Genomic DNA, 45,586 nt, shown 5'->3' with positions numbered 1-45,586 from the left:
ACGAGGTCGTCAAGGTCGGCGACGAGATCGAGGCCCTGGTTCTCCAGAAGGAGGACAAGGAAGGCCGCCTGATCCTCTCGAAGAAGCGCGCCCAGCACGAGCGTGCCTGGGGCACCATCGAGAAGATCAAGGAAGAGGACGGCATCGTCACCGGTACCGTCATCGAGGTCGTCAAGGGTGGTCTCATCCTCGACATCGGCCTCCGCGGCTTCCTCCCGGCCTCCCTGGTCGAGATGCGCCGTGTCCGCGACCTGCAGCCCTACGTGGGCAAGGAGCTCGAGGCGAAGATCATCGAGCTGGACAAGAACCGCAACAACGTGGTCCTGTCCCGCCGCGCCTGGCTCGAGCAGACCCAGTCCGAGGTCCGCCAGACGTTCCTCACCACCCTGCAGAAGGGTCAGGTCCGCTCCGGCGTCGTCTCCTCGATCGTCAACTTCGGTGCCTTCGTGGACCTGGGTGGCGTCGACGGTCTGGTCCACGTTTCCGAGCTGTCCTGGAAGCACATCGACCACCCGTCCGAGGTCGTCGAGGTCGGCCAGGAAGTCACCGTCGAGGTCCTCGACGTCGACATGGACCGCGAGCGTGTCTCCCTGTCGCTGAAGGCGACGCAGGAGGACCCGTGGCAGCAGTTCGCCCGGACCCACCAGATCGGTCAGGTCGTCCCGGGTAAGGTCACCAAGCTGGTTCCGTTCGGTGCGTTCGTCCGCGTGGACGAGGGCATCGAGGGTCTGGTCCACATCTCCGAGCTGGCCGAGCGCCACGTGGAGATCCCGGAGCAGGTCGTCCAGGTCAACGACGAGATCTTTGTCAAGGTCATCGACATCGACCTCGAGCGTCGCCGGATCTCGCTGTCCCTCAAGCAGGCCAACGAGTCCTTCGGTGCCGACCCGGCGTCGGTCGAGTTCGACCCGACCCTGTACGGCATGGCCGCGTCCTACGACGACCAGGGCAACTACATCTACCCCGAGGGCTTCGACCCCGAGACCAACGACTGGCTCGAGGGCTACGAGGCGCAGCGCGAGGCCTGGGAGCGCCAGTACGCCGAGGCGCAGGCGCGCTTCGAGCAGCACCAGGCGCAGGTCATCAAGAGCCGCGAGGCCGACGAGGCCGCCGCTGCCGAGGGTGCTGCCGCCCCGGCCGCCGGCAACGCGGGTGCGGGCATCTCGGGTGGTTCCTACTCCTCGGAGTCGGACGAGACCTCGGGCGCCCTGGCCTCCGACGAGGCCCTGGCCGCGCTCCGCGAGAAGCTGGCCGGCGGCCAGAGCTGATCGCAGGATCGCAGCACACCGCACACACCCGGAGCGATCCGGGAGTGAGCTGAGCTGAAGGTGAGGCCCGTCCCCCTCGGGGGGCGGGCCTCACTGCCGTTCCCGGCAGTGCCCGACACCCTCCGGCACCACCTGCCGGAACCCTCATCACCACTTCCGGCACCGCCCGTTGAATCGCCGCGACGGGGAATGGTGCGGCCCCGCCGGACGTTCACGCCAGAGAACGCGGCGAGGAGGAGCGGTGACGGTGCTTGATCCACGGGGTTTGTACGAATGGGATGCGAAGGGCCTGGCGGTTGCTGACCTGGCACTGGCCCAGGACTCGGCCGGACTGGTCATGCTCTACCACTTCGAGGGGTACATCGACGCCGGCGAGACCGGGGAACAGATCGTCGAGCGGCTGCTCGACGGCCTGCCCCACCAGGTCGTCGCCCGGTTCGACGCCGACCGGCTGGTCGACTACCGGGCCCGGCGGCCCCTGCTCACCTTCCGGCGCGACCACTGGACGGAGTTCGAGGAGCCCCGCCTGGAGGTCCGCCTCGTCCAGGACGCCACCGGCGCCCCGTTCCTGCTGCTGTCCGGCCCCGAGCCGGACGTGGAGTGGGAACGCTTCGCGGCCGCCGTCCGACAGATCGTCGAGCGCCTCGGCGTCCGCCTCTCGGTCAACTTCCACGGCATCCCCATGGGCGTCCCGCACACCCGGCCCGTCGGCATCACCCCGCACGGCAACCGGACCGACCTCATGCCGGGCCACCACAGCCCCTTCGACGAGGCCCAGGTGCCCGGGAGCGCCGAAGCGCTCGTCGAGTTCCGCCTCGGCCAGGCCGGGCACGACGTGCTGGGCGTCGCCGCGCACGTACCGCACTACATCGCCCGGTCCCCGTACCCGGACGCCGCGCTGACCGTGCTGGAGGCGATCACCGCCGCCACCGGGCTCGTCCTGCCCGCCGTGGCCCATGCGCTGCGCACCGAGGCGCACCGCACCCAGACCGAGATCGACCGGCAGATCCGCGAGGGCGACGAGGAACTGGTCGCCCTGGTCCAGGGCCTGGAGCACCAGTACGACGCGGCGGCCGGAGCCGAGACCCGCGGAAACATGATCGCCGAGCCGGTGGAGATCCCCTCCGCCGACGAGATCGGCCGCGAGTTCGAGCGGTTCCTCGCCGAACGCGAGGGCGAGGGCTGATCGGCCGGGACCGATCCGCTAGCCTGGGCGCTCGCGGGCACCGGTGGGAGCGGGCGCCGGCAGCTGCTTTCCCGCGTGGGCGGGGACGAGGGGTGGAGGCAGTAGCGTGCTCAGGGTAGGACTCACCGGCGGCATCGGCGCCGGCAAGAGCGAGGTCTCACGGCTGCTCGCGGGGTACGGGGCGATCCTCGTCGACTCCGACCGCATCGCGCGGGAGGTCGTCGAACCGGGCACGCCCGGCCTCGCAGCCGTCGTCGCCGCTTTCGGGCAGTCCGTGCTGACCCCCGACGGCACGCTGGACCGACCGAAACTCGGATCGATCGTCTTCGCCGACCAGGCCAAGCTCCACACCCTCAACGGCATCGTGCACCCGCTGGTCAGGGCCAGGTCGGCCGAGCTGGAAGCCGCCGCCGGCCCCGACGCCATCGTGGTGCACGACGTACCGCTGCTCACGGAGAACGGCCTCGCCCCGCTGTACGACCTCGTCGTCGTCGTCGACGCCGCCCCGCAGACCCAGCTCGCCCGACTCACCGCCCTGCGGGGGATGGCCGAGGACGAAGCCCGGGCCAGGATGGCCGCCCAGGCCACCCGCGAGCAGCGGCTCGCCGTGGCGACCCTCGTGATCGACAACGACGGGCCGCTGGAGGCGCTGGAACCCCAGGTGCGTGCGGTGTGGGAGGAGCTGACCGAGCGGGCGAAGGCCGCTACCGCCGGGAACTGACGAACGTCCCGTCGCGTTGAACGCGGGAGGAGAGGGAAGGAGCAGACCGTGACCGACACCGAGCCGCAGGCCCCGTCGCCCGGCCCACCGCCCTCGTCGCCCGAGACGCACGTCGTCGACTTCCGCGCCGCCGAGCAACTGCTGGCCGCCCGCGACCCCCACGGCGCGGTGAAGCTCCTCGACTCGGTCATAGCCGCCCACCCGGAGGGCATGGCAGCCCGCCTGCTGCGGGCGCGGGCCTACTTCGCCTCGGCCCAACTGCGGCGTGCCGCCCGGGAGTTCGAGCTGATCGTGGAGCGCGAGCCGGACAACGCCTTCGCCCACTTCGCGCTGGCCCGCACCCACGAGCGCGCGGGCCGGCCCGACCAGGCCCGCAGGCACTTCCGGCTCGCCGCCGCCCTGGACCCCCGCCCGGACTACGTGGCGGCAGCCCGCTTCGACGAGCCGGGCCCCGCCTGACGGCCTGGGCCGGGCTCCCGTGTGCCGGGGTTCCTGCGCGCGGGATTTCTGTGCGCGGGTTTCGTGCGTGCCGGGCCGCTACCGTCGCGGGGGCTCGTACGGGGGGATATCCCGGCCCGGCTGGTAGTGCGGGCCCTGGTGGATGTGGTGGGCCACCACGGCCATGTCCACCGTCGCCAGGACCGCGACCACTCCGCATGCCGCCGCCCAGCCGGGGCGGTCGGTCAGGGAGAACAGGACCGTTCCCCCGGCCGCCCAGAGCAGTCCCCACACGCTCAGCCAGAACCGCAGCCGCAGCGGACTGCGGGCGGTCAACGGCTCGTTTCCGGTACGCATCGGCGCATCGCCTCATCGCCTGACGGCTGGTCGTGACGGTCGTACGGGCCCACGTCCCATGGTGCCACCGGCCCTCCGTACGGCGGGGAACGCGCAGGTCAGCGGGGATTGTCACAGTGCGCGCCTAAACTCGGCGGAAGACACGGAAGACGAGGCGTCCTCCGTCCGGGAGAACGGCAGGGAAGGGGGCACGGTGACACCGCAACCGCCGCAGCAGGCGCTGCTGCGCCACGCCGCCGTCTTCCTGCCCGCCCCCGTCCCGCGCCAGGGCCGGATCGCGTTCTGGGCGCCGGACGGCGACCCGCTGCCCGAGGTCCCGGAGGGGACGGGGACACGCATCGAGGTGGTGCGGCCGCACGGCACCGGCGTGCGGACGCGGACCGTGCCCGCCGTGACCCTCGCCGTCGCCGACGCGCTGCCCCTGCTGGTCCGGGCCCCGCGCAGCGCCGTCACCCATCCGGCGACCCGGGCCTGGGGCGCCGCCGCCACCCATGCGCTCACGCTCGCCGCCCGCGGCCGGCTGCTGCCCGGGCTCACCCCGGACGACGTCGACGCCTGGCGCGCCGGCCCGCTCGACGCCGAGGACGTCGGCCACCTCCGCGCGGTCGCCGCCGCCCTCCCCTGCGAGGGGTACGCCACCCCCCTGCCCGGCCGCCGGCCGCTCCAGCTGCCCGAGCCGGAGGCCCTGGTCCGGGCCTTCCTCGACGCCGTCACCGACTGCCTGCCCCGGACCCCGGCCGCGCCCGTGGCCGCCGGGCGGCCGTTCGCCGCCCAGGAGCCGCAGCGTGTGCCCGGCATACGGGACTGGGCGGCGCAGGTCGCGGCCGGAGCCGACGCCGGGGTGGGGATCTCGCTGCTCCTGGACCTGTCCACCTTCAGCCTCTTCGACTCCGACTCCGACGCCGGCGCGGACGCCGCGGCGGATGCCGGCACGCGGCCGGGCGCGGACGTCGGCGCGGGTGCCGGGGCGCAGGGTGCCGGGCAGGTGGAGCTGCGGCGGGCGGGCGCCGCCCTGGTCCAGGTGCACAGCCTGGCCGACCCCACGCTCGTCATCGACGCCGCGCAGCTGTGGGCCGGCGCCGCCCCCGCCGGCTTCGGGCCGCGCGCCCGCATCGACGCCGTCCTCGCCCTGCGCCGGGCCGCCCGCGTCTGGCCGCCGCTGCTGCGCCTGCTGGACCGGCCCGTCCCCGACCTGCTGCCGCTGTCCGACCCGGAGCTCGAAGACCTCCTCGGCACCGCCGCGACCCGGCTGGCGGCCGCCGGGGTGCCCGTCCACTGGCCGCGCGAGCTGGCCCGTACGCTGTCGGCGACCGCCGTCGTCCGGTCCACCGCGCCCGGCTCCGCCATCGACGGCACCGCCTTCTTCGACGCCGAGCAGCTCTTCGCGTTCTCCTGGGAACTCGCCCTGGGCGGCGACCGGCTCACCCCGTCCGAGATGGAGGCGCTCGCGCAGGCGCACCGGCCCGTGGTGCGGCTGCGCGACCAGTGGGTGCGCGTCGATCCCGAGCTGGTCCGCAGGGCCCGCAAGCGGGACCTGGGCCTGTTGGACCCGGTGGACGCGCTGGCGACCGTCCTGACGGGCACGGCCGAGGTCGACGGGCAGGAGGTGGAGGCCGTGCCGGTCGGCGCCCTGGCCGCCCTGCGGGAACGGCTCACCGGCGACCTCGCCCCGCTGCCGCAGCCCGTCGGCCTGAAGGCGACCCTGCGCGACTACCAGGCCCGCGGCCTGGCCTGGCTGGACCTGATGACCTCGCTCGGCCTCGGCGGGTGCCTCGCCGACGACATGGGCCTGGGCAAGACCGTCACGCTGATCGCGCTGCACCTGCACCGCGACCGCCCCGAGCCCACCCTCGTCGTCTGCCCGGCGTCCCTGCTCGGCAACTGGCAGCGGGAGATCGAGAAGTTCGCGCCCGGGGTCCCGGTGCGCCGCTTCCACGGGGGTGGCCGCAGCCTCGACGGCCTGGCCGGGGGATTCGTCCTCACCACGTACGGGACGATGCGCGCGAGCGCGGCCCGGCTCGCCGGACAGGCCTGGGGCATGGTCGTCGCCGACGAGGCGCAGCACGTGAAGAACCCGCACTCGGCGACGGCGAAGGCACTGCGCACCATCCCGGCCCCGGCCCGGGTGGCGCTCACCGGCACCCCGGTGGAGAACAACCTCTCCGAGCTGTGGGCGCTGCTCGACTGGACCACGCCCGGCCTGCTCGGGCCGCTGACGACCTTCCGGGCCCGGCACGCCCGGCCGGTGGAGCACCAGCAGGAGGAGGACGGGGGCAACGAGGCGGCCGTGGCCCGGCTGGCGGCGCTCGTCCGGCCGTTCCTGCTGCGGCGCCGGAAGTCCGACCCGGGCATCGCCCCCGAACTGCCCCCGAAGACCGAGACCGACCACCCGGTCTCCCTCACCCGCGAGCAGGTCTCGCTCTACCAGGCCGCGGTGGACGAGGCGATGGCCGTGATCGGGGCCAGCGAGGGCATCGAACGACGGGGCATGATCATGAAGCTGCTGGCCTCGCTGAAGCAGATATGCAACCACCCCGCGCAGTACCTGAAGGAGGAGCGGCCCCGGATCCCGCACCGCTCGGGCAAGCTGGCCCTGCTGGACGAGCTGCTGGACACGATCCTCGCGGAGAACGGCTCGGTGCTGGTCTTCACCCAGTACGTGACCATGGGCCGGATCATCGAGCGGCACCTGGCGGCCCGCGGGATCTCGCACCAGTTCCTGCACGGCGGGACCCCGGTCGCGCAGCGCGAGGAACTCGTCGACCGCTTCCAGTCCGGGGAGGTCCCGGTCTTCGTGCTGTCCCTGAAGGCGGCCGGCACCGGGCTGAACCTCACCCGCGCCGGACACGTCGTCCACTTCGACCGCTGGTGGAACCCGGCCGTCGAGGAGCAGGCCACCGACCGCGCCTACCGCATCGGCCAGGACCAGCCCGTCCAGGTCCACCGGATCATCGCCGAGGGCACCGTGGAGGACCGGATCGCCGAACTGCTGGAGGCGAAGCGGGCGCTGGCCGACGCCGTCCTCGGCTCGGGGGAGGCGGCCCTGACCGAGCTGACCGACCGCGAACTCGCCGACCTCGTCTCCCTGAGGAGGCCCGCATGATCACGACGCGGGAGGACCGCCGCCGCACCTTCGAAACCGTGCCCGCCGGTCCGGAGGCCTCCAGCTGGTGGGGCCGGTCCTGGGTGTCGGCCCTGGAGCTCGTGGCCCGGGACCCGGCGCGCCTGGCCCGAGGGCGGGCGTACGCGGCGGAGGGGCACGTGGAGGCCGTCACGGTCACGCCCGGCCGGATCGTCGCCTACGTCCGGGGCAGCCGGGCCCGCCCGTACCGCACGGAACTGGCGCTCACCCCGTTCGACGCCGCCGGGTGGGACGAGCTGCTGGAGGCGGCCGCCGCGGACCCGGCGGCGCTGGCCGCCCTGTTGGAGCGGGAGGTCCCGCAGTCCCTGGCGGGGCGGATCCTGCCCGGGCCGGGCGAGCTCCTGCCGCGCTGCTCCTGCCCGGACACGGCCCGGCCGCCGTGCAAGCACGCCGCGGCCCTGTGCCACCGGGCGGCCCGCCTGCTCGACGAGGACCCGTTCCTGCTGCTGCTCCTGCGCGGCCGCGGCGAGCGGGAGCTCCTCGACGAGCTGGCCCGCCGCAACGCCGCCCATGCCGCGCGCGAACAGCCTGCCGCGGCACCGGACTTCCCCGGGGTGCCGGCGCGCGACGCACTGGCCCGCACCACCCTGCCCCCGCTGCCGGCCCCGCCGGCCCCGCCCGCCGTGCCGGGGCTGCCGCCGGCCTGCCCGGACGAGCCGGACGTGCCGGGCGCCCCGGACCCGCTGGCGCTGGACCAGCTCGCCACGGATGCGGCCGCCCGGGCGCTGGCGCTGCTGCGCACCGGCGAGGACCCGATCGGGGGGCTCACCCTGTGGCAGGACGCCGTCCGCCTGGCGTCCGCGCACCAGACCGCGGGCCTGACCGGCGCGGCCCGGGCCCTCTACCGGGACCTGGCCCGGGCCACCGGCCGCACCACGACCGACCTCGCCCGGGCCGCCGCAGCCTGGCGCCAGGGCGGCCTGCCCGCGCTGACCGCCCTCGAAGAGCCGTGGGATCCGCCGGCGGGCCCCTTCGACCGGGCCCGGCCGGCGCTCCTGGCGGCGTCCCACGGCTCGTTCCGGCCCGAGCGCAACCGGCTGACCTCGGGCAGCCGGCAGCTGCGCCTCGGCCGCGACGGGCTCTGGTACGCGTACGAGTCCCGGCCGGGCAGCGAGGACTGGTGGCCCGCGGGCCGCCCCTGCGCCGACCCGGTCAGCGCGCTCCCGTACTGATCCCGGCCGCCCAGCTGCCGAGGGCGGTGAAGTCCCGGTCGCGCAGGCCGTGACGGGGGTGGATGCGCAGCAGCAGGGCGGGCGCCGGGTGGTGGGCGGCGACCCACTCCCGGTCCCGCGCGTTGATCATGTCGTCGACCCAGGCGAAGGGCCGGCCCGCCGCCCAGGCGAGCAGGGTGCGGGTCTTCCACGACAGCCCGTCGGGGTCGCGGGCGAACAGCTCCGGCCACTCGACGTACGGCAGGTCGCCGGGGAGTCCGATGTGCGGGGCGACCATCGTGTTGGCCTCGTCCATCCACGTCGTGGCCCAGGCCAGTTCGAACGGCAGGGCGAGCAGTCGCGCGCCGTGCGACGGGTGCAGGCGGACCCTCAGACCGCGCCGTGCACTGCGCGAGTCCGGGCTCCGGTACGACATCCAGACGGTGGGCCGCATCCGGTGGCTGGTGTACCCGCGCAGGCCCGCCAGGCGGGACCGGAAGGGGTTGAGGGGGCCGTCGACGTCGAGCAGGAGCAAAGGGCGATCGGTGGTCATGAACCAGCCCGTACCCGCTACACGATGGAGTGAAATGCCTATCGGCTCTATAACCCGAACGGGTTTTGACGCGTTGTCTCCGATGCGGGTGCAGTGCAGCGCCCGTGAACTTTTCCGGAAGGCAGGAAAACTGATGCGTCACAGTCGCCGGAACGGCCTGATCGCGACGGTGGTCGCGGGAGGCGGACTCGCGGTCGCGGGTGTGGGCGGCTTCGCCTACGCCGACGCGGACGCGAGCGGAAAGACCGAGCGCTCGCCTGGGCTGTTGTCCGGAAACCTGGTGCAGCTGCCCGTACACACCCCGGTCAACGTGTGCGGGAACACCGTCAGCATCGTCGGACTGCTCAACCCGGCGGCGGGCAACAGCTGCGCCAACGCCGACGCCGGCCCGTCGGCGGGCTCCGGGTCCGCCACCAGCGGCAGCACCCACGCCGAGGGAACCGCGAAGGACTCCCCCGGGGCGGTGAGCGGCAACGCGATCCAGCTGCCGGTCAAGCTCCCGGTCAACATCAGCGGCAACTCGGTGAACATCGTCGGCGTCGGCAACCCCTCCACCGGCAACACGTCGGTCAACGGCGAGCAGCCCAGCGGGCCCAAGCCACCGCAGCCGGTCAAGCCGGTCGAGCCCGTGCAGCCGACCAAGCCCGTGGAGAAGCCGACGCCTCCGCGCCCGGTGACCCCGCCCGCTCCGGAACAGGAGCACACCCCCGGAGCCCTCGCCCACACCGGGTCCGAAGGCCTCGGCTACCTGCTGCCCGGCAGTGGGGCCCTGCTCCTCGGCGGAGTGCTGCTCTACCGGCGCCACCGCCTCCGGTAGGACCGCGGCGCCCGCAGGGTCACCGCCCCTCGGGGCCCGGCACGGCCGCGGCCCGGGGGGCTTCAACCTGCCCGGCCGCTGCCCCTGCCCGGTCCTCGGGGTCGGGGCCCGGTCCGGGGACGGGTGCGGGCTCCGCGGCGGCCGGCGGGATCCGCCAGGCGTCCAGGACCGCGTCGATCTGTGCGGCCAGCCGGGCTCGGGCCGCGAACCGCGGCACGCCCGCCATCAGCAGCGCGTCGTACTCGGTGTCGACGTGCCGCACCGCCGCCCGCACCGCCACCGTCACGGCCAGCTCGTCCAGTGCCCGGCCGGCCGAGGTGCGCCCGACCCGCCCGCTGCCCCGCACCGAGGCGTGCGCGGCGATCGCCGCCGCCCGGTCGGCCGGGCAGCCCGGGAACAGCCGCCGTATCTCCGCCGCGAACGCCGCCGTGAACCGGGTGTCCTCCGCCGCGCGGCGCAGCCGGTCGCGCTCCCGCCGGCGCGCCCGCGCATCCGCGTCCGCCAGACATGCGCGCTCGGCCCGCGCCAGGGCGGGATCCTCGACCAGGATGCCCTGCCGCTCGTAGCGGCGGCGCCGCTTGTTGAAGCGGACGACGACCGCGGACAGCGAACTGGCCTCCCGCGCCCGGCGGGTGAGCGCGGTGTCCCCGCGCGGCAGGTAGACCAGATGGCCGAGGTCCGCACAGTCAAGGCAGCGCGGCACGCCCGCCTCGCGCACGAGATGCCGCAGCGGGCCCCGGCGGCACTGCGCGCAGTGGATCGGCTTCGCCGACTCGAACACGACCAGGCTCATGACCGTGTGATACCGCCGTTCGGCCCCCTTATCACCTCGTCCGGGGCGACAGCGCCGGATTGGCCAACTGTCCCTCGAATTCAGGAAGTCGCTTACCGTGGGGCCGGGGGCTGGGGTGCGGCTGTGACGCCCGGGGCGCCAGAGACCGAGGGGGAGACATGAGCGGACGTCAGACGACGGCGGAGCGCCGGGCGGTACCGGGCCTTGGCATACCCGGCCCCGGCATACCCGGACCTGGTATACCCGGCCCCGGCACGCGGCCGGGTTCCGAGGCCGGTGCGGCGGACCTCGCCGGGCGGGAGGTCGTCATCGCGCCCGGCGCCTGCACCGGCTGGCACTTCCACCGGGTCCCGCTGATCGCCCTGGTCAAGTCCGGAACGCTCACCCGGATCCTGCACGACGGCAGCACCGTGGTCCACCGGGCCGGAACCAGCTTCATCGAACCCGCCGGCCCCGAACACCTCCACCTCGGCCGCAACCCCGGCACCGAACCGGTCGTGCTGTACGTGACGAGCACGCTCGCCGAGGGCGAGGCCTTCTCCGTGCCAGCCGACGCCCCGCCCGCGGCCGCCCCCTGCGCCTGCCCGGGCCACGCCTGGTGACCGCCCCCCGCGGCATCCGCTCCGGCAGGGACGGCTCCCGCTCAGACCAGGCGGCGTATCTCCCCGCGCACCCGGTAGAAGCCGCCCGAAGCCGCATGCAGCGCGTCCACCACGTACCGGGCCCCCGGCTCCCGGATCCCGCGCGGGAACTGCACGTTCCACGAGCGCTCGAACCCGCTCGACACCACCTGCACCCGCATCCGGTTGCCCTGCTGCACGCACTCCACCACCACACCGTCGGCCGGGGCCGCGGCCACCGACACGCTCGCCACCGCGGCGGCCGAAGCCGCCGGGGTGAACACCGGCAGGGCGGCGGCGGACTTCACGTCCCGGGCCGTCGGCACCGTGCCCTGCTGGGCCGCGCCGATCGCCGCCTCGCTCGCGTCCACGCAGACCAGCGACCCGTCCGTGGTCACCAGGTACAGCCGCTCGTCCAGGTACTGCATGGACAGCGCCGAGCCGCTGCCCGTGCCGAGCTTCCACAGCCGGTTCCCGGCCGCGTCGAAGCAGTAGACGGAGGACGCGGAGTCGCCGGCGAAGACATGGCGGCCGTCGGGGGAGGTCGCGCAGGAGTACACCGCTGCATCACAGCGGTACGAGGCCTCGATCGCGCCGGTGTCCTTCGCCAGCCGCTGCACGGTGTGGCGGCCCGTGCCGGCGAACACCGCGTCCTCCTCCTGCCAGCCGAACAGCACCCCGCCCGCGGTCCTGGTGTGCCACAACTCGCCGCTGCCGTCCGGGGCGTACGCCGTGACGCCGTTGGTGTGGCCGTGGTAGACGGCCTGCTCGTCCGCCCGCACCATCCAGGCGTGGGCCCCGGCGGACCGGCGCGACCACTGGAACTCGTCCTCGTGGTCGATGACCGTCAGACCGCCGTTCGCGTCGGAGACGTTGAGCACGCCCTCCCGGATGTCCAGCCAGAAGATGTCCACGTCCTCCGCGATGGCGTACGCCTTGAACGGGACCTTCGACGACAGGTCGTACACGGCGCCGTCGTCACAGCCCGCATAGATCCAGAAGTCGTCCGCCACCAGGCACTTCACCCCGTCCGGCAGCGAGTAGCGGGCCAGTACCTCCCCGCCGTGGCTGAGCGTGTAGACGTCGCCCGCCTGGTTGCCGACCCAGCAGCGGTCCTCGTCCACGTGGATCCCGAACGCCGAGGCGCCCGTGCGGAACCGCCACAGCACCGGGGCGACCGCGCGCGCCGTCGACGGCGCGGACGCCACCTGCCGCCGGGTCACCGGCCGGGCCGCGCGCTGCCCCTGCACCGCCGGCGCGTATCCCTTGCGGACCTTCTCGCCGATCTTCTTGGCGGCGGCCGCGCGGGCCTTCTCGGCCGTCGGGAACGTCGAGTCCTGCAGCTGGCCCGCCGCGCCGATGCGTCCGTACCGCACCGAGACCGCGGTGCCGTCCACCGTCACCTCGTAGAACTTGTGCGCGCCGCCGCCCTCCTGGGACAGCTCCAGATACGTCGTCTCGCGAGCCATGACAGACCCCTCCCCAAGGCCGGGCCCGACGGCTCGATCCCGCCGGTGTTCCCTCGTGACGAAAAGTTAGGGGCCGGCACTGACAATGGGCCCGTGCACCTCGAAGCGATCACCTGGCAGCGGATGGCCGAGCGGCTCGCCGCCCATCTGGACGACCACGAAACCCGGGCGGAGGAGGCGGGTTGGCAGCGCGTCGGCATCGACGGCGCACCCGCCGCCGACACCGGCGTGCTCGCCGGGCTGCTCGCCGAGGCGCTGCGCGGCCGCGGCCGGACCGCCCTCGTGGTCCCGGCCGAGGGCTTCCTGCGGCCTGCCTCGCTGCGCTTCGAGTACGGCCGCGAGGACGTCGACTCCTACCTCGGCGGCTGGTACGACACCGCCGCCCTCTGGCGGGAGGTGTTCGGCCCCACCGATCCGGACGGCACCGGGCGGGTGCTGCCCGACCTGTGGGACCCGGTGACCGACCGGGCGACCCGCAGCCCGTACACCGAACTGCCGCCGGGCGCCGTCGTGATCGTGCACGGACCGCTCCTGCTGGGCCGCTGGTTCCCCTTCGACCTCAGCGTGCACGTCCGGCTCTCGCCGGGCGCGCTGGCCCGCCGTACCGAGGAGGCCGCCCGCTGGACCCTGCCCGCCTTCGCCCGCTACGAGGCCGAGACCGACCCCGCCTCGCTGGCCGACGCCGTGGTCCGGGCCGACGATCCGCGCCACCCCGCCTGGACGGGCCTGAACCGCTGACGCGGTCCACCCTCCCGGCCGCTACGGGCGTCCGCCCAGCCGGGTGACCGCACGGGCCGCCGACCGGCAGCCGGCCCGGGCCGCCTCCGCCGGGTCGGCGCCGGCGAGCCGGGCCGCCAGGAACCCGCCGGTGAACGCGTCCCCCGCGCCCGTGGAGTCCACCGCCCGCACCGGCTCCGCGGCCACTTCCGCCGTGACCCGGCCGCCCTGCGCCACCAGCGCCCCGGCCGCGCCCCGGGTCACCACCACCAGCGGTACCAGGCGGCTCAGCTCCGCCGCCGCCCGGGCCGCCCCGGCGGTCCGCGGCAGCCCGGCCAGCAGCAGGGCCTCGTCCTCGTTGGGCAGCAGGACGTCCACCCCCGCCACGGCGTCGAGGAAGCGCTGCGGCCCCAGCACGACCAGGAAGCCCGCCGAGGCCGGGTCCACGCTCACCGGCACCCCGCGGGCGCGGGCGGCCCGCAGCGCGACCAGGGCCAGCTCGCGGCTGCCGTCGGAGAAGTACAGGTAGCCGGACAGGTGCAGGTGGGCGACCCCGTCCAGCAGGTCGGGCGTCCAGTCGGCGGGGGAGAGCCGCAGCGCGGCCCCGCTGTCGGTCAGGAAGGTCCGCTCCGTGTCCTTGCCGACGAGGGCCACCACCGTCCCCGTCGGCGCGTCCGGGTCGACCACCAGTCGCGGCCGCACCCCGCCGGCCAGCAGGGCCCGCTCGTGCCACTGGGCCGACTCCGCGCCCACCCGCGCGAGGAGGCGTACGTCGGCGACCCCGGCGCGGGCCGCCCAGCAGGCCGCGTTGGCCCCGGCGCCACCGGGCAGGGTCCGGATCCGAGCCGCCGTGTCGGTGGCCGGAACTAGCGGCTCCGGATGCACCGCCACCACGTCGGTGACCACGTCCCCGACGACCAGCAGCGCGCCTCCGCCTCCGGATCCGCCTCCGGAACCCGATCCGGAACCCTCATCCGGCCCCGGGGCCCGCCGCGCATCCGCTCCCGCGTCCGCTCCCGCGTCCGGCTCCGGCTCCGGGCCGGCCGCCGTCACGGGCGGGCCGCCCAGGCCCCGGCGATCCTGGCCCCGAGGGCCACGTTGCCCCGTACCGCCGCCAGATTGGCCTCCAGCGAGGCCCCGCCCGTCGCCCGCACCAGGAAGCCCAGCAGGAACGGGGTCACCTCCTGCCCCGTGACCCCCTGCCTCCGGCACGCGTCGAGGGCCTCCGCGAGCACCCGGTCGTGCAGGCCCGGGTCCAGCTGCTCCGCCTTGTCCACCGGATTGGCCACCAGGAGCGCGGAATCCGGCCCGCCCAGCCGGTCCTGAGCGGCCATCACCTCCGCCACCTCCTCCGGCCGGTGCACGGTCCAGTCCACCGGCTCGCCGGAACTGGCCAGGTAGAAGCCGGGGAAACGTTCCGTCCCGTACCCCAGCACGGTCACTCCCAGCGTCTCCAGCCGCTGGAGGGTGGCCGGCACGTCCAGGATCGACTTCACCCCGGCGCACACCACCGTGATCCGCGTCCGCGCCAGCAGCTGCAGGTCCGCCGACTCGTCCTGGGTCTGCGCCCACTCCCGGTGCACGCCGCCCAGCCCGCCCGTGGCGAAGACCCGCAGCCCGGCCCGCGCGGCCAGGAAAGCCGTCGCCGACACCGTCGTCGCGCCGGTCGCGCCCGCCGCGACGGCGGGGGCCAGGTCCCGGTGGCCGAGCTTGCGCACCCCCTCGCCGCCCGCGATCCGCTCCAGCTGTTCCTTGTCCAGTCCCACGTGGGGAACCCCGTCCACGACGGCGACGGTGGCCGGAACGGCCCCCTCGGCGCGGACGATCGCCTCCAGCTCGGCCGCCACTGCCAGGTTGCGCGGGCGCGGCAGGCCGTGCGTGATGATCGTGGACTCCAGGGCCACGACCGGCTGCCCCTGCTCCAGCGCCTCGCGGACTTCCTCGGACAGGACGGGAGTGCCGGGCGGGGGCGGGGGCGCGGATGCTGTGTGCTGTGACATGCCCCCATCCCTGGCACGCGATCAGCACCGCCAAACGCGGTGCCCGTGCAGTGGCCGGTTGTCGCCGTCCCCGACAGGATGCCTTGCCCGGCCCGGCCGCGCTGGACACAGTGGCCACTCCACGGCACGACGGGCCACACTACGCTGGCGCCCCATGAGCACCAGCGACCACGACACCGCGGCCGCGGCCGCGCCGGCCCCCGCCTCCTTCGCCGTCTCCGTCCCGGACGTTCCGGACGCCGAACTGGAGGCCGAGGAGCTGGACCCGGGCCAGATCGTCTCCGGCGACCCCGTCGTGACGGGCAAGGTCCTGTGGGAGTCCCCGGACGGCACGCAGGTGCGCGGCATCTGGCAGATCACCCCGGGCGTGGTCACGGACGTCGAGGCGAACGAGCTGTTCGTCGTCGTCAGCGGCCGCGCCACCATCGAGGTCGAGGGCGGCGCGACCCTGGAGGTCGGGCCCGGCTCCGCCGGTCTGCTCCGCGCGGGCGACCGGACCACCTGGACCGTTCACGAGACGCTGCGCAAGGCCTACCACATCAGCTTTTGACCGCCGGGTGGCGGCGCGCGGTGAACAGGGCGAGCGCAGCCATCGGCAGCAGCAGCGAGGCCCCGATCGCGTTCAGCCAGCCGTAGCCCGCCTCCGCCATGACCAGGCCGGCCAGGGCGCCGCCGACGCCCGCGCAGGTGTTCATCGTCAGGTCGCTCAGGCCCTGTACGGCGGCCCGGGCGCGGGTGGGCACCGAGTCCGTCAGCAGCGCCGAGCCGGACATCATGCCGGCCGACCAGCCGAGGCCCAGCAGGAACAGGCCGAGCGCGCTCTGCCCGTGGCGCGGGCCCGCGGTGCCGGCGAGCAGCGCGGCCAACGACAGCAGGCCGGCCGCCAGGCCGATCACGGACAGCCGGCCGAGTCGGTCCGACAGCCAGCCCATGACCGGCGAGAAGGCGAACATGCCGGCGATGTGGCCGCTGATCACCAGACCGATGAGCTGGATCCCGGCGCCGTGGTGGCCGAGGTCGACCGGGGTCATCACCATGATCGAGACCATGGTGGTGTGCGACACCGCGACGGTGATCAGCGCGAGCCGCGCCCGCGGGGAGGCCTTGACCGCCGCGAACCCGGCGCGCACCGAGTGGCCCCCGCGGACGTGCTCGTCGGGCCCGGCCAGGGCCCGGGCCGTCAGCAGCGGGTCGGGCCGCAGGAGCACGGCGAGCAGCGTGCCGGTGAGGACGAAGACGGCGCCGGCCCACAGGAACGGGCCCGCCGTCTCGGGTATGGAGGTCCCGGCGAAGGTGCGGCTGGCGGGGGCGGACAGGTTGGGGCCGAGCACCGCGCCGATGGTGGACGCCCAGACCACGACGGAGATGGCCCGGGCCCGGTGGTCCGGGGCGGCCAGGTCGGCGGCGGCGAAGCGGGCCTGGAGGTTGGCGGAGGAGGCGGCTCCGAACGCGGCCATGCCGAGCATCAGCAGCGGGAAGCTCCGGATGGCGGCGGCCAGCACCACCAGGGCCGCGCCCGTGGCCCCGATCGCGTACCCGAGGACCAGACCCGGCCGGCGGCCCCGCGCGGTCATCAGGGCGGCGAGGGGCAGCGAGACGAGCGCCGCGCCGACCACGGCGGCGGTGGAGGCGAGCCCGGACAGCGCCTCGGTGCCACTGACCTCGGTGGCCAGGGCCGGGGTGAGGGCGATGCTGACGGGTACGCCGAGGCCGCCCAGGATCTGGGAGGTGATCAGTACGGCGGAGGTGCGGCGGCGCAGCCGGGGCAGCTCGGACGGGTCCACGGCCACGTCGGGCCGGCCGGTGCCGGTGCCCGTTCCGGTGTCGGGCGCGGCGCTCACTGCGGACGCCCCGGACGGCGCGTCGGGAGGGCGGCGGGAGCGGCGGAGCCAGGTGCGGCGGGAGTAGTCACCGCAGCAGTTTCCCACCCCTTACTGGCTGGCGGAACTGGAAGAACACCGCTCGGCGCCCCGACCGAAGCCGGCCCGAACCCGAACCGAACCCGCCCGAACCCGGTCCCGACCCGCCCTCCTGCCGGTCGCACGGCCGTCAGAACAGCGGCTGCGGGAGCACGCCCTCCAGCGCCAACAGGATCCGCTTGGTCTCCACCCCGCCGCCGAAGCCGCCGATCCCCCCGTCGTTCTCCACGACCCGGTGGCAGGCCACCACCAGCGGCAGCGGATTGGACCCCATGGCATGGCCCACGGCCTGGGCCGCGCCCGGATGCCCGACGCGGGCGGCCAGCTCTCCGTACCCGACGACCGACCCGTACGGGACCGAGCGGTCCAGTTCCTGGAGCACCGTCCGGTTGAAGCCGGAGCTCAGCCGCCAGTCGAGCGGTAGTTCGAAGCGGCGCAGCGAGCCGGCGAAGTACGCGGTGAGCTGGCGCACCGGCTCGGCGAGCAGCACCTCCTCGCCCGGCGCCGGCCGCCGCGCGTCGGCGCCGAGCCGGGACATCAGGGCGCCGGCCATCCGCTCGACCCGGTCCGGACCGGCATGGAACTCGACCTTGACCAGGCCCTCCGGGGTCGCGGCCAGCAGCAGCGGACCGATGTCGCTCGCGACGACGGTCCATTCCAGGTGCGGCCCGCGCGGCCGCTCGGTGGTGTCCACCCCTCCACCGTACGGGCGGCCACCGACAGCCCCGGCGCCCCGCCGGTCCGGGCGGGCCGGCCCGGACCGCCCGGCGGACCGCCCGGCCCGGGTCAGTCGGCGAAGCCGCCGACCACCGCCTGCCGCACCACGTCGGGGGCGTTGGTGATGATCCCGTCCACCTTCATCCCCCGGACCTTCCGGGCGGTCACCGCGTCGTCCACGATCCAGGTGTCCACCTCCATCGTCCTGCCGTGCGGCCCCGCCAGCCCGTGCACCGCCGCCACCCACTCCGCCGAGATGGTGGTGTGCCAGGGGTTGATGCGGTCGGTGAACGCGGCGTACTTCGGCAGGTCGGCGACCTTCGGCGTGCCCAGGAACGCCGTCAGGAGGTCCGGGCGCAGCTCGTGCACGATGCGCACGGTGTCGGTGCTGAAGCTCTGCACGACCAGGCGGCGCTGCACGTGGTCGGCGTCCAGCCAGCCGGTCTCCTGCAGCAGCCCCAGGGTCTGCGCCTCGATCCCGGGGTAGAGCTCCGGCTTCTTGATCTCCAGCAGCAGCCGCTGCCGGTTGCGCTCCACCCGGGCCAGGTACTCCCGCAGCGTCGGCACCCGGGCGCCGGCGTACGCCGGCGCGAACCAGCTTCCCGCGTCGAGCTGCGCGATCTCCGCCGCCGTGAAGTCCCGCACCCGCCAGGGCGCCCGGTCCGGGAACACCTCCTCCACGTCCGTGGTGCGCGCCAGGGTGTCGTCGTGGATCACGACCAGCTCTCCGTCCTTGGTGCGCTGGACGTCGTTCTCGACCCAGTCGAAGCCCAGCCGCAGCGCCGCGTCCACCGCGGCCGGCGTGTTCTCCGGGGCGTACGCCGAAGCCCCCCGGTGGGCGTACACGACGGGGCCCAGCACCCCCGGCCGGCCGGCGGGGGACCGCGGGTCGGCGGCGGCGGACGTGGCCGTCCCGCTCAGCGCGCTGAGAGCGAAGCCCAGGAATGCGGCGGCGGCCGCTGCGGAGGGTCGGACGTGCATGTGCGTTCTCCTCGGGTCGTGAACCCTGCTCCGGCGTCAAACGGGCGCAGAACGGCAGCCGTTGCCGCGGCGCGTCGACTGCGGTGTCCGTTGGAGCGATCATGGGGTTGAAGATCACCGGGCCGCCACCGAACTACGACAAACGGACCAGAACGGGGGAGGCGTCCCGGGCGCGCCCCGCCGCGCCGGGGCCGGCGCCCGTCCGCGTCCGCGGGCCGCACGCGTGCGTGAGTGTCAGTGGCGGGTCGTACGGTGGAGTCATGCGGCCCGTATCGAAGATCGAACGCACGGTGGCGCCTTTCGAGGTCGTCAGCTCCTACCAGCCCAGCGGTGACCAGCCGACGGCCATCGCCGAGCTGGAAAAGCGCATCCGCGCAGGTGAGAAGGATGTCGTCCTGCTGGGCGCGACCGGCACCGGCAAGTCGGCGACGACCGCCTGGATGATCGAGAAGCTCCAGCGGCCCACCCTGGTGATGGCGCCGAACAAGACGCTCGCCGCCCAGCTGGCGAACGAGTTCCGAGAGCTCCTCCCGAACAATGCGGTCGAGTACTTCGTCTCGTACTACGACTACTATCAGCCCGAGGCGTACGTTCCGCAGTCGGACACGTACATCGAGAAGGACTCCTCGATCAACGAGGAGGTGGAGCGGCTGCGCCACTCCGCGACGAACTCGCTGCTCACCCGGCGGGACGTCGTCGTGGTCGCCTCCGTCTCCTGCATCTACGGCCTCGGCACGCCGCAGGAGTACGTCGACCGGATGGTCCCCCTCAAGGTCGGCGAGGAGATCGACCGGGACCAGCTGCTGCGCCGCTTCGTGGACATCCAGTACACCCGCAACGACATGGCCTTCACCCGCGGCACCTTCCGGGTGCGCGGCGACACCGTCGAGATCTTCCCGGTCTACGAGGAACTGGCCGTCCGCATCGAGATGTTCGGCGACGAGATCGAGGCCCTGTCCACGCTGCACCCGCTGACCGGCGAGGTGATCAGCGAGGACCGCGAGCTGTACGTCTTCCCGGCCAGCCACTACGTCGCGGGCCCCGAGCGCATGCAGAACGCGATCCGCGGCATCGAGACGGAGCTCGCCCAGCGCCTGGGGGAGCTGGAGAAGCAGGGCAAGCTGCTGGAGGCCCAGCGGCTGCGCATGCGCACCACGTACGACCTGGAGATGATGCAGCAGATCGGCTCCTGCTCCGGTATCGAGAACTACTCGCTGCACATGGACGGCCGCGAGCCCGGCTCCCCGCCGCACACCCTCCTCGACTACTTCCCGGACGACTTCCTCCTGGTCATCGACGAGTCGCACGTGACGGTGCCGCAGATCGGCGCGATGTACGAGGGCGATGCCTCACGCAAGCGGACCCTCGTCGACCACGGCTTCCGGCTGCCGTCCGCGCTCGACAACCGGCCGCTGAAGTGGGAGGAGTTCCTGGAGAGGGTCGGCCAGACGGTCTACCTGTCGGCGACCCCCGGCCCGTACGAGCTCTCCCGCGGTGACGGCTTCGTCGAGCAGATCATCCGTCCCACCGGCCTCGTCGACCCCGAGGTCGTCGTCAAGCCCACCGAGGGGCAGATCGACGACCTGGTGCACGAGATCCGCCAGCGCGTGGAGCGGGACGAGCGCGTCCTGGTCACCACCCTCACCAAGAAGATGGCCGAGGACCTCACGGACTACTTCCTGGAGCTCGGCATCGCGGTGCGCTACCTGCACAGCGACGTGGACACGCTGCGCCGCGTCGAGCTGCTGCGCGAGCTGCGCGCCGGCGAGTACGACGTGCTGGTCGGCATCAACCTGCTGCGCGAGGGCCTCGACCTGCCCGAGGTGTCCCTGGTGGCGATCCTCGACGCGGACAAGGAGGGCTTCCTGCGGTCGGGCACCTCGCTGATCCAGACCATCGGCCGTGCCGCGCGCAACGTCTCCGGCCAGGTCCACATGTACGCGGACAAGATGACCCCGGCGATGGAGAAGGCCATCGAGGAGACCAACCGGCGCCGGGAGAAGCAGATCGCCTACAACAAGGCGAACGGGATCGACCCGCAGCCGCTGCGCAAGAAGATCAACGACATCGTCGCCACCATCGCCCGCGAGGAGCTGGACACCGAGCAGCTGCTCGGCAGCGGATACCGCCAGTCGAAGGACGGCAAGGGTGCCAAGGCCCCGGTGCCCGCCCTCTCGGGTGCCGCGAAGGCGGCGACCGGCAAGGCGGCCAAGGGCGGCAAGGCGGCCAAGGGCGGCAGGGCCGCCGTGGCCCCGACGGACCGCCCGGCCGAGGAACTGGCCTCGCTCATCGAGCAGATGACCGAGCGGATGCGGGCCGCCGCGGCCGAGCTGCAGTTCGAGGTCGCGGCGCGGATCCGGGACGAGGTCGGCGAGCTGAAGAAGGAGCTGCGGCAGATGAAGGAGGCGGGCCTCGCCTGACCCCCGCCGAGGTCAGTAGGGTTGGCGCAGCCGCAGGTACACGCTGCCTGGGGGTGGCTATGGAGAGGGGACAGCGCGTGACGGTCAACTTGACCAAGGGTCAGGCCATCAGTCTGACGAAGGGTGACGGCGGCTCGCTGACGTCGGTCCGCATGGGTCTCGGCTGGCAGGCGGCCAAGCGCCGCGGCCTGTTCGGCTCGCGGACCCGGGAGATCGACCTGGACGCCTCGGCGGTGCTGTTCGCCGAGAAGCAGCCGGTGGACGTGGTGTTCTTCCGGCACCTGCAGAGCGACGACGGCTCGGTCCGGCACACCGGCGACAACCTGATCGGCGGTGCCGGCCAGGGCGGGGACGACGAGTCGATCCTCGTCGACCTCCAGCGCGTCCCGGTCCACATCGACACGATCGTCTTCACGGTGAACTCGTTCACCGGCCAGACGTTCCAGGAGGTGCAGAACGCGTTCTGCCGCCTCGTCGACGAGACCAACGGCCAGGAGCTGGCCCGCTACACGCTCGACGGCGGCGGCGAGTACACGGCGCAGATCATGGCCAAGGTGTCGCGCTCCGGCGGCGGCTGGCAGATGACGGCCCTGGGCGCCGCGGCCAACGGCCGCACGTTCCAGGACCTGATGCCGTCGATCGTGCCGCACCTGTAGGCAGTACACGACGGAAACGGAAGACGAGGCCACGGGGGAGGGCTGCACGATGACGGCCGAACTGGTCCGGGGGCAGAACCACCCCCTGTCCCAGAGCCGGGTGGAGATCAGGGTCACGGCGGGCGCACCGGTGCTCGCCCTGGCCGCCGTCTGCGACGGCGAGGGCCGGCTCACCGGTCCCGGCGCGCTGGCCCACCCCGGCTCCCCGGCCCTGCCCGGGCTGCAGGTGCCGGGCGCGGCCGCGGCCGAGCACCGCTTCGCGGTCGACCTCGACGCCGTCGGGGCCGCCGTGGACCAGGTCAAGCTGGTGCTCGCGCTGCCGCCCGGCGGCCCGACCCGGTTCGGGGCGGTCCCGGCCCCGTACGCGGCCGTGGCCGGCCGGGAGGGCGACCCGCTCGCCGGGTACGCGCTGACCGGCCTGGACCCGGAGACCGCCGTGGTCGCCCTGGAGCTGTACCGCCGCCAGGGCGCCTGGAAGGTCCGCGCCGTCGGCCAGGGGTACGCCGGCGGGCTCGCCGCACTGCTCGCCGACGCCGGGCTGAACGCCCCGGCGGCCGCGGAGCTGGCCTCCGCAGTGGCGGGGACGGCCGCGGCGGACGGCCGCACGCGTGCACCCGTACCGGCCGCTGCGGCGCCCACCCCGCCGCAGGGCCTCGCGGTCCCCGGGCCGACCGGGTCGACCGGGCCTATGGGGTCCACCGGGCCTACGGGGTCGACCGGGCCTACGGGGTCGACGGGGCCGACCGGGCGGCAGGATCCCGAGCCGGTCACCGTCCCGGTTCCGGGCGTCCCCTACCCGGGCGCGCCGGGCCCCGCCGGCCCGGCGGACACCGCGGGCGGGCCCCCGACCGTCGACTACGTGCACCCGCGCCGCCGCCGCAGCACCAGCGAAGCCCCCGAGCCCGCACCCGCGGCCGCCGCTCCCGGCCGTCCCGGCGAGCCGCCCGCCCCCGTCGCGGGCGACGCCTCCGGCTGGTCCATGGACGAGCGGCTCTACAACCAGGTCTGGGGCATGTTCGAGGACCTGGCCCGGACGGTCGCGGCGTACCGCAGTGCCTGCGACTTCGCCGACTCCCGGCTCGACCGCGAGCTCGACCAGGCCCTGTCCGACCCCCGTGACCGTACGGCCGGCGCCCCCGCCCAGGCGGCGGCCCGGGCCCGCCGCGAGGAGCTCGTCGCCCAGGCCAAGGCCGCCCTCGACCGGGACCTCGCCCAGCTCGCCGCCGAGTCCGACGTGGTCGAACCGGCCCTGCCGGCCGCGTACGCCCGCTGGTCCGACCCCGGCTGGCAGGGACACGTACTGCCGGAAGAAGCCCCGATGGCCCTGCGCCTGGGGGACCTGCACCTGCCGGAGCGGCCGGACCTGCGGATCCCCATGCTCGTACGGGTCCCGCTGGAGCGCGGCCTGTGGATCGACAACGGCCGCACCGGCTCCGAGGCCGCGATGGCCACCGACACCGACCGGCTCCGCAAGGCCGCCATGGACATGGCCGTCGCGCACGCGGCGCGACTGCTCGCAGTCCACCCCGCCGGCCGGTTCTCCGTCCACGTCATCGACGCGGCCGGGGCCGCAGCCGCCTCCCTGGGCCCGCTGGTGCACGCCGGCGTGCTGGCTGCGCCGCCCGCGGCCGGGGCCGCCGGGGTCTCCGAGACCCTGGCCCGGCTGACCCGCCGGGTGGACCTCGTACAGATGGCGTTGCGGGCCGGCGCGCCCGAGGAGCTGCCGCCCGACGTGGACACGGCCGAGCAGCTGCTGATCGTGCACGACTTCCCGCACGGCTTCGACGACCGGGCCGTCACGCAGCTGCGCTACCTCGCCGACGAGGGCCCGGCGGTCGGCGTGCACCTGCTGCTGGTGGCCGACCGGGACGAGGCCTCGGCGTACGGGCCCCTGCTGGACCCGCTGTGGCGTTCGCTGATGCGGCTGACCCCGGTGCCCGACGACCACCTCGCGGACCCGTGGGTCGGCCACCACTGGACCTTCGAACCCGACCTGCCGCCGCCCGGCAGCCTGGTCCTGGAGGAGGCGCTGCAGCGGGTCGCCACGGCCCGCCGCCATGCCCGCCCGTGACCAGCCCTTGGTCTTCCCTTTACCTTTCCGGCCCTCCGCGGGTACTCTGGTGCCCGCGGAGGGGAGTATTCCTGCTTTCCTGCTACGGCGTGCCCGTCAGTACGGACCGATGAGTCCCGGGGCGCCGGCCCACGGCCTCCAGGGGGCCGCCCGGGTGGAAGAGACCTCCGGCAGCGATGTCGCTGACCTGTGTGCCAAGCCATCTGCCGGAGGCCTGAACCGTGGACGTTTCGTTGAACTTGTGGGTGCTGACCATTCTCGGTCTCGGCATCCTCATCGGCGCCGATTTCTTCATCGGCCGCAAACCGCACGACGTGTCGATCAAGGAAGCCGGCACCTGGACCGTCGTCTGGATCGTCCTCGCCGGGCTCTTCGGCCTCGGCCTGCTGTACTTCGGCAACGCCCAGGCGTCCCAGGAGTTCTTCGCCGGCTTCATCACCGAGAAGTCCCTGAGCGTCGACAACCTCTTCGTCTTCGTCCTGATCATGGCGAAGTTCTCGGTGCCCTCGCACCTCCAGCAGCGCGTGCTGCTCATCGGCGTGCTGATCGCCCTGGTCCTGCGCGCGGTGTTCATCGCCGCCGGCGCGGCGATCATCACGAACTTCTCCTGGGTCTTCTACCTCTTCGGCGCCTTCCTGATCTACACCGCCTGGAAGCTCATCCAGGAGGCCCGGGCCGGTGAGGAGGAGGACGAGTTCGAGGAGAACCGCCTCCTGAAGTCGGTCGAGAAGAAGTTCGGCGTCGCCGACAAGTACCACGGCACCAAGCTGTTCATCACGAACAACGGCAAGCGCGTCCTGACCCCGCTGATGGTGGTCATGCTCGCCATCGGCACCACCGACGTGCTGTTCGCCCTGGACTCGATCCCCGCGATCTTCGGCCTCACCCAGGACCCGTACATCGTCTTCACGGCCAACGCCTTCGCCCTGATGGGTCTGCGCCAGCTGTACTTCCTCATCGGCGGCCTGCTCAAGAAGCTGGTCCACCTCAGCTACGGCCTGTCCGTCATCCTCGGCTTCATCGGGGTCAAGCTCGTCCTCCACGCGCTGCACGAGTCCGAGGTCCACGTCCCGCAGATCTCCATCCCGGTCTCCCTGGGCGTCATCTGCACGGTCCTCGTCATCACCACCATCACCAGCCTGATGGCCTCGAAGAAGCAGGCGGCCGCCGTCCCGGCCGCCCGCCGCGACGGCGAGCAGGCCCCGGAGAACATCGAGGCCTGACGCCCGCAGGGCAGGCACGGCGCCCCGGTCCGGGGCTAGACGGGGGCGGCCGCTTCGGCCGCCCCCGTCTCCGTGTGCGCGGCCCGCCGCACCCGCTCCGGGTTGGTCTCCGGGAGCAGCGCGAAGCAGGCCAGGCTGACCAGCGCGATCCCGCCCAGGTACGCCGCCACGCCCCACGGCGGACCGGAGCCGTCCGCCAGCGCCGTCGCCACGATCGGGGTCAGCGCCCCGCCCAGCACCCCGCCCAGGTTGTAGCCGACGGCCGCGCCCGTGCAGCGGATCCGCGGGGCGTACAGCTCCGGCAGGTACGCGCCGATCACCGCCAGCACCGTCCCGATGCACAGCAGCGCACCGACCGCGCCCACCGCCATCGGCACCGCGTCCGCCGTCCCCAGCAGCGCCACGAACGGGAACATCCACAGCGCGCAGGCCGCACAGCCGGCCAGGCACAGCGGGCGCCGGCCCCACCGGTCGCCGAGGACCGCCGCCACCGGCGTCCACATCGCCATGATCCCGACCCCGGTCATGACGCAGACCAGCATCGTGGTGCGGTCCGCCCCGAGGTGCTCGGTGCCGTACGCGAGGGACCAGGTGGTGACCCCGTAGAAGACCGCGTACGCCGCGGCCAGCGACCCGCCGGTCAGCAGGATCAGCCGCCAGTGCCCGCGCAGCACCTCCGCCAGCGGGGCCTCGGCCCGCTGCCCGGACTCGGCGAGTGCACGGAACTGCGGGGTCTCCTCGACCGAGCGCCGCAGCCACAGCCCGGCCAGGGCCAGCAGCCCCGCCGCCCAGAACGGCAGCCGCCAGCCCCAGGACGCGAACTGGGCGTCGGTCAGCGTCGCGGACAGCGCCAGGGTGATGCCGTTGGCCAGCAGGAAGCCCACCGAGGGGCCCACCTGCGGGAAGCTCGACCACAGCCCGCGCCGCCCCTCGGGGGCGTGCTCCGCGGTCACCAGCACCGCACCGCCCCACTCGCCGCCGAGGCCGAGGCCCTGGAGGAAGCGGAGCACGAGCAGCAGGACCGGGGCGGCCAACCCGATGGAGGCGTATGTGGGTACGCAGCCGACCGCCACCGTCGCCAGCCCGGTCAGCAGCAGCGAGGCGAGCAGCACCGGACGCCGGCCGTACCGGTCGCCGACGTGACCGAAGAGCGCCGAGCCCAGCGGGCGGGCGAGGAAGCCGACCCCGAACGTGCCGAAGGCGGCGAGGGTTCCGGCGAGCGGGGAGAACGAGGGGAAGAAGAGCGGGCCGAGGACCAGGGCCGCGGCCGTGCCGTACACGAAGAAGTCGTAGAACTCGACGGCGGTGCCGGCCAGCGCGGCCGACGCGAGGCGCAGCATCGAGGGGGACCGGGGAACCGGGGACGGGGAGGGATCCTGTTGCATGATGCAGCAGTTACCCCTCCCCGCACCCCCGGGACGGGCGTTCGGTCAACTTCGACCGGAACGAGTGCACGGGCCCGCAGGGGTGACCGAGACCTACCAGCCGCGCTCGCGCCACTCGGCCAGATGCGGCCGCTCGGCCCCGAGCGTGGTGTCGTTGCCGTGGCCCGGGTACACCCAGGTCTCGTCCGGGAGTTCGCCGAACAGCTTCTGCTCGACGTCGTCGAGGAGGCGGGTGAAGGCCTCCGGGTCGTCGTGGGTGTTGCCGACGCCGCCGGGGAAGAGGCAGTCCCCGGTGAACACGTGCGCGTGCCCGTGCGGGTCGTCGTAGACCAGGGCGATCGAGCCGGGGGTGTGCCCGACCAGGTGCCGGGCGGTCAGTCCGACCCGGCCGACCTTGATCACGTCCCCGTCCGCGACGGGCACGTCGGTGGGGACCGGGATGCCCTCGGCGTCGAGGGCGCCGGCGTACGTGCGTGCGCCGGTCGCCGCGACCACCTCCGCCAGGGCCTGCCAGTGGTCGCCGTGCTGGTGGGTGGTGACCACGGACGCGATGCCGTCGTCGCCGATCAGGTTCAGCAGCGTCTGGGGTTCGGCGGCCGCGTCGATCAGCAGCTGCTCGCCGGTGGCCCGGCACCGCAGCAGATAGGCGTTGTTGTCCATCGGACCCACCGCGACCTTGGAGATCATCAGGTCCGCAAGTTCGTGTACGTCGGCGGGACCGCCGACCTTGACCGCTCCGGTGTACGTCATGTGCTGATCCTAGAGCGGGGGAAGGGTCGGGAGGGGCCCGCCCGAGGTGGTCAGCGAGGCGCCCTTGTCACCGCGGCCGGCCAGCCAGGCCAGCAGCCCGGCCGCCGGGCCGGAGACGGTGACGGCGGGCTCACCGGACGGGCCCGTGCGCCAGGTGCGGCCGTCGGCGGCCAGCAGGGTGGGCGGCACCTCGGGGCGCGCGGACCAGCGGTCCGCGAGGAAGTCGATCTCGCGGCCGGTGAACTCCTCCGGGAGGTCCCCCAACTCGTAGCCGACGTTCAGGTCGACGTGGTGCAGCTCGATCTCGACGAGGCGGCGGAACGGTAGGTTGGACGCCAGGTCGGTGACGCCGCCCCGCAGCTCGACGGTGCGGGACCAGTCCTGGTCGCCCCCGGTCTGCGCCATGAAGCGGTCGTGGCTGGCACGCAGGTCGGCGAGCTGCTCCGGGAGCGGGCGGCCGGAGCCCCGCTCGATGTCCGTGTCCCGGGCGTCGGCGCTCTCGTACATGGGCCGACCCGCGAAGACGTTGACGAGGGCGTCGGCGTTGCGCGAGAGGTGGGCGAGCACGTGGCCGCGGCTCCAGCCCGGGAGGTGTGACTCCTCGGCCAGGGCGGCGTTGTCCAGTTTCGCGACCGCGGTCAGCAGCCGCTCCGTGGCTTCCCGTACAAGTTGCAGGTCGTGCACATGATCGGTCATGGGGCCGAGCCTAGTGGCCAGGGCCGCCCGCCACACGAACGGGTGAAGCAGTCGGCGGAGTGCCGTAAATCGAATGCGCGTGCTATACGCTCGGAAGTCCAGCCCGACTCCCATCTCGACCCCACTGCAGAGGCGCCCCCCATACCCTGGGACGGGGGCCCGTGCCCCCGCTCTCTCAAGAAAGGTGCGGACCGGCGTGACCGACCGACTCATCGTTCGTGGCGCTCGCGAGCACAACCTCAAGAACGTCTCGCTCGACCTGCCCCGCGACTCGCTCATCGTCTTCACCGGTCTGTCCGGGTCCGGCAAGTCCTCCCTGGCCTTCGACACGATCTTCGCCGAGGGGCAGCGACGCTACGTCGAGTCGCTCTCGTCGTACGCCCGCCAGTTCCTGGGCCAGATGGACAAGCCCGACGTGGACTTCATCGAGGGCCTCTCCCCGGCGGTCTCGATCGACCAGAAGTCGACCTCGCGCAACCCGCGCTCGACGGTCGGCACCATCACCGAGGTCTACGACTACCTCCGCCTGCTCTTCGCGCGCATCGGCAAGCCCCACTGCCCCGAGTGCCGGCGCCCGATCTCCCGGCAGTCGCCGCAGGCGATCGTCGACAAGGTGCTCGCGCTGCCCGAGGGCAGCCGCTTCCAGGTGCTCTCGCCGCTCGTGCGCGAGCGCAAGGGCGAGTTCGTCGACCTCTTCGCGGACCTGCAGACCAAGGGCTACAGCCGGGCCCGGGTGGACGGGGAGACCGTCCAGCTCTCCGAGCCGCCGACGCTGAAGAAGCAGGAGAAGCACACCATCGAGGTGGTCGTCGACCGCCTCACCGTCAAGGACAGCGCCAAGCGCCGGCTCACCGACTCCGTCGAGACCGCCCTCGGCCTCTCCGGCGGCATGGTGATCCTGGACTTCGTCGACCTCCCCGAGGACGACCCCGAGCGCGAGCGGATGTACTCCGAGCACCTCTACTGCCCGTACGACGACCTGTCCTTCGAGGAGCTGGAGCCGCGCTCCTTCTCCTTCAACTCGCCCTTCGGCGCCTGCCCCGAGTGCACCGGCATCGGTACGCGCATGGAGGTCGACCCGGAGCTGATCGTCCCGGACGAGGAGAAGTCCCTCGACGAGGGCGCCGTCTCGCCGTGGTCGCTCGGCCACACCAAGGACTACTTCCAGCGGCTCATCGGCGCGCTCGCCGGCGAGCTGGGCTTCCGCACGGACATCCCCTGGGCCGGGCTGCCGCTGCGGGCCAGGAAGGCCCTGCTGTACGGGCACAAGACGCAGATCGAGGTCCGCTACCGCAACCGCTACGGCCGCGAGCGCGCCTACACCACGGCCTTCGAGGGCGCCGTGCCGTTCGTCCGGCGCCGGCACGCGGAGTCCGAGAGCGACGCCAGCCGTGAGCGCTTCGAGGGCTACATGCGCGAGGTGCCCTGCCCCACCTGTGAGGGCACCCGGCTCAAGCCGATCGTGCTCGCGGTGACGGTGATGGAGAAGTCCATCGCCGAGGTCGCCGCGATGTCGATCAGCGAGTGCGCGGACTTCCTGGGCCGGCTCCGGCTCGACGCCCGCGACAAGAAGATCGCCGAGCGGGTCCTCAAGGAGGTCAACGAGCGGCTCCGCTTCCTCGTCGACGTGGGCCTGGACTACCTGTCGCTGAACCGCGCCGCCGGCACCCTGTCGGGCGGCGAGGCCCAGCGCATCCGGCTGGCCACGCAGATCGGATCCGGCCTGGTCGGCGTGCTCTACGTGCTGGACGAGCCGTCCATCGGCCTGCACCAGCGCGACAACCACCGGCTGATCGAGACCCTCGTCCGGCTCCGCGACATGGGCAACACCCTGATCGTCGTCGAGCACGACGAGGACACCATCAAGACCGCCGACTGGGTCGTCGACATCGGCCCCGGCGCCGGCGAGCACGGCGGCAAGGTCGTCCACAGCGGCTCGCTCAAGGAGCTCCTGGACAACAGCGCCTCGATGACCGGGCAGTACCTGTCCGGCAAGAGGTCCATCGCCGTGCCGGACGTGCGCCGGCCCGTCAACGGCGCCCGGAAGCTCACGGTCCACGGGGCCAAGGAGAACAACCTGCGGGACATCGACGTCTCCTTCCCGCTGGGCGTGCTCACGGCCGTCACCGGCGTGTCCGGCTCGGGCAAGTCGACGCTGGTCAACGACATCCTGTACACGCACCTCGCGCGCGAACTGAACGGCGCCCGCTCGGTGCCGGGCCGCCACACCCGAGTCGACGGCGACGACCTCGTCGACAAGGTGGTGCACGTAGACCAGTCGCCGATCGGCCGCACCCCGCGCTCCAACCCGGCGACGTACACGGGCGTCTTCGACAACATCCGCAAGCTGTTCGCGGAGACGATGGAGGCGAAGGTGCGCGGCTACCTGCCGGGCCGCTTCTCCTTCAACGTCAAGGGCGGCCGGTGCGAGAACTGCTCCGGCGACGGCACCATCAAGATCGAGATGAACTTCCTGCCGGACGTGTACGTCCCCTGCGAGGTCTGCCACGGCGACCGGTACAACCGGGAGACGCTGGAGGTCCACTACAAGGGCAAGTCCATCGCCGAGGTCCTCAACATGCCGATCGAGGAGGCGCTGGAGTTCTTCGAGGCGGTCCCCACGATCGCCCGGCACCTGAAGACGCTCACCGAGGTCGGCCTCGGGTACGTCCGGCTCGGCCAGTCCGCCCCGACCCTGTCGGGCGGCGAGGCGCAGCGCGTCAAGCTGGCGTCGGAGCTCCAGAAGCGGTCGACGGGCCGGACCGTGTACGTCCTGGACGAGCCCACGACCGGCCTGCACTTCGAGGACATCTCGAAGCTGATCAAGGTGCTGTCGGGGCTGGTGGACAAGGGCAACTCGGTGATCGTCATCGAGCACAACCTGGACGTCATCAAGACCGCGGACTGGGTCATCGACATGGGCCCCGAGGGCGGCTACGGCGGCGGCCTCGTCGTCGCCGAGGGCACCCCGGAACAGGTGGCGTCCGTGGGCGCGAGCCACACCGGCAAGTTCCTGCGCGACATCCTCGGGGCGGAGCGGATCTCCGACGCGGCCCCGGTCGCCGCCCCGGCGAAGAAGACGGCCACCCGGAAGACGGCCGCGGCCAAGACCACGGCCGCCAAGACCACGGCCGCCAAGACCACGGCGGCCAAGAAGACCGTGGCGAAGAAGACCGCGGCCCGCTCCCGCAAGGCGTAGCCGCGCCCGCTGCGGCGCGGCGCAGTGCAGGCCCGCCCCTGCCCGAGGACGTCCCCCGGGCAGGGGCGGTCGGCTGCCTGCGCGTTCCGCCCCGGCCGGGATCAGCCGAGCTCGGCCGCGTACGGCGGCTCGGCTCCCGTCCGGGTACAGGTCAGCGCCGCCGCGCGGGCGGCGAAGGCCAGTGCCTCCGGCCAGTCCACCGCGCCTCCGGGGCCGCCGCCCGGCGCCGCCAGGCGGTGCAGCAGCGCCGCGCTGACCGTGTCGCCCGCACCGATCGTGTCCGCCACGGCCACCGCCGGCGAAGGCACCGAGTACCGCTCGCCCTCCCGCGTCCACACGCTCATCCCCTGCGCCCCGCGGGTCAGCACCACCGCCGACGGCCCAGCAGCCAGCCAGTCCGCGACCCGCCCGCCGAGCCAGTCGGCGTCGTCCTCCGACAGCTTGAGCACCGACACCGACGGCAGCCAGCCCAGGAACCGGGCCCGGTACGCCGCGGGATCCGCCACCAGCGCCGGCCGCACGTTCGGGTCCAGCAAGGTCAGCAGCCCGCGCCCGGCCTCCCGGCGCAGCAGGGCCTCGTACGCGCTCGCCCCCGGCTCCAGCGCGAGCGAGCAGGTGCCGAGCGCGAGGGCCCGGGCCTCCCGCGGCAGCGCCCCGGGCAGCCGGAACAGCCGGTCCGCGGTGCCCTCCACGTAGAAGCCGTACACCGCCGAGCCGTCCGGGCCCAGCGAGGGCACGGCCAGCGTGGTCGGCTCCGGGCCGCGCTGCACCAGCGAGCAGTCCACCCCCGCCGCCCGCAGTCCCGCCAGCAGGCTCTCGCCGAACCCGTCGCGGGACACCCGGGAGCAGAACGCGACCTCGGCGCCGAGCCGGCCCAGCGCCACGGCGGTGTTGTACGGGCCCCCGCCGGGCCGCGGCAGCAGCGCACCCGGCGGCTGCGCCACGGGCACGAGGTCGATCAGGGCTTCTCCACCGACGACGATCACGCGGGGGAAGGTATCCCATCCGCCGCCGGTATCGTCAGATGGGCCTAAAACCCTCACGCCAGGAGAACCGCATGCCCGCGCCGCAGCCCGCAGCCCGCCGAACCCTGCTCAAGGGCGCCGCAGCGATCGTCGGGGCCGCCGGGGCCGGTGCGGCGCTCACCGCCTGCTCCACCGAGTCCCACAGCGGCGCCGGCTCCCCGGCCGTTCCCACCGCCCCCGTGGAGTTGGGCGCCGCGGCCGACGTGCCGGTCGGCGGCGCGAAGCTGTACCGGGAGAACAAGCTCGTCGTCAGCTGCCCGGCGGAGGGGCAGTACAAGGCGTTCAGCGCGCAGTGCACGCACGCCGGCTGCGTGCTGGACAAGATCGTCGAGGGGCAGGGCAACTGCCCCTGCCACGGCAGCCGCTTCGACGTGGCCACCGGCAGGGTACTGCGCGGGCCGGCCACCGACCCGCTGCCCGCCGTTCCCGTCCGGGCGGAGGGCGGCAAGCTGATCGCGGGCTGACGCTGCGGGGAACTGCGCCGCCGGCTCGGTGTCGGGTGGACAGGGGGAGCCCCTGCGGGTGGGGGCGCGGGGCGTTCGGGTTGTCGGTGGGCGACAGTAGGGTGGCGGCATGGCCGACCCTTCCAGCTACCGCCCCCAGCCGGGGCAGGTCCCCGACTCCCCGGGCGTCTACCGCTTCCGTGACGAGCACCGCCGGGTGATCTACGTCGGGAAGGCCAAGAGCCTGCGCCAGCGCCTGGCGAACTACTTCCAGGACGTCGCCGGGCTCCACCCCCGTACCGCCACCATGGTCACCACCGCCGCCTCCGTCGAGTGGACCGTGGTCTCCACCGAGGTCGAGGCCCTCCAGCTGGAGTACTCCTGGATCAAGGAGTACGACCCCCGGTTCAACGTGAAGTACCGGGACGACAAGAGCTACCCCTCCCTCGCCGTGACCATGAACGAGGAGTTCCCCCGGGTCCAGGTCATGCGCGGGCCCAAGAAGAAGGGCGTGCGGTACTTCGGGCCGTACGCGCACGCCTGGGCCATCCGCGAGACCGTCGACCTGATGCTCCGGGTGTTTCCGGTGCGCACCTGCTCCGCCGGGGTGTTCAAGCGGTCCGCGCAGATCGGCCGCCCCTGCCTGCTCGGCTACATCGGCAAGTGCTCCGCGCCCTGCGTCGGCCGGGTCAGCCCCGAGGAGCACCGGGAACTGGCCGAGGACTTCTGCGACTTCATGGCCGGGCGGACGGGCGCGTACCTCTCCCGCCTGGAGCAGCAGATGCACGAGGCCGCCGAGGAGATGGAGTACGAGAAGGCCGCCCGGCTGCGCGACGACATAGGGGCGCTGCGCCGCGCCATGGAGAAGAACGCGGTCGTGCTCGCGGACGCCACCGACGCCGACCTGATCGCGGTCGCCGAGGACGAGCTGGAGGCCGCCGTGCAGATCTTCCACGTGCGGGGCGGCCGGGTCCGCGGCCAGCGCGGCTGGGTCACCGACAAGGTCGAGGCCGTCGACACGGCCGGGCTCGTCGAGCACGCCCTGCAGCAGCTGTACGGGGAGGAGACCGGCGAGGCCGTCCCCAAGGAGGTGCTGGTCCCGGCCCTGCCCGAGGACGACGCCGCCCTCGGCCAGTGGCTCGCCGCGCGGCGCGGCTCCCTGGTGAGCCTGCGGGTGCCGCAGCGCGGGGACAAGAAGGCCCTGATGGAGACCGTCCACCGCAACGCCCTGCAGGCCCTGGCCCTGCACAAGACCAAGCGTGCCGCCGATCTGACCACCCGCTCCCGGGCCCTGGAGGAGATCGCCGAGGCCCTCGACCTCGACAGCGCCCCGCTGCGCATCGAGTGCTTCGACATCTCCCACCTGCAGGGCGACGACGTGGTGGCGTCCATGGTCGTCTTCGAGGACGGGCTCGCCCGCAAGAGCGAGTACCGGCGTTTCCAGATCAAGTCCTTCGCGGGGCAGGACGACGTCCGCTCGATGCACGAGGTGGTCTCCCGCCGCTTCCGCCGCTACCTCCAGGAGAAGCTGAAGACCGGCGAGTGGGCCCCCGAGGACGGGGACGGCGCCGAGGACGGCCCCGGGGCGCAGGAGGTCTCCGCGCAGGACGACGGGCGCCCCAAGCGTTTCGCCTACCCGCCGCAGCTCGTCGTCGTCGACGGCGGGCAGCCCCAGGTGGCCGCTGCCCGGCGGGCCCTGGAGGAGCTCGGCATCGACGACGTCGCCGTGTGCGGGCTGGCCAAGCGGCTGGAGGAGGTGTGGCTGCCCGGCGACGACGACCCCGTCGTGCTGCCCCGCAGCAGCGAGGGCCTGTACCTGCTCCAGCGGGTACGTGACGAAGCCCACCGTTTCGCCATCCAGTACCAGCGGAGCAAGCGCGGCAAACGGCTCAAGGCGGGGCCCCTGGACGAGGTGCCCGGGCTCGGCGACACGCGCAAACAGGCCTTGATCAAGCACTTCGGTTCGGTGAAGAAGCTCCGGCAGGCGACAATCGACCAGATCTGCGAGGTCCCGGGCATAGGACGCAAGACGGCCGAGTCCGTGGCCGCGGCCCTCGCCCAGGCGGCCCCCGCCGCTCCTGCCGTCAACACGGCGACGGGGGAGATCATTGAGGATGAGACCCCCGCGTCCGCGGTGGGGGTACCGCCCAGCGGCAGCTGGGGGACGTCGTCCGAACGGGGGACCGATCAATGACCGAGCACGAGACCGAGTACGACCGAGACGGAGCACAGGTGAGTACGGGCACGACACCAGAGCCCGGCGAGAGCGCCGAGGCCGCCATCCCCGAGCTGGTGATCATCTCCGGGATGTCCGGGGCCGGCCGCAGCACCGCGGCGAAGTGCCTGGAGGACCTCGGCTGGTTCGTCGTGGACAACCTTCCGCCGGCGCTGATCCCCACCATGGTGGAGCTCGGCGCCCGCTCGCAGGGCAACGTGGCGCGGATCGCCGTCGTCGTCGACGTCCGCGGCCGCCAGTTCTTCGACGCCCTGCGCGAGGCCCTCGCCGACCTCGAGCTGCGCGGGGTGACCCGGCGCATCGTGTTCCTGGAGTCCTCCGACGAGGCCCTGGTGCGCCGCTTCGAGTCGGTCCGCCGCCCGCACCCGCTGCAGGGAGACGGCCGCATCGTCGACGGCATCGCCGCCGAGCGCGACCTGCTGCGCGAGCTGCGCGGCGACGCCGACCTGGTGATCGACACCTCCAGCCTGAACGTGCACGAGCTGCGCGCCAAGATGGACGCCCAGTTCGCCGGCGACGAGGAGCCCGAGCTGCGGGCCACCGTCATGTCCTTCGGGTACAAGTACGGCCTGCCCGTCGACGCCGACCTCGTCGTCGACTGCCGTTTCATCCCGAACCCGCACTGGGTGCCCGAGCTGCGCCCCTTCACCGGGCTGAACCCCGAGGTGTCGGGCTACGTCTTCAGCCAGCCCGGCTCCAAGGAGTTCCTCGACCGCTACACGGAGCTGCTCCAGCTCATCGCCGCGGGCTACCGCCGCGAGGGCAAGCGGTACGTGACCATCGCCGTCGGCTGCACGGGCGGCAAGCACCGCAGCGTCGCCATGTCCGAGAAGCTCGCCGCCCGCCTCGCCTCCGAAGGGGTCGAGACCGTCGTGGTGCACCGGGACATGGGGCGCGAGTGACCGGACGTACCCTGAGGCTGCGCCGCCTGCGCCGCCTCACCTCGGGGCGGGGCGAGGGCATCGCCGGCCGCACCGCGCCGCGCCGCGGCGCGGCCCCCAAGGGGGCCGCGCCCAAGGTCGTCGCGCTCGGCGGCGGCATGGGGCTGTCGGCCTCCCTGGCCGCCCTGCGCCGGATCACCGGCGAACTCACGGCCGTGGTCACCGTCGCCGACGACGGCGGTTCCAGCGGCCGGCTGCGCGAGGAGCTCGGCGTGCTCCCGCCCGGCGACCTCCGCAAGGCACTGGCCGCCCTGTGCGGCGACGACGACTGGGGCCAGACCTGGGCCCGCGTCATCCAGCACCGCTTCCAGTCCGCCGGCGACCTCCACGAGCACGCGGTGGGCAACCTGCTCATCGTGGCCCTGTGGGAGCAGCTCGGCGACCCCGTCCAGGCCCTGGACCTGGTCGGCAGGCTGCTCGGCGCGCAGGGCCGGGTGCTGCCGATGTCGGCGGTGCCGCTGGAGCTCCAGGCCATGGTCAGGGGCCACGACCCGGCCCGGCCCGCGGACGTCGACACCGTCCGCGGGCAGGCCACCGTCGCCACCACCCCCGGCGAGGTCTTGTCCGTGCACGTCGTGCCGAGCGACCCGCCGGCGGTGCCGGAGGCCGTCGCCGCGGTCCTGGACGCGGACTGGGTGGTGCTGGGCCCCGGCTCGTGGTTCTCGTCCGTGATCCCGCACCTGCTGGTGCCGGAGCTGCTGGACGCGCTGATGGAGACCAAGGCGCGGCGGGTCCTCTCGCTGAACCTGGCTCCGCAGCCCGGCGAAACAGAGGGCTTCTCTCCGCAGCGTCATTTGGAGGTTTTGGCCCGACACGCCCCTAAACTCGCCCTGGACGTGGTGCTGGCCGACCAGGCCGCCGTGCCCGACCGCGAGTCCCTCGCCGATGCCGCGCAGCGCTTCGGTGCCGCGGTCGAGCTGGCGCCGGTGGCCAGGGAGGACGGCTCCCCGAAGCACGACCCGGAGCTGCTGGCCGCCGCGTACGACCGTATTTTTCGGATGCATGGAAGGATCGGCCCATGGCGATGACGCCAGCGGTGAAGGATGAGATCTCCCGGCTCCCCGTCACCCGGACCTGCTGCAGGAAGGCGGAGGTCTCGGCGATCCTTCGGTTCGCGGGCGGGCTGCACCTGGTGAGCGGCAGGATCGTCATCGAGGCGGAGCTGGACACCGGGATCGCCGCCCGCCGCCTGCGCAAGGACATCCTGGAGATTTTCGGCCACTCGTCGGACCTGGTGGTCATGGCCCCCGGCGGCCTGCGCCGCGGCAGCCGGTACGTCGTCCGGGTCGTGGCCGGGGGCGACCAGCTGGCCCGCCAGACGGGGCTCGTGGACGGCCGCGGCCGCCCCATCCGGGGTCTGCCCCCGCAGGTGGTCTCCGGGGCCACCTGTGACGCGGAGGCGGCCTGGCGCGGGGCCTTCCTGGCCCACGGCTCGCTCACCGAGCCGGGCCGGTCCTCCTCCCTGGAGGTCACCTGCCCCGGCCCGGAGGCCGCGCTGGCCCTGGTGGGCGCCGCCCGTCGGCTCTCCATCGCCGCCAAGGCGCGCGAGGTGCGCGGTGTGGACCGGGTCGTCGTCCGCGACGGCGACGCCATCGGCGCCCTGCTGACCCGGCTCGGCGCCCACGAGTCGGTGCTGGCCTGGGAGGAGCGGCGGATGCGCCGCGAGGTCCGTGCCACCGCGAACCGCCTCGCCAACTTCGACGACGCCAACCTGCGCCGGTCGGCGCGGGCCGCCGTGGCCGCCGGGGCCCGCGTCCAGCGCGCCCTGGAGATTCTCGGCGAGGAGGTCCCCGAGCACCTCGCCGCCGCGGGCCGGCTGCGCATGGAGCACAAGCAGGCCTCCCTGGAGGAGCTCGGCGCGCTCGCCGACCCGCCGCTGACCAAGGACGCGGTCGCCGGCCGGATCCGGCGCCTGCTCGCGATGGCCGACAAGCGGGCCCAGGACCTCGGCATCCCCGGCACCGAGTCGAACCTCAGCGACGAGATGGCCGACAACCTGGCCGGATGAGCTGCCGCGGCGGGGTCGACGGTGGTTCGGCGGCGCCCCTCCAAGGGCGCGGGGAACCGCGCGTCGGCGACAACGGGTCCGCAGTCGGTCGCCGACCCGTCGCAGCAGCTCCCGCGGGGCGCTCGGCAGCCCTGTTGCCCGTACGCCGCGCCGCAGGGGCCCGCACGTCGCAGTCCGCGTCACGTGCCGGCCCCTGCCGCGCGGCGGCTCAATCCCACGAGGCCCCATTGACATGAACATGGGCTCTCGTGAGCCTGTCGTGCACACCATTTCGCTTTCGTGGCTGACGACGCCCAGGGGGGCACATGAGGCACCTCACGAGATCGATCCTCGCCGCCGGCGCACTCCTCTTAGGCACCACCGTGGCCGCCCTCCCGGCGGCCCACGCCCGCCCCGCGGCGGACACCGCCCCGGGCGCCGACACCGATACCGATGACGTACGCGTCTACGAGGCCGACGTCACCAAGGAGCAGATCCCCCTCGTCCTCGCCGCGGGCCAGGACGCCCACGAGCTCACCGAGCGCGCCCCGCAGACGGGTACGGCCCGCGTCGAGCTGATCCTCACCCCCTCCCAGGCCGGGAAGCTCTCCGCCCGCGGGATCCGGCTCGCCGAGCGGCGGGTGGGGCAGTCGGCCCGCGCCCAGGCCCCCGGCGACGGGGTCTTCCGCCCGTACAGCGGCAAGGGCGGCCTCCAGGAGGAGGTCCTCAGGACGGCCCAGGAGCACCCGGCCCTCACGAAGGTCGTCTCCATCGGCAAGACCGTCCAGGGCAAGGACATCCTCGCGCTGAAGGTCAGCAAGGACGCCGACCGCGTCCGCGACGGCGGGAAGCCGTCCGTGCTCTACATGTCCAACCAGCACGCCCGCGAGTGGATCACCCCCGAGATGACCCGGCGGCTGATGCACCACACCCTCGACAACTACGGCAAGGACCCGCGTATCACCGCCCTGGTGGACTCCACCGAGCTGTGGTTCCTGCTCTCCGCCAACCCCGACGGGTACGACTACACCCACGCCCCCGACGGCAAGCGGCTGTGGCGCAAGAACCTGGCCGACAACAACGGCGACGGGAAGACCACCACCGGGGACGGCGTCGACCTCAACCGGAACTTCACCTACAAGTGGGGCTACGACAACGAGGGTTCCTCACCGAACCCGTCGAGCGAGACCTACCGCGGCCCCCGGGCCTCCTCCGAACCCGAGACCGTCGCCCTCGACCGGTTCGAGAAGCGCATCGGCTTCCGGTACGCGGTCAACTACCACTCCGCCGCCGAGCTGCTGCTCTACGGGGTGGGCTGGCAGGTGGCCACCGGCACCCCGGACGACGTCGCCTACAAGGCGCTGGCCGGCACCCCCGAGAACCCGGCCGTCCCCGGCTACCACCCGCAGCTGTCGTCGGAGCTCTACACCACCAACGGCGAGGCCGACGGCCACGCGTCCAACGTCAACGGCATCATGATGTTCACGCCGGAGATGACGACCTGCCAGACGGCTTCCGCCAGCGATCCGAACGACCGCTGGCGGCCCGAGGACTGCCGCTCCGGCTTCACCTTCCCCGACGACGAGAAGCTGATCCAGGCGGAGTTCGCCAAGAACGTCCCCTTCGCCCTCGCCGTCGCCGAGAGCGCCACCCGCCCCGACCGCCCGAAGTCCCCGGTGGGCCTGACCGCCGCCGACTTCACCCTCGACCCCTTCACCACCTCCTACGCGGCCCGCGGCCAGGCCCAGCCGGTCTCCGTCACGGCCCGCAAGGCGCTGAAGGACAAGCGGCTCACGTACCGCATCAACGGCGGCCGGACGCACGACGAGGGACTGCGCGCCTGGAAGGGCGGCTCCGTCTACGGCGGCGAGGACCACAACTGGTTCGACCAGTACCGGGCGGAGGTGGACGGCGCCGGACCCGGCGACCGCGTCGAGGCCTGGTTCACCGGCCGCGACGAGTCCGGCCGGAAGGTATCCAGCGAGCACTTCACGTACACCGTGGCCCAGCGGCCGCGCGCCGACGTGCTGGTGATCGCCGAGGAGGGAGCCACGGCCCGGCACGCGCAGACCTACGTCGACGCCCTGCGCGCGGCCGGCCGGTCCGCGGCCGTCTGGGACGTGGCCGAGCGCGGCGCCCCGCACCACCTCGGCGTCCTCTCCCACTTCCGCACCGCCGTCCACTACACCGGCGCCGCCGAGCCCGGCGGTGCCACCCAGCTCGCCGTGCGCGACTTCCTCAACGAGGGCGGCCGGCTGGTCGAGGCCGGCGAACTGGCCGGCGGCGACGCCCAGGTCGGGCCCGCCCTGACCGACGACTTCAGCCAGTACTACCTCGGCGCGTACGGTCGCGCCGGAGCCCGCGGCGCCACCGGATTCAACGGCGCCGGCGCCCTGGCCGGCGCCCAGGGGCCCGTGGCCGACGCGGCGGGCAACCCGCTGGACGCCCCCGGCGCGTACACGGTGACCTCCGAGGCCCTGCCCCCGGCGCAGTTCCCGCAGTTCAAGAGCGCGCAGGGCGGTAGCTACGCCGGGGTCGCGAACCCGTACGCCCCCTACGCCGGCACCGGGATGGCCGCAGCCGCCCACGCCGACGACGACTGGAAGCGGCTGACCCGCACCATCGACCTCACCAAGGTCACCGCGGCCGACCGGCCGCAGCTCAAGGCCGCCCTCCACTGGAACACCGAGCCCGGCTACGACCACGCGGTCCTGGAGGCCCGCACCGCCGGCGCGGACGACTGGACCACGCTGCCCGAGGCCGGCGGCCTCACCCGCTCCCAGGTCCCGGCGGACTGCGCCGCCGGCTTCTTCCTGGGCGGCCACCCGTTCCTCGGCCACTACCTGACCCTCGGCGCCGACGGCTGCACCGCAACGGGCAGCAGCGGCGCGTGGCACAGCTTCACCGGCTCCTCCGACGGCTGGAAGCAGGTCTCCTTCGACCTGGGCGCCTACGCGGGGAAGACGGTCGAGCTCTCCTTCTCCTACATCACCGACGGGAGCGAGGGCGGCCGCGGCGTCTTCCTCGACGACGCACGCCTGTCCGTCGGGTCAGTGGACCAGACCACTGATGGTTTCGAGGGCTCTCTGGGAGCCTGGACGGTGCGGGCCGGACCCGCCGGAAGCCCCGACGTCCCGGGTGACTGGTCCGTCTCCGGAGAGCTGTTCAAGTCCTACGCATCGGTCACCACGCGTAACACCGTCCTGCTCGGATTCGGTCTGGAGCACCTGTCGACGGCCCGGGACCGTGCCGTACTGATCGGTAAGGCGCTCCGTTCGCTGCACCACTGATCGAAGGCCCGACCGCAGCTCACCGTGCGTGACGGGGGCCGAGGCCCCGAGGGTTCCGCACCGGCCTCCCGGTGCGGCCCCGGGGTGTGTCAGCCCTTGGACGATGTCACTCGCAAGCTCACGGAGAGGTAGGGTCGTAAGCGGTCGGGGACATCCCATTTACAGCTCGCCGGCGCACAGACCGGCGCACCAACGAGGAGATCGGTTCGTGACGATCCGCGTAGGAATCAACGGTTTTGGCCGCATTGGCCGCAACTACTTCCGAGCTCTCCTGGAGCAGGGGGCGGACATCGAGATCGTCGGTGTCAACGACCTGACGGACAACGCCACCCTGGTGCACCTCCTCAAGTACGACAGCATCCTCGGCCGCCTCCGGCAGGAGGTCACGCACACCGAGGACACCATCACGGTCGGCGGCAACACCTTCAAGACCTTCGCCGAGCGCGACCCCGCGAACCTCCCCTGGGGCGAGCTGGGCGCCGACATCGTCATCGAGTCGACCGGCATCTTCACGAAGAAGGCCGACGCCGCCAAGCACCTCGCCGCCGGCGCGAAGAAGGTCCTCATCTCGGCTCCGGCCAAGGACGAGGACATCACCATCGTGATGGGCGTCAACCAGGACAAGTACGACGCGGCCAACCACCACGTCATCTCCAACGCCTCCTGCACCACCAACTGCGTGGCGCCGATGGCCAAGGTCCTCGACGAGAACTTCGGCATCGTCAAGGGCATGATGACCACGGTCCACGCGTACACGAACGACCAGCGCATCCTGGACTTCCCGCACTCGGACCTGCGCCGCGCCCGCGCCGCCGCCGAGAACATCATCCCGACCTCCACCGGTGCCGCCAAGGCCACCGCCCTGGTCCTCCCGCAGCTCAAGGGCAAGCTGGACGGCATCGCCATGCGCGTCCCGGTCCCCACCGGCTCGGTCACCGACCTCGTCATCGAGCTGGACCGCGAGACGACCAAGGAAGAGATCAACACCGCCTTCCAGAAGGCCGCCGAGGGCCAGCTGAAGGGCATCCTGGACTACACCGAGGACCCGATCGTCTCCTCCGACATCGTGAACTGGCCCGCCTCCTGCACGTTCGACTCGTCCCTGACGATGGTCCAGGGCAAGCAGGTCAAGGTCGTCGGCTGGTACGACAACGAGTGGGGCTACTCCAACCGCCTCGTCGACCTCACCGTCTTCGTCGGCGGTCAGCTCTAAGGTTCGTCGGGCACCAAAGCCGAACACGATGATGTGAGCACAGGGTCCGCGCAGCGCGATGAAGCGTTGTACGGGCCCTGTTGCTTGCCTGTCCCACCCACCCCGCACCGGGCACCGCCGGTGCCGGGGGACAAGGAGTAGAAACAGATGAAGACGATCGACGAACTCCTCGCCGAGGGCGTCTCCGGCAAGAGGGTCTTCGTGCGCGCGGACCTCAACGTGCCGCTCGCCGGTGACAAGATCACCGACGACGGCCGCATCCGCGCCGTGCAGCCGACCATCGCGAAGCTCGCCGAGGCCGGCGCCCGCGTGGTCGTCGCCTCGCACCTGGGCCGCCCGAAGGGTGCTCCGGACCCGGCCTTCTCCCTCGCCCCGGCCGCCCAGCGGCTCGGCGAACTGCTCGGCGCCGAGGTGGCCTTCGCCGCCGACACCGTCGGCGCCTCGGCCCGGGAGACCGTCGCCAAGCTCGCCGACGGCCAGGTCGCGGTCCTGGAGAACCTGCGCTTCAACGCCGGCGAGACGTCCAAGGACGACGCCGAGCGCGGCGCCTTCGCCGACCAGCTCGCCGAGCTGGCCGACGTCTACGTCGGCGACGGCTTCGGCGCCGTCCACCGCAAGCACGCCTCGGTCTTCGACCTGCCCGCGCGCCTCCCGCACGCGGCCGGCTTCCTCATCGCCACCGAGGTCGGCGTCCTGAAGAAGCTGACCGCCGACGTCAAGCGCCCCTACGTCGTCGTCCTGGGCGGCGCCAAGGTCTCCGACAAGCTCGCCGTCATCGACGAGCTGCTCGGCAAGGCCGACCGCCTGCTGATCGGCGGCGGCATGGCGTACACCTTCCTGTACGCCAAGGGCTACGAGGTCGGCATCTCCCTGCTCCAGAAGGACCAGGTGGAGAGGGTCAAGGAGTACATGGCCCGGGCCGAGGCCAATGGCGTCGAGCTGGTCCTGCCGGTGGACGTCCTCGCCTCCGCGGACTTCCCCGACATCAAGGGCGGCACCCCGGCCGACTACATCACCGTCGACGCGGACGAGATCCCCGCCGACAAGGAGGGCCTGGACATCGGCCCCCGGACCCGCGAACTGTACGCTTCGAAGATCGCCGACGCCGAGACCGTCTTCTGGAACGGCCCGGTGGGCGTCTTCGAGCACCCCGACTACGCCGGCGGCACCCGCGCGATCGCGCAGGCCCTCGTCGACAGCTCCGCGTTCACCGTCGTCGGCGGCGGTGACTCCGCCGCCGCCGTGCGTACGCTCGGCTTCGACGAGAACGCTTTCGGCCACATCTCTACCGGCGGCGGCGCCTCCCTCGAGTACCTCGAGGGCAAGTCGCTCCCCGGCATCGCTGCACTGGAGGTCTGACCCCGCATGACCACGCGCACCCCGCTGATGGCGGGCAACTGGAAGATGAACCTCAACCACCTCGAGGCCATCGCCCACACCCAGAAGCTCGCCTTCGCCCTCTCCGACAAGGACCACGACGCCGTCGAGGTCGCCGTCCTGGTGCCCTTCACCGACCTGCGCTCGGTGCAGACGCTGGTCGAGGGCGACAAGCTGAAGATCAAGTACGGCGCCCAGGACATCTCGGCGCAGGACTCCGGCGCCTACACCGGCGAGATCTCCGGCCCGATGCTCTCGAAGCTGAAGTGCACGTACGTGGCCGTCGGCCACAGCGAGCGCCGCCAGTACCACGGCGAGACCGACGAGATCTGCAACGCCAAGGTCAAGGCCGCGTTCCGCCACGGCCTCACCCCGATCCTGTGCGTCGGCGAGGGCCTCGACGTCCGCAAGGCCGGCAACCAGGTCGCGCACACCCTCGCCCAGGTCGACGGCGGCCTCAAGGACGTCCCGGCCGACCAGGCCGAGTCCGTCGTGATCGCCTACGAGCCCGTCTGGGCCATCGGCACCGGCGAGGTCGCCACCCCCGAGGACGCCCAGGAGGTCTGCGGGGCCATCCGCGGCCGTCTCGCCGAGCTGTACTCCCAGGAGCTGGCCGACAAGGTCCGCATCCAGTACGGCGGCTCGGTCAAGGGCGGCAACATCGCGGCGATCATGGCCCAGCCGGACGTCGACGGCGCCCTCGTGGGCGGCGCGTCCCTCGACGCGGACGAGTTCGTCAAGATCGTCCGGTTCCGGGACCAGTAGTCGCGCCGGGTCCGCACGCAGGCCGGACGCTCGCGGCAGCGAGTAGGCGGCGGGGCGGATCCGTCGTACCCTTGCGGGGGCCAGGGGGCTGAACCAGCAGCCACTGGCCCCCGCGCACGTCCAGCACAGCCGGAAGCCAAGAGAAGCCAGAAAGTAGGAACCAGCCGTGGTTATGGGGTTCTCGATTGCCCTGATCGTCTTCAGCGCCCTGCTGATGCTGCTCGTGCTGATGCACAAGGGCAAGGGCGGCGGCCTCTCGGACATGTTCGGCGGCGGCATGCAGTCGTCCGTCGGCGGCTCGTCGGTCGCCGAGCGCAACCTCGACCGCATCACCGTCGTGATCGGTCTGCTGTGGTTCGCGTGCATCGTGGCGCTGGGCCTGCTCACCAAGTCGTCGGGCTGACCCGTCCGGGAAGCCGTCGGTTCTCGCCATTCGGCCCGTCCGGCCGGCCCCGCCCTGCCTATCATGAAGACGGCGTCCGCAGCCTGGAGTGAGTAACTCCATTTGCTGGACGTCCGTTGGGCCTTACGTAGACTGGGGCGCCCGCGGCGGAATCCACTCACGCTTCGCGGCACCATCACGCAGGGAGTTACGACCGTGGCAAGTGGCAACGCGATCCGGGGCAGCCGGGTCGGGGCGGGGCCGATGGGCGAGGCGGAGCGCGGTGAGTCCGCACCCCGCCTGCGCATCTCGTTCTGGTGCTCCAACGGGCACGAGACGCAGCCCAGCTTCGCCAGCGACGCGCAGGTGCCGGACACCTGGGACTGCCCGCGCTGCGGGTTCCCGGCCGGGCAGGACCGGGACAACCCCCCGGCGCCGCCCCGCACCGAGCCCTACAAGACGCACCTGGCGTACGTACGGGAGCGGCGCACGGACGCCGACGGCGAGGCGATCCTCGCCGAGGCGCTCGCCAAACTCCGCGGCGAGATCTGAACGAACGCGCGGTGACGATGTGACAGGGGCCCGGGGGGGGGGGGGGGGGGGGGGGGGGGGGGGGGGGGGGGATCGCGGGTGCGGTTCTCGACCTCCTTCCCCCTTCTCTCCTCGCGCGGGGTAAAG

39 protein-coding genes are annotated in these 45,586 nt (G+C 73.1%); 26 read left to right on the top strand and 13 right to left on the bottom strand.

Going from position 1 to position 45,586, the window contains the following annotated elements; translation table 11 throughout:
- From rpsA to ACZ4VL_RS04710, 4 genes are all read left to right on the top strand, one after another.
- On the top strand, positions 1–1,268 hold a 1,268-nt coding region (rpsA, locus tag ACZ4VL_RS04725), incomplete at its 5' end, for a 30S ribosomal protein S1 (RefSeq protein WP_468195827.1).
- A gap of 247 nt (positions 1,269–1,515) precedes the next feature.
- Positions 1,516–2,454 (top strand): PAC2 family protein, encoded by a 939-nt coding sequence (locus ACZ4VL_RS04720; protein ID WP_361087931.1) that lies wholly within the window; start codon positions 1,516–1,518, stop codon positions 2,452–2,454.
- 106 nt (positions 2,455–2,560) lie between these two features.
- Positions 2,561–3,175 carry a dephospho-CoA kinase gene (coaE, locus tag ACZ4VL_RS04715; protein ID WP_468195823.1) on the top strand — a complete coding sequence of 205 codons (615 nt, stop codon included), beginning with the start codon at positions 2,561–2,563 and terminating at the stop codon, positions 3,173–3,175.
- Positions 3,176–3,223: 48 nt separating this feature from the next.
- The gene (locus tag ACZ4VL_RS04710) at positions 3,224–3,634 is read left to right on the top strand and encodes a tetratricopeptide repeat protein (protein ID WP_468195820.1); all 411 of its coding nucleotides are present in this window, start codon (positions 3,224–3,226) and stop codon (positions 3,632–3,634) included.
- 78 nt (positions 3,635–3,712) lie between these two features.
- On the opposite strand, the gene ACZ4VL_RS04705 is transcribed toward ACZ4VL_RS04710, so the two are convergent.
- Positions 3,713–3,970, bottom strand: a complete 258-nt coding sequence (locus ACZ4VL_RS04705; RefSeq protein ID WP_468195817.1) for a DUF6343 family protein — start codon at positions 3,968–3,970, stop codon at positions 3,713–3,715.
- Positions 3,971–4,163: 193 nt separating this feature from the next.
- On the opposite strand from ACZ4VL_RS04705, the gene ACZ4VL_RS04700 reads away from it, so the two are divergent.
- Both ACZ4VL_RS04700 and ACZ4VL_RS04695 read left to right on the top strand, forming a co-directional pair.
- Positions 4,164–7,073 carry a DEAD/DEAH box helicase gene (locus ACZ4VL_RS04700; protein ID WP_468195815.1) on the top strand — a complete coding sequence of 970 codons (2,910 nt, stop codon included), beginning with the start codon at positions 4,164–4,166 and terminating at the stop codon, positions 7,071–7,073.
- Positions 7,070–8,284, top strand: a complete 1,215-nt coding sequence (locus ACZ4VL_RS04695; protein ID WP_468195813.1) for an SWIM zinc finger family protein — start codon at positions 7,070–7,072, stop codon at positions 8,282–8,284. Before ACZ4VL_RS04700 ends, ACZ4VL_RS04695 begins: the two co-directional genes overlap by 4 nt.
- Here the strand turns inward: ACZ4VL_RS04695 and ACZ4VL_RS04690 are convergent.
- The gene (locus ACZ4VL_RS04690; protein WP_385806456.1) at positions 8,265–8,816 is read right to left on the bottom strand and encodes a hypothetical protein; all 552 of its coding nucleotides are present in this window, start codon (positions 8,814–8,816) and stop codon (positions 8,265–8,267) included. The genes ACZ4VL_RS04695 and ACZ4VL_RS04690 overlap by 20 nt on opposite strands.
- Positions 8,817–8,949: 133 nt before the next feature.
- Between ACZ4VL_RS04690 and ACZ4VL_RS04685 the strand changes: the two genes are divergently transcribed.
- Positions 8,950–9,633 carry a chaplin gene (locus tag ACZ4VL_RS04685; RefSeq protein WP_468195811.1) on the top strand — a complete coding sequence of 228 codons (684 nt, stop codon included), beginning with the start codon at positions 8,950–8,952 and terminating at the stop codon, positions 9,631–9,633.
- 19 nt (positions 9,634–9,652) lie between these two features.
- On the opposite strand, the gene ACZ4VL_RS04680 is transcribed toward ACZ4VL_RS04685, so the two are convergent.
- Positions 9,653–10,426, bottom strand: coding sequence for a DUF2293 domain-containing protein (locus ACZ4VL_RS04680; RefSeq protein WP_468195809.1), 774 nt, complete (start codon positions 10,424–10,426; stop codon positions 9,653–9,655).
- A 158-nt stretch (positions 10,427–10,584) separates the two neighbouring features.
- On the opposite strand from ACZ4VL_RS04680, the gene ACZ4VL_RS04675 reads away from it, so the two are divergent.
- Entirely contained in the window at positions 10,585–11,028 is a 444-nt protein-coding gene (locus ACZ4VL_RS04675) for a cupin domain-containing protein (protein ID WP_468195807.1), read from the top strand.
- Positions 11,029–11,069: 41 nt separating this feature from the next.
- On the opposite strand, the gene ACZ4VL_RS04670 is transcribed toward ACZ4VL_RS04675, so the two are convergent.
- Complete coding sequence (locus ACZ4VL_RS04670; protein WP_468195805.1) at positions 11,070–12,515, bottom strand: WGR domain-containing protein; 1,446 nt, start codon at positions 12,513–12,515, stop codon at positions 11,070–11,072.
- Positions 12,516–12,608: 93 nt separating this feature from the next.
- Here ACZ4VL_RS04670 and ACZ4VL_RS04665 point away from each other — a divergent pair, with 93 nt between their 5' ends.
- The gene (locus ACZ4VL_RS04665; RefSeq protein WP_468195802.1) at positions 12,609–13,253 is read left to right on the top strand and encodes a nucleoside/nucleotide kinase family protein; all 645 of its coding nucleotides are present in this window, start codon (positions 12,609–12,611) and stop codon (positions 13,251–13,253) included.
- 21 nt (positions 13,254–13,274) lie between these two features.
- Here ACZ4VL_RS04665 and ACZ4VL_RS04660 read toward each other — a convergent pair whose 3' ends face one another.
- Positions 13,275–14,138, bottom strand: a complete 864-nt coding sequence (locus ACZ4VL_RS04660) for a carbohydrate kinase family protein (RefSeq protein ID WP_468195799.1) — start codon at positions 14,136–14,138, stop codon at positions 13,275–13,277.
- A gap of 143 nt (positions 14,139–14,281) precedes the next feature.
- On the bottom strand, positions 14,282–15,232 hold the full coding sequence (locus ACZ4VL_RS04655) for a pseudouridine-5'-phosphate glycosidase (protein ID WP_468195797.1): 951 nt from the start codon (positions 15,230–15,232) through the stop codon (positions 14,282–14,284).
- 154 nt (positions 15,233–15,386) lie between these two features.
- Here ACZ4VL_RS04655 and ACZ4VL_RS04650 point away from each other — a divergent pair, with 154 nt between their 5' ends.
- Positions 15,387–15,782 (top strand): cupin domain-containing protein, encoded by a 396-nt coding sequence (locus tag ACZ4VL_RS04650; protein ID WP_468195795.1) that lies wholly within the window; start codon positions 15,387–15,389, stop codon positions 15,780–15,782.
- Here ACZ4VL_RS04650 and ACZ4VL_RS04645 read toward each other — a convergent pair.
- The 3 genes from ACZ4VL_RS04645 to ACZ4VL_RS04635 all read right to left on the bottom strand — a co-directional run bounded on the left by ACZ4VL_RS04645 (position 15,772) and on the right by ACZ4VL_RS04635 (position 18,849).
- Positions 15,772–17,022 carry an MFS transporter gene (locus ACZ4VL_RS04645; protein WP_468195844.1) on the bottom strand — a complete coding sequence of 417 codons (1,251 nt, stop codon included), beginning with the start codon at positions 17,020–17,022 and terminating at the stop codon, positions 15,772–15,774. The genes ACZ4VL_RS04650 and ACZ4VL_RS04645 overlap by 11 nt on opposite strands.
- Positions 17,023–17,281: 259 nt before the next feature.
- A complete protein-coding gene (locus ACZ4VL_RS04640) occupies positions 17,282–17,845 on the bottom strand; it encodes a methylated-DNA--[protein]-cysteine S-methyltransferase (RefSeq protein WP_468195792.1) in 564 nt (187 codons plus the stop codon).
- A gap of 92 nt (positions 17,846–17,937) precedes the next feature.
- Entirely contained in the window at positions 17,938–18,849 is a 912-nt protein-coding gene (locus ACZ4VL_RS04635) for a glycerophosphodiester phosphodiesterase (RefSeq protein ID WP_468195790.1), read from the bottom strand.
- Positions 18,850–19,109: 260 nt separating this feature from the next.
- Between ACZ4VL_RS04635 and uvrB the strand changes: the two genes are divergently transcribed.
- The 4 genes from uvrB to ACZ4VL_RS04615 all read left to right on the top strand — a co-directional run bounded on the left by uvrB (position 19,110) and on the right by ACZ4VL_RS04615 (position 25,219).
- Entirely contained in the window at positions 19,110–21,269 is a 2,160-nt protein-coding gene (gene uvrB / locus ACZ4VL_RS04630) for an excinuclease ABC subunit UvrB (protein ID WP_468195787.1), read from the top strand.
- 77 nt (positions 21,270–21,346) lie between these two features.
- Complete coding sequence (locus tag ACZ4VL_RS04625; RefSeq protein ID WP_468195784.1) at positions 21,347–21,925, top strand: TerD family protein; 579 nt, start codon at positions 21,347–21,349, stop codon at positions 21,923–21,925.
- Between the two features lie 49 nt (positions 21,926–21,974).
- Complete coding sequence (locus ACZ4VL_RS04620) at positions 21,975–23,996, top strand: TerD family protein (protein WP_468195781.1); 2,022 nt, start codon at positions 21,975–21,977, stop codon at positions 23,994–23,996.
- A gap of 221 nt (positions 23,997–24,217) precedes the next feature.
- On the top strand, positions 24,218–25,219 hold the full coding sequence (locus ACZ4VL_RS04615) for a TerC family protein (RefSeq protein WP_468195777.1): 1,002 nt from the start codon (positions 24,218–24,220) through the stop codon (positions 25,217–25,219).
- 35 nt (positions 25,220–25,254) lie between these two features.
- On the opposite strand, the gene ACZ4VL_RS04610 is transcribed toward ACZ4VL_RS04615, so the two are convergent.
- From ACZ4VL_RS04610 to ACZ4VL_RS04600, 3 genes are all read right to left on the bottom strand, one after another.
- Positions 25,255–26,604 (bottom strand): MFS transporter, encoded by a 1,350-nt coding sequence (locus ACZ4VL_RS04610; RefSeq protein ID WP_468195774.1) that lies wholly within the window; start codon positions 26,602–26,604, stop codon positions 25,255–25,257.
- 93 nt (positions 26,605–26,697) lie between these two features.
- Complete coding sequence (locus tag ACZ4VL_RS04605; RefSeq protein ID WP_468195771.1) at positions 26,698–27,354, bottom strand: MBL fold metallo-hydrolase; 657 nt, start codon at positions 27,352–27,354, stop codon at positions 26,698–26,700.
- 9 nt (positions 27,355–27,363) lie between these two features.
- Positions 27,364–28,050, bottom strand: a complete 687-nt coding sequence (locus ACZ4VL_RS04600) for a maleylpyruvate isomerase family mycothiol-dependent enzyme (protein WP_468195769.1) — start codon at positions 28,048–28,050, stop codon at positions 27,364–27,366.
- Between the two features lie 196 nt (positions 28,051–28,246).
- Between ACZ4VL_RS04600 and uvrA the strand changes: the two genes are divergently transcribed.
- The gene (gene uvrA, locus ACZ4VL_RS04595; RefSeq protein ID WP_468195766.1) at positions 28,247–31,249 is read left to right on the top strand and encodes an excinuclease ABC subunit UvrA; all 3,003 of its coding nucleotides are present in this window, start codon (positions 28,247–28,249) and stop codon (positions 31,247–31,249) included.
- Between the two features lie 101 nt (positions 31,250–31,350).
- Here uvrA and ACZ4VL_RS04590 read toward each other — a convergent pair whose 3' ends face one another.
- Positions 31,351–32,235, bottom strand: coding sequence for a carbohydrate kinase family protein (locus ACZ4VL_RS04590; RefSeq protein ID WP_468195763.1), 885 nt, complete (start codon positions 32,233–32,235; stop codon positions 31,351–31,353).
- A 71-nt stretch (positions 32,236–32,306) separates the two neighbouring features.
- On the opposite strand from ACZ4VL_RS04590, the gene ACZ4VL_RS04585 reads away from it, so the two are divergent.
- The 11 genes from ACZ4VL_RS04585 (at position 32,307) to ACZ4VL_RS04535 (ending at position 45,460) form a co-directional block, all read left to right on the top strand.
- On the top strand, positions 32,307–32,738 hold the full coding sequence (locus ACZ4VL_RS04585) for a Rieske (2Fe-2S) protein (RefSeq protein WP_468195761.1): 432 nt from the start codon (positions 32,307–32,309) through the stop codon (positions 32,736–32,738).
- Between the two features lie 109 nt (positions 32,739–32,847).
- Positions 32,848–34,911 (top strand): excinuclease ABC subunit UvrC, encoded by a 2,064-nt coding sequence (uvrC, locus tag ACZ4VL_RS04580; protein WP_468195759.1) that lies wholly within the window; start codon positions 32,848–32,850, stop codon positions 34,909–34,911.
- Entirely contained in the window at positions 34,908–35,855 is a 948-nt protein-coding gene (gene rapZ / locus ACZ4VL_RS04575) for an RNase adapter RapZ (protein WP_361087849.1), read from the top strand. Before uvrC ends, rapZ begins: the two co-directional genes overlap by 4 nt.
- Positions 35,852–36,922, top strand: coding sequence for a gluconeogenesis factor YvcK family protein (locus tag ACZ4VL_RS04570; protein WP_468195756.1), 1,071 nt, complete (start codon positions 35,852–35,854; stop codon positions 36,920–36,922). The genes rapZ and ACZ4VL_RS04570 overlap by 4 nt, the downstream gene beginning before the upstream one ends.
- Positions 36,913–37,902: a DNA-binding protein WhiA gene (gene whiA, locus ACZ4VL_RS04565; protein WP_360626588.1), complete on the top strand. Its 990-nt coding sequence runs from the start codon at positions 36,913–36,915 to the stop codon at positions 37,900–37,902. The genes ACZ4VL_RS04570 and whiA overlap by 10 nt, the downstream gene beginning before the upstream one ends.
- 305 nt (positions 37,903–38,207) lie before the next feature.
- Positions 38,208–41,171, top strand: a complete 2,964-nt coding sequence (locus ACZ4VL_RS04560; protein WP_468195752.1) for a M14 family metallopeptidase — start codon at positions 38,208–38,210, stop codon at positions 41,169–41,171.
- A 208-nt stretch (positions 41,172–41,379) separates the two neighbouring features.
- Positions 41,380–42,384 (top strand): type I glyceraldehyde-3-phosphate dehydrogenase, encoded by a 1,005-nt coding sequence (gene gap, locus ACZ4VL_RS04555; RefSeq protein WP_468195749.1) that lies wholly within the window; start codon positions 41,380–41,382, stop codon positions 42,382–42,384.
- 147 nt (positions 42,385–42,531) lie between these two features.
- Positions 42,532–43,743, top strand: coding sequence for a phosphoglycerate kinase (locus tag ACZ4VL_RS04550; RefSeq protein WP_468195747.1), 1,212 nt, complete (start codon positions 42,532–42,534; stop codon positions 43,741–43,743).
- A 6-nt stretch (positions 43,744–43,749) separates the two neighbouring features.
- Positions 43,750–44,526, top strand: a complete 777-nt coding sequence (gene tpiA / locus ACZ4VL_RS04545) for a triose-phosphate isomerase (RefSeq protein ID WP_468195745.1) — start codon at positions 43,750–43,752, stop codon at positions 44,524–44,526.
- Between the two features lie 172 nt (positions 44,527–44,698).
- Entirely contained in the window at positions 44,699–44,929 is a 231-nt protein-coding gene (gene secG, locus ACZ4VL_RS04540; protein WP_468195743.1) for a preprotein translocase subunit SecG, read from the top strand.
- A 195-nt stretch (positions 44,930–45,124) separates the two neighbouring features.
- Entirely contained in the window at positions 45,125–45,460 is a 336-nt protein-coding gene (locus ACZ4VL_RS04535; RefSeq protein ID WP_007263454.1) for an RNA polymerase-binding protein RbpA, read from the top strand.
- The last annotated feature ends 126 nt before the right edge of the window (positions 45,461–45,586 follow it).

This window comes from Streptomyces sp. NPDC029014, from assembly GCF_055564695.1.
Note: the sequence above shows the minus strand (reverse complement) of the source record. Positions and strands in the feature narration are given on the sequence as shown.

Coding starts and splice junctions, on each gene's coding strand:
- ACZ4VL_RS04705 (WP_468195817.1), bottom strand. CDS start 3,970: ATGCGTACCGGAAACGAGCCGTTGACCGCCCGCAGTCCGCTGCGGCTG.
- ACZ4VL_RS04695 (WP_468195813.1), top strand. CDS start 7,070: ATGATCACGACGCGGGAGGACCGCCGCCGCACCTTCGAAACCGTGCCC.
- ACZ4VL_RS04690 (WP_385806456.1), bottom strand. CDS start 8,816: ATGACCACCGATCGCCCTTTGCTCCTGCTCGACGTCGACGGCCCCCTC.
- ACZ4VL_RS04685 (WP_468195811.1), top strand. CDS start 8,950: ATGCGTCACAGTCGCCGGAACGGCCTGATCGCGACGGTGGTCGCGGGA.
- ACZ4VL_RS04680 (WP_468195809.1), bottom strand. CDS start 10,426: ATGAGCCTGGTCGTGTTCGAGTCGGCGAAGCCGATCCACTGCGCGCAG.
- ACZ4VL_RS04675 (WP_468195807.1), top strand. CDS start 10,585: ATGAGCGGACGTCAGACGACGGCGGAGCGCCGGGCGGTACCGGGCCTT.
- ACZ4VL_RS04670 (WP_468195805.1), bottom strand. CDS start 12,515: ATGGCTCGCGAGACGACGTATCTGGAGCTGTCCCAGGAGGGCGGCGGC.
- ACZ4VL_RS04655 (WP_468195797.1), bottom strand. CDS start 15,232: ATGTCACAGCACACAGCATCCGCGCCCCCGCCCCCGCCCGGCACTCCC.
- ACZ4VL_RS04650 (WP_468195795.1), top strand. CDS start 15,387: ATGAGCACCAGCGACCACGACACCGCGGCCGCGGCCGCGCCGGCCCCC.
- ACZ4VL_RS04635 (WP_468195790.1), bottom strand. CDS start 18,849: ATGCACGTCCGACCCTCCGCAGCGGCCGCCGCCGCATTCCTGGGCTTC.
- uvrB (WP_468195787.1), top strand. CDS start 19,110: ATGCGGCCCGTATCGAAGATCGAACGCACGGTGGCGCCTTTCGAGGTC.
- ACZ4VL_RS04620 (WP_468195781.1), top strand. CDS start 21,975: ATGACGGCCGAACTGGTCCGGGGGCAGAACCACCCCCTGTCCCAGAGC.
- ACZ4VL_RS04610 (WP_468195774.1), bottom strand. CDS start 26,604: ATGCAACAGGATCCCTCCCCGTCCCCGGTTCCCCGGTCCCCCTCGATG.
- ACZ4VL_RS04605 (WP_468195771.1), bottom strand. CDS start 27,354: ATGACGTACACCGGAGCGGTCAAGGTCGGCGGTCCCGCCGACGTACAC.
- ACZ4VL_RS04600 (WP_468195769.1), bottom strand. CDS start 28,050: ATGACCGATCATGTGCACGACCTGCAACTTGTACGGGAAGCCACGGAG.
- ACZ4VL_RS04585 (WP_468195761.1), top strand. CDS start 32,307: ATGCCCGCGCCGCAGCCCGCAGCCCGCCGAACCCTGCTCAAGGGCGCC.
- uvrC (WP_468195759.1), top strand. CDS start 32,848: ATGGCCGACCCTTCCAGCTACCGCCCCCAGCCGGGGCAGGTCCCCGAC.
- rapZ (WP_361087849.1), top strand. CDS start 34,908: ATGACCGAGCACGAGACCGAGTACGACCGAGACGGAGCACAGGTGAGT.
- whiA (WP_360626588.1), top strand. CDS start 36,913: ATGGCGATGACGCCAGCGGTGAAGGATGAGATCTCCCGGCTCCCCGTC.
- ACZ4VL_RS04560 (WP_468195752.1), top strand. CDS start 38,208: ATGAGGCACCTCACGAGATCGATCCTCGCCGCCGGCGCACTCCTCTTA.
- ACZ4VL_RS04550 (WP_468195747.1), top strand. CDS start 42,532: ATGAAGACGATCGACGAACTCCTCGCCGAGGGCGTCTCCGGCAAGAGG.
- tpiA (WP_468195745.1), top strand. CDS start 43,750: ATGACCACGCGCACCCCGCTGATGGCGGGCAACTGGAAGATGAACCTC.
- secG (WP_468195743.1), top strand. CDS start 44,699: ATGGGGTTCTCGATTGCCCTGATCGTCTTCAGCGCCCTGCTGATGCTG.